Genomic DNA, 57,671 nt, shown 5'->3' with positions numbered 1-57,671 from the left:
AGGTTGGCTTGGCCTTACAGACTAACTCCAAGGTTTTTATATCATCATCGAATGAAGTATGTGGCAGACCAATCATTGTAGGGGTGGCAACACGTATCCCCGCTGATTCAAGCAAATACACAGATTCTACCAACCTTTCGTTAGACATATGACGGTCCAGATATTTTTTTCTATAAGCATAATCTCCATGTTCTATGGCCAACGTTGCTGAAGCACAGCCGCTTTTTTTTAAATATTTTACGATCTCTGGCTTAACAAACTCGGCCCGGATGCTTATATTATACGGAATATTTAAGCTGCTGTAGAGATCTGCGAACTCTCCCAACCACTCGATATTAACCCCCGCAAAAACATCATCCCCGAACAAGATGTATGGCAATGGATATTGATTCTTCAACTGAGTCACCTCTTTAACTACAGAAGATGGTGAGCGAAACCTTGGACTCTTCCCTTTACCCTTCACAAGCATGTTTAATGAACTATTATAACAGTATGTACATCTAAAAGGACACCCTCTCGCAGTAAAAACAGACTTAGCGATACTACCTCTAAATATAGGTGACTTTTCATAAAAAAGATTTCGGTCAGGAAATGGAATATCGTCCAAGTTTTCTATCAGCACATCAATTTCATTCTTATAAATTACCCCGCCATTTTTTATCCAGAGACCTTTTATGTCATAAATGTCAATTCCATTCTGAATAGCGTTTATTAAATTTCCTAATGATCTTTCACCCTCACCTCGGCAAATAATATCGACGCCATCTTCCTCTATCATTTCTGGAAAATACGTTGGATGCGGCCCACCAAAAACAGACATAAATGGAGATAATACTTTTTTAAGATAAAGATTTCTAAACACATTTTCTCGAACTTGGCCTGACATACAGCTGTATAAAATTATATTTGGAGAAAAACTTTTTATTGCATCAAGATTATCTACCTTTGGATCAAAAAATTTTATCATTACGTTTGAAATATGGGTTTTTATGTACGAAGATAGATATGCAATCCCAAGAGGCTCCTTAACAGAAAGCTTGTATATAAAAGCCAGCTTTAATTGAGCACGCTTTTCGAAAACCGGCCATTTAGAGTCTCTGTTTGGCATACACCCCCCTTTTTTCTTAGTTTTTCCGTTAGTTATTGTGTATTTTTACTATTAACAAGTTACATTCTACAAAATTTTTTATAAATTTTCGGAGTAACATAATAATATAAAAATGATAACGCTATAAGAATAATATAAGATGTCGTGCTTATTAACTTTTCTAAAAGCATAAATATGCCGCATTCCGTCTTGCTAAACCCAATAAAAAGCAAAAATACCAACCACCCGGCATCCGATATACCAGCATTTCCCGGCATAAATGAGATCAAAACAATAGATTGTATGATAGAGATACCAAAAAACACGTAAACATACGAAACATCACCATTTATTGAAAATAATATGATATAATTACGAAGAGCAACCAGTGCATATTTAAAAACTGACAATACGATTAACTGCACACTTACATGCGTAGCAAGGCTTTTGTGTTCCCTCAAGATATCTGTGCTGCGTGTTTTTTTGTTAAAAAAGGGGATCATAATGAGAAATTTTATAATTTTATCAATCAAAAAATACGCGATACTATAAAATAACTTTCTATTTATGCTGACAAAGTAGATAAGAACCAGAAACATTATCAAAGATAACACAACAGAGAAGGATGGAGAAGTTATGTTAAAAAACAGCAATAGTGATGGTGGTATTAAAACAACAAGAACGAGCAAATCAAATAATTGCTCATAATATATTGATAAAACAGATACTGAATTAGGAGTGCCGAAGTTTTTCTTTAATGATTTTGTTTTTAAGGCAACATTTCCAATATAGGGAATATACATATTAAAAAAGGTGCCTAGAACACTATAAAAAAAATAATACCCCTTTTGTGCGATTATGCTGGGAGATAAATACTCTAAAACAATACGCCACTTTACAGCAGAAACCCATGTAAAAAGGCACGTCGATAAAACAACATTAAAAAAACTGTATTTAGATATAGAAAAAACAGAATTTGAAAAATCGCGATACGCCATCCCTGACCAATAAATAATAACACAAAGAACAACAAGGCCAATCACAAATGTTACGGTGTATATATTCTGAGACACTCTGTTAAAAAAGGCAATCAAGCTAAAACTCCTTATTGGAAATAACCCGAGCATAAAATGTATCCATGACACGGAAAGCCATGTGAAAAATAATCTGTCTCCATATCGAAATATCTTGAGGAACCGGATCCTCCTTATAAATTGGAATACATAGTTTTTTGTCTATACAAAAACCATTTTTCACAAAAATTTCCTCAACCTGAAGCGGCGTAAAATGATAGGGATGATTTTTGTCGAAAATTTTTATGGCTTTATGAGCTTTTTTCAACAACGGATGAACAGTATGGACCGACAAAAGAATCATTCCATCTTTTTTTAATATTCTTGACATTTCAAAAATAAATTTATCGGGAACATCGACATGGTCAAGTGTGTTTGTTGTCACAATAATATCAAAAAAATGATTGGGAAACGGTGTTTTTTCACCAACACCTTGAATTTTTATGGCGTTTGCCGGCATAAGATCAAAAATACGAAGCTGTTGATAAAAATCCATTAACGGATCAAGCATAAATAAATGAACAGGAAGATAACTATCTCCCAATTTTTTTACGGCTGAAAAAAAACCAAACGGGCCTGTTCCAATTTCTAAAACAGTTTTTCCAGAAAACACGTCATTTTCGACCCCCCAGTGCTTAAAAAAATTTATAAAATTTTTTAGTGGGTCAGGTTGATAATCTGAATTATGCGTTTTACTCCTCCAAAAGTCCATTTCATGTTTTTGAAACACGAGCCAACCTGATCGATCTCTAAAAATGTCGTCATGGGAATGGTATACACAACCACTTCTTTTTAAATTATTAAGAATGTTATCGATTTCCATCGTTAAATCTGGATTGACATCTATTTCATGTATTTGCATTCATAACTCTCTTGGCTAGGATCCGTAAATTCTATTATTAATCATAGCTGTACGCAAGGCATCCAAGTAACTGGTATAGGTGGCTTGGGTCTTTTGCTTTAGGAGACCACGCAACAAGACAACTGGTTTGAATATCAATAATTCAAAAGCCCAAAGATAAAAGGCAGGATAACGCAACAAATTGAAGTTGGCATTGCGTCGCGCCATGCCCAGAAAAATATTTCGATACCGTATGATCTCGGCATGGGGCACGGGAGATCTGAAAGTCCGCTGGTTCTCCGTTAGGGAAAAACTCAATTCTTCCAGAGCATCCTTGTCTTCCGCATGGAAATATTTTGTGCCGGGCATCGGCATGAAGTAGTTGACAGTCACGAAGGTTGGTTTGATCTCCTCCAAAAATCGCGCCGTGGCATCCAGATCCTCCCGACTCTCCTCGGGAAAGCCAACTATCAGAAAAATATAGGCATGGATACCAGCATCCTCCACCTTGCGCACGGCTTCCTTCATGGTGGCCAGTTGGGTTTGTTTTTCCATAATGTCCAGCATGCGTTGGGAACCCGACTCCACACCCAGGGCAATCTGGATGAAGCCGGCCCGCTTCATGAGCTCCAAAGTCTCAGGACTGCCGACCCGATCTGCCCGGGCCTGGGCGTAGAATTTGAGCTTGATGCCCTCGGCAAGGATGCGTTGACAAAACGTGTTGACCCGCTGATCCCGATAGTAAAAAAGGTCGTCCAGAAAGACCATGCCATCAATTTTCCAGTGGTGCATCTGCCATTTGATCTCGGCGATGATGTCGTCAACGGGTCGCTCGCGGTAGCGGCTGCGGATGGGGTCGGTACAAAAGCGGCAGGTGTAAGGGCAACCCCGGCTGGCCATCATAAAGCCGGTCTTGATGAAATGACCCGGTATGCCTCCCAGACGGATATCGCAGTAGTGTTGGTAGTCCACCAAGTCGAAGGCTGGATAAGGCAAACCATCCAGATGCATGACTGGACGTGTCTGAGTACGCACCACCTCGCCGTTGTCCAGGTAGCCAATACCGGGAACCGACCTGGGGTTGCCATCGGAGCGGAACAGGTGATCAAGAAGCTCTACCGTAGTCTCCTCCCCCTCGCCGAAAACAACGTGGTTAACACCGTGGGTCAGGTAGATCTCCGGCTTGAAATTGGGATCTTTGCCCCCACAAATGACGATCTTCTCCGGCCATCTCACACGGAGGCGGCGGATGATATCAAGCGCCACCCGGCGGTTCCAGCTGATCACCCCCAGACCGATCACATCCGGCGCGAAAGCCCACAATTCCCGCCATAATTCGGTATTTTTCCCGGGAAAAAACTCCTCGTCGATCAACTCCAGAATCTTGACCTGATACCCAGCTTGGCGTGCATAGGCGGCGATATACAACAGCCCTAGAGGGGGACGCCATCCTTTGCGCGGGTTGATGAGAAGCAGTTTCCTGGTCACTGTGGAACCTGTTTCAGCCGGAGGAAATCGCAACCGCGACAGTAGGCAAACCTTTCTTGATTGGCGCGCAGGTAGGTAAACTTTTCTCCATGCCAGATGGCGTCCAAATCCTCGGTGAGAAGGTTGCCGACCACCTGTTCTGCGTCGAGACAGCAGGGGTGAACTTGGCCATTAACGTTGACGTAGATAAAATCCTGAAAGCGGTAACACCACGCATCCAAACGCAGCCATCTCTTCAAATGTCGATACAGCCAACCGGCCAAACCATCAAAAACCTGATCCTGGAGACAATCGATACGCATACCGTAACGCTTGCGCAGTTTGGCCAACTCCTTGAAGACGACTCTCTCCTCTTCCACCGAAGGTCGCTCCAAATCTTTGACAAACCTCTGATCCACACGGACAATATTGAATCGATCCACCCCTTTTTCGTGTCCCCATGGGATCATGGCATAGATGTCCTGGATTTTCTCCTTGAACAGGATGGGTTGCAGAACTACCTTGGGTGTCGTGCGTCCTTGTTGGTGGCGCATGTCCAACAGTTGCTCAATGGCTTGCACCCCCTCCTGGTTGTCGTGGCCCGACTCCTGGTAACCCTGAATGCTTTCCACAGAAAAAGAGAGCGTATCCACGCCGGAAGCGAGGAGACGTGCAATAGTGCCGGGTTTTCGTAGCATGAGTGCATTCGTAGTCAGTTGCACCTTGAATCCCCGCTCCTTGCAATAGGCAACCGCGTCAAAAAAACGCGGATGCAACAAGGATTCCCCCATTCCAGCCAGAGAAATTTGTTCGGCACCCTTGAGCTTATCCACGATAAGCGTAAAATCCTCCCACGTCATGTGACGACGTTCCACATCAATATAGTTGCGGATACACATGCGACACGAAAGATTACATGCATTGGTCAACGAAATCTGGACAAATCTCGGCAATCGTTCCGGAATATGAAGAACTTTCCTGATGAATACCGGAAACAGGGCTATATTTTTGTAAAAAGGCATGTTTGACCGAATTCAGTGTGCGCGATTTTTGTTTTCTGCAAAAAAAAGTTTGACCATCCCAGCAATATAACGAACATCCTTTTCGTTCAGGCATGGATGGGCCGGCAGGTAGCACACGCGACTGTTCAATTGGGCGGCATGGGGATAGGGTCCAGCGGCGTAAGGGATAAACCGCTCCATTTGAGTGACATCCTGGGCGGATTCGTCCTGGGCATCGATCCCGTGGTGCAACAAAAAACGTTGCAACTCCTGACACTGTTCACTCCAAACCGCAAAATGGACGCAAACGTGATCTCTATCCACCGGATCGGGCGGCAGTTGCAATCCCGCCACTCCCGCCAGTTCCTGTCTGAACAGACGCAGGATATCATGACGCTTCCGATTGGATTGATCAATCGTTTTGATCTGACGAAACCCCATGGCCGCCTGAATATTGAACATGTGGCGCCGAAACAGGTGTGGAACCTCGGTGTAGTGGGGTTTTTTAACGCGAAACCAGCCATCCAACAGGGGATCGTTCTCCAAAACGAAGCGTTTGACCAGCGGAAACAGGGTCCATTTGTGCAGCGTGGGGGTGTTGAGAAATTTTAACAAGGATCCCTTCAGGACGGCCAGCACCATCTCCCGGGTGGGAATGGTGTGAAACGGCTTCTGGAGGGAGCGCACACGCTCCATGAAGCCGGCATCGTTGCTGGTGACCATGCCGCCGCCAAAGCCATAAAAAGATTTGCCATAGCCAAAACTGAAGGCGCCGATGTCCAGAGTACCGACCCTGTCATGGCCGTAGGTGGCGCCACAAGCCCGGGCACAATCCTCGATGACACGCAAGTCATGTTTTTCTGCGATGGCTTGGAGTTGCAGCATCTCCACCGGCAGGCCGTTCAGATGGACCGGCATGATGACCCGTGACCTGGGAGTGATGGCTGCCTCGACCCGGGCCATATCCAAATTGGCAGTGGCAAAGTCGACATCGACGAACACGGGTTTGAGACCGGCCAACAAGACTACGGCGGGATCCACCCAAAAGGTGAAGGCGGGCAGGATCACTTCATCACCGGGTTCCAGTTCCAATGCCTTGAGAGCATGAAAAAGGGCGCTGCGGCAGTTAGGAAATGCCACGGCGTTTTGTACACCTAAAAAATGGGCAAAAGATTGCTCGAATCCGGGAACCAACGCACGCCCAGCCGCCCGGGACGGCCACAAAAGCCGCAAAAGCGCTGCGATAATTTCAATGGTCTTCAGGTCCACCCAGACCCTGGGGTAGGCTTTCCACATGGAGCATGTATCCGATCAGGGGAAAAACAAATCAGGAGACCGCTTGCGCCGCCTTGGCGACGGCCTGACGCCAATCACCAATAGCATAGCCAAGCTCTTCCTGAGCACGACGCGAAGAGTAGTAAAGGAAACGGGCGATGAGGTCGGCAGCTTCATAGGTCAGGGGCGGGTTGCGACCCAGAACATTGAAAGCAGTCTCCACTCCCCATCCCAGCATGGGTAACAGCGTTGCCGGCAGGCGGATGGATGGAATCTTTCCCCGTGTGGCCAAGGCGATTTCACGAAAATATTCCCGGAAGGTGACATTCTCCCCACCCAGGATGTAACGTCTGCCGGACTTGCCTCTCTCCCCACACAGCCAAAGCCCCTGGACAAGATCGTCGATATCGGTCAGGCAGACCCCTCCAGGAGGATAGAACAGCATGCGCCCGGATGCTATAGCCTTGAAATTACTCTTTTGTCCAGCCTTCATCGCAAACCCGCCCACGACATTGCCGGGCGAGGCGACGACCACATCCAGGCCGCGTGCGTGTTCCTGCAACACCGCCGTTTCACCTTGATGCTTGGTCAGGGCGTAGTGGTCCGACTCCATGTTGAAGGCCATGGACTCATCGGCGATCTGGCCCCGGGCGGGGCGACCGATGGCAGCAATGGAACTGACATGCACCAGTCGGAGACCCGCCTGACGCACCACCCTGGCCACACGGGCGGCAGCCTCGACATTGACCTCCACTCTTTGGCGGATATGTTCCCTGGCGTTGGAACCACACCCCGCCAGGTTGAAGACCAGATCGCACCCGGTCATGGCCGCCACAAGCTGCGCCTCGTTGGTCAACTCCCCGGCAACCCGCTCAATATCAAGGCCATCCAGATGACCCAAAAAGGCGCCTGGACGATGAAAGAGACGAACTTTTTCTTTGGGATCCCTGGCCAGCCATTGGACCAGGTTGGCCCCGATGAAACCGTTGCCGCCAAAAACCAGTACCCGCATGGTGTGATGTACCTCGGAGTCTGTCTGAAAACGCCACGCCACCTTGCCCCGTCAAGAGGAATCGGCATACGGGGGCATGTGCGCCTCTCTGGTTCGGAAGCCAACCTTCCCTGCTAACCGGATCTGTGATTCTGGCAAACCATCTCTTGAACTTCCAGGATAATTATCGCATGCTCCGTGTCCGCTTCCCTTGTTGTTTGGGGGGTACCCCGCGCCTGTGCCGTGCCTTGTTTCCGACATGATTGGGCAGATCTATGAAAAAATGGCGTATTGTTGCCGACAATCTTCGCGGGTTGCGGCATTGCCGGTCCGGCAACACCAAACCTGACTCTCTGCCAACCTATTTTTGGATCGAACCGACCAACCATTGCAATCTGCATTGCATCATGTGTCCGAATGGTACAGGTCAAGTTGCGTTTGCCAAGGGGTGCATGTCTCTTTCCCTTTTTGAAGAGATCATTCGTCAGATCAGTCCGTTTGCCTCATCCGTCACTTTGGCTGTGGGCGGAGAATCCCTCGTCCACAAAGATTTTTTTGCCATGGTTCGCCACGCAGGCGCACATGGGTTGAAAGTCCTCTTGAACACCAACGCCACGCTGCTCAACGCCGAACGGGGACGACAACTCCTGGATTCCGGTCTGACCAGTATCAGTTTTGCCTTCGATGGTTTCAACAAAACACAGTATGAAAAGGCGCGCGTGGGAGCCAATTTCGAGCGGACACTTGGTCATATTCTTGAGTTTTTGCGCCAGAAAAAAGAACGTGCCAGCACCAGACCCTATACGGTGCTTTCCATGCTGATGCTGGATCCAGAAGGGTCCACAGCAGCGGATCAAGAGACATTTTTATCCCAGTTCAAAGGCCTGATCGATGAGGTGCGCCTGCGGGAGGTGGCAACCTGGGGGCCTGTGTTCAAGGAAACAAACCAGTTCTCATTCCGTAAAAACCAGCAACTTTATCCACCCTGTTCACGTCTTTGGAGTACGGCGGTCGTGGCATGGAATGGCGATGTCCTGCCCTGCATCTATGATGTCAACCATGATTATATCCTTGGCAATATTTTAGAAGAAACTTTTATCGATATTTGGAACGGTGCAAAAATGGTGGCGTTGAGAGAGTCCATGTTGAACGGGACATATCGACATGTGTTGCCGTTGTGTGAACATTGCATCGTATTGGGATCGCCGCCTCTGTTGGGGGTTCCCTCGGGTTTACGTCTTTCCTTGGCGGATGCCTTGACCAATTTTGTGGGACAACGTGCAGAAAGATTGGCGCTGCGTCTTGCCAACATGTTAAGCAAGAAGGGATTTTCCGCCAGGACCATCAATTGACACCCCACCCGACCCTGACCCATCTGCCTCCGGAGCGTCCATTTGCCCCACAAACCCGCACCCTGGTTGCTGGTCAGCCTCTCTGGGAATCTTCTCTTCCTGCTGATTTTTTTGACACCATTGACCGAGTTTCTCGCCAAACCGCTCATTGTCGATGAACCACTGCGGCAGGCCGAGGTCGCGGTCGTCTTCGCATCCGGTTGGGTCAACGAAACCGTCCTGGATTATGACACCTTGTTGCGCATGCAACGCGGCCTGGAGCTTTACCGGTCGGGGTGGGTGCGCAAAATCATTTGTCTGGGGGGAACCCGGTTGCCGCACCCGGAGAAGCCCTACATCGGCATCGCCGAAGGGATGCGGAAAGTGGCCATCCTATGGGGTGTCCCACCCTCCGACGTGGTGGCTGAGGCCGATACGACCAACACCTACGATGACCTGCACGCCATGGTCGCCAAACTGGGGCATGCGTTCAATTTCAACAACGCCATCTACGTCTCATCGGCCTACCACTCGGCGCGCATCCGCTGGTTTTTAAACAGCATGGGCGTTACCGGTGCTGTCACGCATGCCTATCCCGTGGAGCTGTCGCCCCTGCATTTCACACAAAGATTTCAGATTTTTCAGAGTATTGCACGCGAATATCTGGTCCATGCCTACTACCGGCTCATGCCGTCATCACCCCTGTCCATATTCTCAAGTCACCCTGAATCCAAGGCGACCATGGCACCCGCACCCGACAATAAACCGGAATCCATGCGGTCGGCTCCCTGACAGGGGCTTGGACGCTCACACCTCAAACACCAACCCTTCCTGGGCCAGGTGACACACGGGATCGCCGGGTTGGTGAGAATGTCTCTCCATGGCCTCCTGAAAAACCTTTTCCAAGGCGGCATCCGACCGGGTTGGCTCATGATGGGTGAAGAACAGATGCTTGGCGCCCGCCGCACGCGCCAGAGCGATGTTGCTGTCGAACGTACCGTGTCCCCACCCTTTTTTGCTCTTGTACTCCTCGGGGGTGTAACAGGTGTCGGCAATCAGGACATCCACGCCACGCATGAATTCAACGATGGCACTCTGCTTTTGGTCCATGTGCAACTGGTACTCGTGGAAGCCATCTTCCCCGGCATCGTAGACGTTGGTCATCGGCTCATGGTCGCCGGTAAAGAAGACCGACTTGCCACGGCTCTCGATACGGTAGCCAAAATTGAGCACCGGATGATTCATGAAAATGTTGGTCACTCTGGCCGACCCCACCTGGACAGTTTGACGTTCGCGCAACGTGATGTAGTGCATACTGGCCTGGAGTTCGGCTTCCCGGACGGGAAAGTAACAATACTCCATCTGTCGTGACAACACCTCACGCAGGTCGCCATTGCCCACAGGATCGAAGGCCCCATGCAGGCAAATCGTATTGCCGGGAATGAATGTCGGTATAAAAAATGGCAACCCCTGGATGTGATCCCAATGGGTATGGGTGATAAAAATATGACAGGTCAGCGGAAGCTCTTTGAACAAGGTGTGCGAAAGGGGAAAAATGCCCGTTCCGGCGTCCAGGATGATCAGATCATTCTCGTCGTTGCGAATCTCGATGCAGGAGGTATTGCCCCCATACTTGACAGTATGGGGACCGGGACAAGCAATGGAACCGCGTACACCCCAAAAACGAATTTTCAAGGCCACCCTCCAAATCGATCTACAAACGAATAAAAACCTGTGCCTTTTCCATCTCCGCTTCCAGGGTGCTCAAAGATTGCGCCAACGCATCCATTTCCATGCCAAAACGCTGCACGACGGATGGAGAAACCGGCTCCAGGCAAGGGTCGCCTGCATCCCCAAGCCTCCTCAGTCTGACGATATAGTTGGCGGCCTGGACACAATGAAGCATGCGAGAGTCCGGCGCCGTAGCATGGGAATCGTGGTGGCAACGAACAGCGGCGACCAACCTGGGAGGCAATTGCCACTTTTCTCCCAACAGGGAACCAATTTCCGTGTGGTCAGCCCCAATCACCTTTTTTTCGGCCTGATGCAAAGGAACCCTCTGGAGTTTGGCAGTCTCCAACGCTTCCTGAAACTCGCCAGGCATGAACTGGGAGAACAAAACCTTGCCAAAATCGTGCAACAAACCAGCCACAAAATAATCCGTCCATTCCTGATTTGGCTCACCCAGCTTTTGTGCCAAAAGCTTGGCCACGGTACCCACACCTACCGAGTGGAGCAAATACTGGCTGGTATGCAACCCGCCATGGCCCAGTTGCGGAAGCATGCCTCGGGTCGCCACACTGATTGCCAAATTTTTGACGGTATTCATGCCCAAGGAGACCACGGCTTGATTGATCGAGGCAACCTGACCGGAAAAACCGAAGTAGGCCGAGTTGACCAATTTCAGGATTTTCAATGTCATGACCGGGTCGTGATTGATGGTCCGAATCAGTTCTTTATGGCTGTAGTTCAGATCCGATGTCAATTGCAGGACACGGTGAACGCTTTTGGGAAAAGCAGGCACCCTGTCGACCATCTTGACCAATTTTTGATGCAATTCTCCCATGGGGCAAGCAACCAGTTTAGAACCCGCTCTCCGCAATGTGCAGGAAAACGAGTTGCGGGGTGAACGGGCAAGCCACCAGGTCAAAAACCCGAAAGCCTGGAAAGTTAAAAAGATTTTTTTGTCACTTCACGCCGAGCGGAAAGGCATTGACCCTCTCAACGCCCCGCCGGCATCCACGGCCTACACCCTTCGAGGTGACAACCAGCAGAGCAATCCAACACCAACCCGGGCCGTAGAGCCCTGTAAGCAAGAAAGAGTCCAATCACTACAAGAAAAGCTTGGAGGGGACGGACGGTTGCAAGGATTGTGCATCAGGCTTTCACTCATGGGCAGAAGACGGACGGTTGCAATGATTGCGCAGTTGTTCCTCCACGGAGCGGAGGCGGGACGCGCCCCTGGCCACAGCCGCCGATGACTCTTCGACCACTGCGACACCTTGGCGAACCAAGCCCAACAGCCGTCTCATTTCAAGAGTCTGCTTGACCAAAGTAGCCAGCAAGCCACCCCGCTCCTCCTGAGCGACATCTTCGGCCGGTTGCGACCTTGCAGAGGAGCAAGCGTGGAGCGCCTGGACGATTTCATCAAGCTCACTCCATTCGCGGGAGCGATGGCCGATACTTTGCGCCAACGCCTCAACCGTACCGGATGCAGTCACCACCTGATCCGTCACCGGGCCACTCCTGGTCGCGATGCGCCCCATGGCCGCATCCAGGGAAGCCATGTTTCCGGCCTGACCTGTCACCTCCCTTGAGATGTCCGTATTGGCATGACCGATACGTTCCAAAATGTGGCCGACCTCCCGCGCCGCCTCCATGGTCTCATGGGATTGTTTATGAATGGCATCGGCATGCTGATGGATCATCTCGGTGGCTTCTCCGGTTTGCCGTGCCAAGGCTTTGACTTCGTTGGCAACAACGGCAAAACCCTTGCCGGCATCTCCCGCCCCGGCAGCCTCGATGGAGGCATTCAAGGCCAGCATGTTGGTTTGTTCGGCAATCTCGTCGATCATCTCCACAGCCTTGCCGATCTCCCGTGCGGTGCCGGCCAGTTGGTCGATGATGCCAAAGGAGACATGGGTCAGATTGTTGGCTTGACTGAACTCCTGGTCGGCCATGGCACATTTTTGTTGCACGACGATAAACGATGCCGCCAGCTCCTGTAAACCACCTACAACGGTCTGGATCTCCTGTCCCAAATCGACTGTGGCGGCAGAAACGGCCTGCAACTCGGCAGCCACCCGGTCCATGTCACTCTCCAAGGTGGTCATGCCTTCACGCCCCACACCCATGCGCACCACCAAGGTCTCCACCTGGTCGGCATGGCCAGCCCCCGAGGTCGATGGGTTCTCCTTGCCCATGGCGTCTGAAGCACCCTCGGCCATATCTTGCACAGCGGCATGCAGACCTGCCATATCCGCTTCTGCCGCTTCAATTTTCCGCACCAGTTCCCCAACAGCCTGCCCATGCCTGGCCTGATCCATATCCTGGAAAATTTCCCCCAGATGACGAACCGCTTCCGCCAGCCACGGGGGGGTAGCATCGGCACGGGGGGGATGTGGCGAGGAGGCGGGCCGTGGCGGCTCAGGCCGTGGCGGCTCCATGTCAGGTGGTGTACGTTCAAAAATGCCACCACCAGCAACAGGCCATGACCTTCTACCTGACATCGGCCACTTTTGTCGCATGGCCACCCCACCAGCCACCGCAGCAAGCAGCAACAGCACCCAGGCTGTCACCAGCAGGGTTTGTCCAGAACCAGCCGACGCATCAGCGGCCAGATCTTGCCCACCTGGAGATCCAGTCGGCACACTCACCTGCCCCGTCACGGAGGACAAAGCCTTTTCCAGCGCCAAACGACTCTTCCGCAGGCGCTCCTCTCCTGCTGCAAGATGCTTCCGGCGGGCTTGTTCAGCCGACCAGGCTTGGCGATAAACACCCACTTGCTGTTGCAGAGGTTTGAGCAAATCCTCGGCCAGATGGGCCTGCCCCAGGAGAGACTCCACCCTGGGCAAGGCCCGGTCGATGGCCGTTGCACCTGCCTTGCCATTCTGGATCGTGGCGTCAGTTGTGCCTGCCTTGCCGTTCTGGGTCGTGGCGTCTTGGGCCGGGGTTTGTTTCGGTTCCCAATCATCGGGAGAGAGGAGCAGCGGTTGGATCTCTCGCGCCAAATCCGGAATCAATCTCTGGCTGACCATGGCCACGATGACATCCGCGGCTGTTTCCATGGCCCGAAACTCGTGCAGACGATCACGCTCCTGGGCCTCTCTCTTGGCTGCGTAGCGCCCCAACGCCTCCTTATAGCTCTTCAGTGCGGCCAAAAACTGTTCTTGCGTGGCAACATCCAGCCCTGAATCTCTCACCCCGGAGGTGAACTCTTCCAGGTGAGAACGCAAGGCCCGCAGCAGCTGAGGATCCCCGCGCAACACAAAATCCTTCTCGTCGCGACGTGTTCGAGCCAGTTGCACCTCCAGTTTGCTGACATCAACACGCCGAAACTGGCGATCCAGATCCCGCACAACCTGGCGCCAAGCGTGCGGCATCGAAGATTTGTCTTTCCCTTCAGATCCCAACAGCTCGGCAGCATCCTGCACATAGGCCGCCAACTCGGCGTGACAGGAAGAAAAATTTGAGTTTTGCCCGGAGTTTTTTAACACCTGCCGCAACTGCTCCACGGCCAGGGTCAGTTGGCCGGCAAGCTCGGGGCTGGCAGCCGAACGCTGGTGGGCGTACAACATCTCCAGGCGACCGAGACGACGCCACAAAGACCCCGACGCACAGGACTCCTGGTCCGAGGTCAGGGCAACAAGACGCTGAAATTCCCCTTGAGCGAGGCTCCAGGCAACCTGAAAACAACCGACGGCACCGAGCAACAAAATCCCGGGCAATAGATAGATCCAGAGAAAATTGACCCGACTCTTCATGGCAATTGGCCAACAACTCCCTTTGGGCCACCGCAGGCTTGGGCGAAGCAGAAAAAGCTCTCCCCCTGGGCCACCGCAGGCGCATGCTGGGGTGAACCAGAAAAAGCCCCTCCCCCATCCCCCGGTTTGCGCCTCCCCCACGACCCGCTCGGATAAAACGGTGTTTTCCCGACGGCGACGAGGTTCAGGAACAGGTTGAGACATCCATCCATGACGCGGTTGGCAGAATACCGGATTACCTCCCCATCCTCACCGGAAAATTTACGCCATCATAACGAATCCACCACCACCTGGAGTGGTCTTGGACATCTCTTCCCGTCCAGGTCAAACCCGCAATGTAAAAAAAAATTTCCGATGGGACATAATGATTTCATCCCCGAAGAGGAAAGTGTACAATGGCACGATTTTCTTCTTCCCCCGCTTGGGAGAAACATGAAAAGTCCGCTCCAGGTTCTCATCATTGACGACAATCCCGTCGACAGCACGCTGCTGCGGGTCTTCCTGCGCAAGCTGGCCCGTTGGCAGGTCACGCCCGTTGTGCGCCATAACGGCGAAGATGCCCTGGCGTGGCTCAAGGACAATGAGCCGGATCTGGTCTTCGTCGATTATCGACTCGAAGGTGAGACCGGAACGGATCTGATTCAACAAATCAAGACTGCCGGATGTCCAGCCGGTTTTATTCTGTTTACCGGCCATGAGGGGGAGGAGGCCATCCTGGAGGCTTGGCGAGCCGGGGCCGATGACTATATCCACAAATCGGAATTGAGCCTGGAGACCCTCAGCCGCTCCATCTACCATACCCTGCACAAGGTGTCGACCACCCGGGCACTCCAAGAGGCGCTCGACTCTCTCCGCCGGACCAAAAAAGATCTGGAATTCCGGGTCTTGGAGCGCACGGCCCAACTGTCCGAAGCCCACGAGCAGTTGGACACCATCACCTCGGCGGCCCATGATGCCATCGTCATGCTTGACCCCGGCAACCGCATCATCTTCTGGAACCCGGCTGCCGAACGCATCTTCGGCTATCCGCCAGCCGAAATTCTGGGCAGGGAGTTCCACACCCTTCTGGCCAAGGGGGAACTATGGAGCACCCTCCTGGAGGATATCGGTCGCATTTGCCGGGAAGGCAGTGACAATGGACACCGCCTCGTGGCCGAAGCCCTGGTCCGTCACCGCAACGGCAACTCCTTTGTCATGGAGGGCTCCTTCACGGCCATCCTGATGAAGGGGGCCTGGTATGTGGTGGGCATTTTGCGCGACATCACACAGCAAAAAGAGGATATGGCCACCCTGAAACGGGCCAAGGACGAGGCGGAACAGGCCACTCGCCTGAAAGACAGATTTGTCTCCCTGGTTGCCCACGACCTGCGAGGACCGTTCACCACCATCCTGGGATTTTTGGAACTATTGGAGAACGATGTCAAAAATCCGCTGAGTTCAAAACAAAAATCGTTTCTTGCCTGGGTGGTCGAAAGCAGCAAAAAAATGCTGCGCATGATTGACGAACTGCTGAACATCAGCCGTCTCAAAACGGGCAAGATCACTCCGGAACGACGCTTTTTCGACGCCCGTTTTGCTGCCGACAAGGCCCTGGATAACCTGCTCCCACAGGCTGAAGCCAAAAAAATCACCCTGACAAACCAGATTCCGAAAAACTACCGTGTCCACGCCGATCCCAACCTGTTCGGCGAGGTACTGCACAATCTGATCTCCAACGCCGTCAAATTTTCCCGGCCAGGAGACCAGGTCACCATAGCTGCCTCTCCCGGTCATGTCACCTCGATTCTTGTCCAGGATACAGGGGTTGGCATTCCCGCGAACCGTTTAGCCAATCTGTTTAAACTGGAGGAGAAGACATCGACGACCGGCACGGCAGGTGAACATGGGACCGGTTTTGGGCTCCCGTTTGCCGATGAGATCATGCGCGCCCATGGCGGCACCATGCAGGTGGTCTCCGAGGAGAACAAAGGTAGCACCTTTTCGGTCCACCTCCCGAGCGTCACGCCCAGGATCCTGGTGGTTGATGACGATCCTGACTTCCGCAGGCTCCTGCTGACCTTTCTGGAGCGCATCGGCGTCGAGAGCGACGAATCCGCATCTGCCAGTGATGCCATCCATAAACTCGGCCAACAGACCCACCACCTGGTGATCTGTGATGTCAACATGCCAGAAATGGACGGTTTCGGGCTTCTCCAGCATCTGCGCAACGACCCCAAGACCAAAACGCTGCCCATCATTCTGATCACGGGGGACAGCGCCATGGAGTCACGGGAAAAAGCCTTCCGCATGGGGGCCGACGACTTCATCAACAAACCCATCGCGGCCAACGAATTCCTCCCCCGGGTGCGTCATTTTGTCGGTTGACGAGGCCCTTACCGAAAGCTCCCATGGGTCGAAATGGCAGACATCAAAAATAGCCTGCCATCTCTGGATCCCGGTTCATTCCGAACGATAAGGCATAAAACTGACCATGTCCGTTCCCAGAATATGATGGGTCAACCAATCCCGCAGAAACAGCAGAACGTCCTCGCTCAGAGCGGAGGCCCCCTGCCGGGAAATGGCCAAAACCTGCTCGGTCAGTTTGCGGTGCTCCTCCGCATGAAAGGCCAGTGTGGCGCTGCCGTGTGTCCGCAAAAAATCCTCCTCACGGGCAAAGTGGTGCTGGGTATAATCGATCACTTCGGTCAGGACGGTGGTGACCGCATCATCGCCAACGCCGATAAAAAAGGCGGAAAACAGGTCGTTGACCAATCCAACGAGTTTTTTATGGTCAGCATCGATCGATGCAACGCCAACGCTCATCTCGTCTGACCACTCAATGTTCATCATGGACATGGCAGCACTCCCCGGAAATATTGGCCCAAAAATCGTAACTATCCAGCACCCTCTCACCCCCCCCTTTTGACCGCTACCCCGCCCCCTGCCCAGTCAGGGTATCACACTGCTCGGGTCGCAAAAACTGGCGCGCGTAGGCCTGGCAAATGCCACTCTCGACAAGCAATGCCAACAACTCCGGGTCAATATGCCCCTCTTCGGCCATGTGGGACATGAGGGCAAGCGCCTCACGCAGGCTTTTCGCCTTTTTGTAGGGGCGATCACAGGCCGTCAGGGCCTCGAAAACGTCCGAGACCGCCAGGATACGCGCCGGAATTGACAACTGTTCACCCGTCAACCGCCGGGGGTATCCAGTGCCATTGAGCGCCTCGTGATGCGACCCGGCATACTCGGGAACCCGGTCCAAACCCTTGGGAAAAGGAAGACGCCGCAGCATGGCGTAGGTCTGGGCAGCATGTTCGGCTATCTTGAACCGATCCTCGGGGGTCAAGGTACCCCTGGGTATGGACAGATTGTAAAGCTCGCCCCGGTTGTAGATGGCCATGGGAACCTCAATCTTAAACCCGAACGGATTGTCGCCAAAGGGGGTGGGGTTGTCACGCAGCATGACATGCTCGGGAAGATCAGCCAGCAGGCACTCTTCAACCGGGGGCTCTCTCTTGCCATGGATCTGGCGCAGTTGCAACTCTTCGTTGGACAGGCCGAGCCAGTCATCGAAGTGCCGCACCCAGCGCCGCTTGGCAATCTCCTTCAGGCGATCCATGCGCTGTGGGGTCATGAATTCAGTACCGAGGTTGCACTCCGCCACAAAAGCGAACTCTTCCTGCAAAGTCTGCCGGGTGGTGGCCAACGTATGCTCCAGGATGGTGAGGTCAACTTCTCCCTGGACCTGGCGCCGCCAATAGTCGATCTCGGCATCGCGCCACAACACCTCAAACCGGGTTCGAATTTCGTGGATACGGTCATGGATGGTCTCCAGCTTGGTCGCCTTGTCCACCACGGCTTCAGGCGTTGTGACCTTGCCACAATCGTGCAGCAGCGCGGCAAACCGAAACTCCCGCCACTCCTCCTCGCTGTTGAAGGAAAAATCAGCCAGGGAACCATCCTTTTTGGCGCAGGCCGCCTGGGCCAACTGGCGGGCCACCTCCGCCACCCTGGTGCAGTGCCCTCCGGTATAGGTTGACTTGGCGTCGATGGTCATGGAGATCACCTCGACGAACGAGTCCAACAAATGGGACTGGGAGCGCACCAGATTATGATTGTCGAGGGCAATCGCCGCCTGAGCCGCCAGCGCCTCGACGAAAGATTGAATCTCGCTTGAGAAGGGAACGATTCCCTCGCGATCCGGATCATGCGAGTTGAGCAGTTGCAACACCCCGACCACCTCCCCCCCCCGAGGGAACATGGGTACTACCAGCAACGATTTGGAGCGGTAACCGGTCAGCTTGTCGAAACGGCGAATGGCGACAAAGTCCTCCTCGGGGCATTGGTAGACATCCGGCACATTGACAGGGGATCGGGCATGGACAACCCGCAGCGCAACGTGGGAAAGATTGGTCTGGCCCGAAGTGGAATCACGCATAGGAAGCTTCGGAAATGGCGGACTTTTGCCACTTTGTCCACCAAAGTAGATGCGCAGAGTGTTGGCGCGAACAATGCCCACAGCCAACTGATCATCCTGGGTACGGATATAGAGAATACCGGCATCCGCTCCAGAAATCTCCATGGCGCCGCTCAGAATGGAGTCCAGCAACCTGTCTTCATGGCGTTCGCTCGAAAGGCCGATCCCCACCTGCACCAGACGGGCAAGTTTCGACCGCTCTTTCAACAAATCCCGGGTTCTCTTCTCAACCTTCTCCTCAAGAACGATGTTTTGATCCTTGAGTTGGTCGCGGGCAGCCTTCAGGTGCAGATGATTACGGATCCGGGCCAGAAAAACAGGCGGAACGAACGGTTTGTAAAAATAATCGATGGCGCCCAAATCCAGGCCGAGCTGCTCATCGGACGAAAGATCCTTGGCACTGACAAAGATGACCGGAATGTCCATGGTCAGGGCAGAGGAGCGCAGCAGGCGCATCACCTCGTAGCCATCCATGCCTGGCATCACGATATCCAACAGGATCAGATCGGGCTGTGGTTTGGTGGCGGCGATACGCAGGGCCCTCTCGCCATTCAAGGCCACCTGGACCCGGTACTCCTCACCCAGGATGCCACACAAGAGATGAATGTTTTCATGGGTATCATCCACCACCAAGATGGTCTTTCTCCCTCCCGAAAGACCCGGCTGGACATCCTCGAAGAAAGAGACTCCTCCACCTCCCGGCGGAGCCTGGGGAAAAATCCCTGTTGGATCATTCATACCGAATCATTCTCCTAAACAACTGCCGGGCGATCACCCGGCGTCAGGGCACAGCCACCCGTTGCAGCAACTCGGTCACCAGCCGGTCCGGGGTGATCCCTTCCGCCTCGGCCTCGAAGGTCAGCAACACCCGATGCCGCAGCACGTCAGGCGCCAGAGACTGGATATCTTCCGGGGTGACAAAATCCCGGCCTGCCAGCCAGGCCAGTGCCCGGGCACAGCGGTCCAGGGCAATGGTCGCCCTGGGACTGGCGCCAAAACGGACCCAACCTCGCAACTCCGCTCCATAGGGGGCCGGGTCGCGCGTCGCCAGAACCAGACGCACCAGATACTCCTCCAGCGTCGGAGCCAGATACACGGCCAAAACCTGCTGTCGCGCCTTGAACAGGGTCTCCTGGCGCAAAACAGGTTCTGGACTCCGCCCGGACTCCTCTCCCCCCTTGGCCTCGGAACGGGCCAAAGAGAGAATACGATGCTCTGTGGCCGGGTCGGGATAAACAACCCGGACATACAGAAGAAACCGGTCCAACTGGGCCTCAGGCAAAGGATAGGTTCCCTCCTGTTCGATCGGGTTTTGGGTGGCCATGACCAAAAACAACTTTGGCAAGGCGTGGGTCACCTCGCCCACGGTGATTTGGCGTTCGGCCATGGCTTCCAGCAGGGCAGACTGCACCTTGGCCGGCGCCCGGTTGATTTCATCGGCCAGAATCAAATTGTGGAACAACGGTCCGGGCTGGAAACGAAACGACCCCTCCTGCGGACGAAAAATTTCCGTGCCTGTCAGATCGGCTGGCAACAGGTCCGGCGTAAACTGGATGCGGTGAAAATCCCCCTCCAGCCCGGCTGCCAGTTCCTTGACTGCCCGGGTCTTGGCCAAGCCCGGGGCCCCCTCGACCAACAAGTGGCCATCCGCCAAAAGCGCCACAAGCAAACGGCGCAACAGCCCATCCTGACCAATGATGCGTTCACACAGACGGGCCTCCAAGTGCGCGAAGGAAGCCGCTGCGTTTTCATCCATGACATTCATCTTTCATACACCCTCATCCCAACGGCAGATAAAGAAGCCGCTGCGTTCTCAATCCATGACATTCATCTTTCATGCACTCTCATGCCAACGGCAGGTCATGACACTGCCCCACAAACCTGGCCCGAATCATGCAGGATTACTGTCGTCGCCTGTGTCCCGGAAACGGGTGATCTCTGGGTCCACTTTGTCGCACGGCGGTGGTTGCAAACGGTTTCCGCTCGCAAAACCGCGATAGCCTCATTCGCAACAAAAGACCTGTGTCGGAGTCACCCCAAACCGGGACATGCGAGTTTCCCAGCGCTGGGAAGTTGTTGGTCTATCGTAACTGTTCAGCACCCTTGCAGGAAAAACCCGGACACGAAAGGCTTCGTCAGACGCCCAGTGCGGCATGCCGGGAAACGCCAACGATTGTTTACAGTCTACTCTTCATTCCAGGCCGCACGGTTGCGCCCAGCTTTCTTGGCCTCGGAGAGCCGATCCCGGCCCATCTGGTACAGCATGTCGGGCAGGGCGCCCTCCCGAGGCATGGTGGTCGCCACGCCCACGCTGGCGGTTACATGGTCCGCCGTCGGTGACGCGGTGTGGGCAATACACAAATCCGCCACCACCCGGCACACCTCCTGACCCATGCGCTTGGCCCCGAGATGGTCCGTCTCGGGGAGGATCAGACCAAACTCCCCACCGCCAAAACGGCCTGCCACGTCGGCTGGTCGATGCAGAAGTTTTTGCAGGGATTTGGCCACGGCCTTTAAAACGCGATCTCCCATGACAAAGCCGTACTGCTCGTTAAAAACCTTGAAGTGGTCCACATCGAGCAGAACCAGGGAGAGCATGGTCCCTCCCCGCACTGCCCGTTCCCACTCCCGGGCCATGATTGCGTCCAGATGCTGCCGATTGCAAATACCGGTCAACCCATCCAGGTGGACCAGCCGTTCCAGCATGTTTCTTTGGCGCGCCACCTCCAGGAGATTGGCGACACGCCTGCGCACCAGGCTTGGAAGCAAAGGCCGGGTGACCACATCCGCCGCGCCCATATCCAGACCCCGTTGCACCTCCTGCCGGTTTTCCTCCTGCACGACCAAAAGAACCGGAATGGCATTGGTGCGGTGATCCCATTTGAGCCGGTCCAGAATGGCAAACCCGTCCATATCCTCCAACTCCAACCCCAACAAAATCACATCCGGCTGCGGATCCAACACCACCCGCGCCAGGGCCTGGTCCCCACGACCAGCCAGGGCCACAATGCAATCTTCTTTAAGCAAAGCCGACAGTTCATGACGGTTGGCCCGGTCGGCATCAACCACGAGAACCCACTGCTTGTCATCCTCTTCCCTCAGCATGTAGACAACCCTTTCAAAAATGGTGAACAACCGCGTTCCGGCTCACCGGTACGGGACAGGGAGTGAACACCCCTGACCCTTCGACCATGAGAATGCGCCGCACGATGTTCGTGGTGATGACCGGGATGACCCTTGCTGTCGGCACCATAGGGCAACTTCCGGCCATGCTGGACGGCAAAAAATTCCCTTTGGTCCATCTCCCCGTCGGCACTGGCATGATTCCGAAGCGCCGCCATGATAGCCCAATCTCCTGGTTCCGCCAAAATGAAATCTCCACCCCCTGCCAGGATGCGGCTTCCGGCCCTCCTGCGACCTGTGGCGTGAATCTTGCGAGACGTGAATCTTGCGTGAGAGGAATGGCCCAGCCCCTCCTCCTGGATCTCCATCCCGGTTTTTCAATCGCCCGGTTTTTCAATCGCCCGGTTTTTCAATCAATTTTGGGTGGGCGCCGAACAGATACGCCTCAGACGATCAGGACATACCATACCGGTCACAGCCGGAGAAAAGTCACTTCCATGTGCGAACCCAACACCTCCACCCCACTTGACGAGCGGTCACGCCTGCTGCGGCGGTTGATTCTCCGCTCCCTGCAACGCAGCGGTCGTGGTCATCCCGGGTCGGCCCTTTCCCTCGTGGAGATCCTTCGGGTTCTTTACGATGACATCTTGCGCTACGACCCACTCTCCCCACACTGGCCGGAACGGGACCGGTGCATTTTGAGCAAGGGGCATGGCTGCCTGGCGCTCTACGCCATTCTGGCGGACAAGGGTTATTTTCCCGCCACGGAACTCAGCCGTTTCTGTGCGGTGGACAGTCCGTTGGGAGGACACCCGGAACTGAACAAGGTTCCCGGCATCGAAGCCTCCACCGGCGCCCTGGGGCATGGCCTCTCCATGGGTGCGGGCATGGCCCTCGGCGCCAAACTGCACCAGCGTTCAAACCGGGTCTTCGTCATCCTGGGTGACGGCGAACTCAACGAGGGGTCGGTCTGGGAAGCGGCCATGTTTGCCAACAAACATCGCCTGAGCAACCTGACCGCCATCGTGGACAGCAATCAACTGCAATCCTACGGCAGGGTCAATGAAGTGTTGGACATGCACCCCCTGCCCGACAAATGGCGCAGCTTCGGTTTCGCAGTGCGGGAGGTGGATGGCCACGACGTGAACGCCCTGCAACAGGCGTTGCGTGCGCTCCCCTTTGCCGAAGGGTCACCCAGCGTCCTCATCGCCCATACCGTCAAGGGCAAAGGGATTCCCATGGCCGAAGGAAACCCGCAGTGGCACCATAAATCCCGCATCAAACCGGAAGAGTTGACCGAAATGTTTCAAGCCCTGGAGGCCGTCTGATGCGCCGCGCCTGTCACAACATGATCCATGAGCTGGTCCGGCGGGACTCCCGAGTGATTTTTCTCGGCTCCGATCTCGGACCGGGCACCCTGGATGGCCTCAAAAAAGAGTTTCCCTCCCGTTTCTTCATGGAGGGGGTGGCCGAACAAAACCTGATCGGCGTGGCAGCCGGCCTGGCCCTGGAAGGGTTCATCCCCTATGTCAACACCATCGCCACCTTTCTCACGCGCCGCTGCCTGGAACAGATCACCCTGGATCTCTGCCTGCAAAATCTTCCGGTCCGGCTGATCGGCAACGGAGGCGGGCTGGTTTACGCCCCCCAGGGCCCCACCCACATGGCTGTGGACGATCTGGGCCTGATGCGGCTGCAACCCAACATGACCGTCGTCTCGCCAGCTGACGCCGACGAAATGCGCCGGTTCATGGAGCAAACTCTCGCCTGGCCGGGCCCCATCTACGTCCGCCTGGGCAAGGGTGGGGATCCGGTGGTCTCGCGGGCGGAAGATCCCTTCGTCATCGGCCAGGCCATCCCCCTGCGGCAAGGGAACGATGCCACCCTCATCGCCACGGGAGTCGTGGTCAACCGTGCCCTGAAGGCAGCGGAACTCCTGGAAGAAGAAGAGGGCGTCTCCTGCGGCGTTTTGAACATGCACACCCTCAAGCCCCTGGACACGGCGGCGATCCTCGCCCTGGCAAAACACAGCCCCCTGCTCGTCACGCTTGAGGAGCACTCCCGCATCGGCGGTCTGGGCAGCGCCGTGGCCGACACCCTGATGGACGCCTTCCCCTCCCCTTTGCCGCGTCTGGTACGGCTGGGCCTGCCGGACGCCTTCCCCGAGGGGTATGGTTCCCAGGATGCCCTCATGGATCGCTACGGTCTGCAACCCCTTCACATCGTCAACGCCGTTTTGGATCACCTTCCCACACGGCGTTGAACGGCACCAAGATGGATCCGGTACGATGAGCAAACTCTACAGTTCCATGAAATTTTTGCGTTTTACGGACCACCTGGCCGCCTTGCAGCAGGGGAGTGTATGCGCCCCGGTCCATATCCGCATCAAACCCACCAATGTTTGCAACCACGACTGCTGGTATTGCGCCTACCGGGTGGACCATTTGCAGTTGGGCGAAGATATGGTGGAACGCGACACCCTGGATCGGGATAAAATGTTTGAAATTGTGGATGACTGCATCACCATGGGGGTGAAGGCCGTCACCTTCTCCGGCGGCGGCGATCCCCTGGTATACAAGCCTCTGCCCGAGGTGGTGGAACGCCTGGCCGCCGGCGGCATCCGCGTGGCAACCCTCACCAACGGCGCCAATCTCAAGGGGCGCATGGCCGAGGTTTTCGCCCGCCACGGCACCTGGGTGCGCATCTCCATCGACGCCTGGGACGACGCGAGCTATGCCAAGGCCCGTGGCATCAAGGATGGCGACTTCGCCCGGGTGTGCGACAACATGCGCCACTTTGCCCAAATGGGCAGCCGCTGCGTACTGGGCATCAGTTTCATCGTCACCCACGACAACCATCAACACATTCTGGAAGCCTGTAAGATCTTCAAGGCGTTGGGAGTCAACCACGTCAAATTCTCCGGCGCGGTGGTGGCCAACGACGGCGCGGCGAACAACGCCTATCACCGCCCCATCATGGCCGCGACCAGCGCTCAGATCTCCGCAGCCAAAGCCCTGAATGACAAAAATTTTACCGTGATCGACCACTACCACGAGCTGGAGGAGCGGTTCGACAAGAGCTATACCCGTTGCCCCTTCCTCCAGTATTTGACGGTGATCGGCGCCGACGCTTCGGTCTATACCTGTCAGGACAAGGCCTATACTCAAACAGGCCTTCTGGGCTCCATCCGGGAGCGCTCCTTCAAAAAGTTCTGGTTCTCGGAAGAGAACCGGCAGCGCCTCTTGACTTTCAATCCGGCAGCACATTGCCGACACCATTGCGTCTCGCACAGTAAAAACCTGGCCATCCTGGATGTCCTCGCCATCGACCCGGAACATGGTTATTTCGTATGACATTTTGTAATGATTCAGCACCCTTTATAAAAAAGCTTGAACATGAAAGCCTTTGTCAGGGCTTCGCCCCGAACCCCACCAGGACTCCGTCCTGGACCTGCCAGGGAGCCAGCCCCCTGGACCCCGATTCGTTTCTTTGCAAGGAAATCATCGTATGGCCCGCGTTCATTTCATGGATCAGATGCACCAGCGCACCTCCCGCAACTATCGGCAACGCCTCCTGGACGATGACAAGGCCGCCTGCGCCACCGTGGCCAAACAGTGGGGCTACGACTTTTGGGACGGGGAGCGCCGCTACGGCTACGGCGGCCATCGCTATGACGGTCGCTGGCGCCCCTTTGCCCGCGCCTTGATCGACCACTACGGCCTCAAAGCCGGGGATCGCATCCTGGATGTCGGCTGTGGCAAAGGGTTCCTGCTCTACGAATTCACCCAGGAGTTGCCCGGGGTCCATGTCGCCGGCCTCGACATCTCCGCATACGCCGTGGAACATGCCAAGGAAGAGGTGAAACCCTTTCTTCAGGTCGGCAACGCCACCCACCTCCCCTTCGCCGACCAAAGCTTTGATTTTGTCTATTCACTCATCACCTTGCATAACCTGTACTGTTACGACCTGGAGCGCGCCATCCTCGAAATCCGGCGCGTCGGACGCGGAAGCCGTCAATTGATCGCCGTGGAGTCCTATCGCAACGAAGAGGAGAAGGCCAACCTGCTGGCTTGGCAATTGACCTGCGAAAGCTTTTATACCCCTGAAGAGTGGCGTTGGTGGTATGAGCGTTGCGGTTATCGGGGTGATCACGATTTCATCTTTTTCACCTGACCCAGGAACGACGCGCCGGAGAACTGATCATGGATGCCAAAACAGAAACTTTTCAACCCACCTCTCTGCATGATCCATCCCAGGCCGACGCCATGCCGGGTGAACGTCCCTACCGACCACACATTTCCCGCCCCCCCCTGCCGACCTTGAGCCTGATCAACGTCGTCATGGAAGGGGATTATCAGTTTGAACAGGAGGTTCCCATCGGTATCGGCCACCTGGCCTCCTTTCTGCGGGCGCATGATTTTCCTGTTCTCCTGCACCAATGCTTTGCCAGCCAGGGGGAGGAGCAGATCCACCTGGCCAGCCAGTTGGCAGCCGATGTGTACGGCTTTCAGCTCAACATGGTGAACTACCTGAATGTGCGTGATGTCGCCAGCCGCATCAAAGCCAGGCGCCCGGAGGCCATGGTGATCCTCGGCGGTCCCTTCCTCTCCTCGCTGGCCGAACAGATTTTGGCAGCGGAACCCCTTTTCGACTGCATGGTCTACGGCGAAGGGGAACACACCCTTCTGGAGATCATGCAGCGTCTGGCCCTTGGCCAACGGGAGATGGCGCCCGTTGCCGGCGTGGTGTGGCGTCATGCCGATGGGCATATCGTGCGCAATCCGCCCCGCCCTTTGATCGCCGATCTGGATTCACTACCCTTCCCGGCCCGCGACTCCCTGGAGACCGCCGCCCGCGACCCCAACGACGGCGGCGTTTTGGGCAGCGTCCGCATGCTCACTTCCCGGGGGTGTATTGCCCAATGCACCTTCTGCTCCGTTAATTTTTACACCCGCCTGCAAAAGGGGAAAGTCTGGCGTGGCCGCTCCCCCAAGAATGTGGTGGACGAACTCGAAGTGTTGACCCAGAAATACCGCGCCCGCATCTTCAATTTTTCCGACAGCTCTTTCGAGGATCCCGGTCGCAAGGGGAAACAACGCACCCGGGAGATTTGCGAGGACATCATCCGCCGGCGCCTGCCGGTTTCCATCAAGGTCTACATGCGGGGGGACTCCCTTCTGGAGCCCGGGGATGAAGATTTGTTGCGCCTGTGGAAGCGGGCCGGCGTCGATGTGGTTATCGTCGGGTTGGAGGCGGGATCGGAGCAGGAGTTGGCCTATTACGGCAAGCGTGCGACCATCGCTCAAAACGTGGCCACCATGCACATGCTCAAAAGGATCGACCTCTTCTACGTCATCATCGGCTTCATCATGTTCGGTCCCAACTCCACCATCGCCTCTCTGCGGCAAAACATCGCCTTCATGCGTGAGTTGGAGTGGACCGACAACCCGAACCAGGTCTCCTGCACCCTCATGCTGATCCGGGATTCAGCCCTGTACCACAGCCTGAAGGAGGAGGATCGTCTCATCGAGGCGGAGAACCCCTGGGAACTCCCCCGCTATCGTTTCCTGGATCCCGGCGCCGAACGTGTTGCCCGCCATTGGGACGGTCTCTTTGGCCGCTACCCCAACACCCTGGAGCTGAACCACAATCAGGTCAATTTTGAAAATTTGATCACCCGCATCAACAACCCCATGAATGCCCACATCAAAGAGGCCGTCGGCGACCGCTTCGAGGCGTTGAAGGGGGAGTATCTGGCCCTGAAGAGAGAGTTCGGCGTCACCCAGCATGACTATTTCGTCCATGTCCTGGACCTGGTGGAAGATGGATGCACCGATGCCCTCCTGAAACAAACCGGCGAACAGTTTTTCGGTGATGTTTATGCCTCCTACCTGGCCCGCTACCGGCGCCTGTTCGAGTCGGCGCTCACTCTTATCGAAGGCACAAAACTCGGCATGAGCGGTATCCTGTTCCTCAATTTTTACTCCCATGCCATCAACAAGGGGATCACGCGGGTTTGAGAACGATCCAGCCACCAATCGGGGTCCAGGGGGCTGGCTCCCTGGCTTTGTCCAGGGCAGCGCCCTGGTGGGGTTCGGGGCGAAGCCCTGACAAAGGCTTTCATATCCAGGCTTTTCTGGAAGAAACAGGAGCTGCCGTGGGCCTTATCCCGGATGAGTTGCGCAGATCCCTCGAAGACGACGAGGTTATCCTCTTTTGTGGTGCGGGTGTTTCCATGCCTGCGGGGATGCCCTCCTTCGAGGAACTGGTCAAGAATGTTTTTACGGATTTACTGCCAGAGAAAACGGGTTGTATGCCAGGAAGCACGGAAGCGTTGGCATGGAAGGCGTATGAAAACAACAAATTTGATGAAGCTTTGGGCTTTTTGGAAGCCGCTGAGGATGGTGGATTTGACCCAAGAAAGGTGCGCCAGCGCGTCAAACACCACCTGTCTCAAAATAACAAAATTTCTGATCATCATGTTATTCTGGCCAGATTGGCCGATCTCGACAAGCCGCGTGGCAGATTGGTCACAACCAACTTTGACTGTTTGTTCGAGATTGCTCTAGAATCCATCAGAGACGAGGATTCCAATCACGACACGTCCATTCATGCAGCGCCTGCTCTCCCGCCAGCCAGGCCAGATACATTGAATGGCCTGATCTATCTGCACGGAAAGTTGGATAACACTCCAGACAATCTGGGGTTGGTGTTGAGTGTGGCAGATTTTGGCACGGCCTACCTGTTGGAAGGATGGGCACGCCGGTTTGTGATCGATCTGTTTCGCCACTATCATGTTCTCTTTCTGGGTTATCGGGTCGAAGACCCCACCATGCGTTACCTGGTCAGCGCCCTGGCGGCGGCCCGCAGGGGGTATGCGCTTTTCAAAAAACCTTATGCTTTTGCTCCCTGGGGCGGTGATGAAGACCACAAAAACAAGGAAGATGCTGAACAAGTATGGAAATTGAAGGGTTTGGAACCACTGCCCTATGACGCGACCAACCATCACGAAAAGTTGTGGCAGGGGTTGAAGAAATGGGCGGATGACCATCGCCAAGGCCGTGATGCAAGGAACCAAAAATTCAGGGAGCTTGGACGAACGCCACCCTCGAATGATGATGATCCGGTCATTAAGGAACTCACCTGGGCACTCCAAAATGTCGATGCCGCCAAATTTTTCGCCGACCTGAAAGATAAAGATCGTCCCGGTCCGCAATGGCTTGCGGCCTTGCAGAAAAATGGGATCTTGAGTCAGTCCATTGGCCAAAGCAACGATGGAAAACCCATCGACGTTCCCCTGGTTTCCAGAACCTTGACCGACCATCTGGATATCCACCCAGCCGTGTTTCATTTAGGTCGTTGGATTGCCCAATATCTGGATAGCCCGAAGACTCTTGAATGGGCCTTTGGAGAGGGATGCGTGCTGCATTTGCGCCTTCGGTCTCAAGTTCAGCACGCTCTCGGAAACAGCTCTCCACCTATTCCCTCGGCCTTGGCCAAAATATGGCGGGTTCTTGCGGATGATGACTACGCCTACACCTTGTCCTTGAAAAACACACGGGTTCTTCCGACATTCCCTCCGTTGGATCCGAATAATCCCTTTGCCATCAGATCATTTTTGGACCATCTGCGCCCCATTCCGGTTTTTAAATCTGAAAATTATAAATTCTTCAGAAACGTGTTTGGTAAGGCAAACCCGGATCCCAACCAACCCGGAGATTGGTACGTCATGGATGTCGAGTTGGTTGGTACCCGGAGCCACTTTGATAACATCAATCAATCCAAGGGCAACGCTATCGATTGGGAAGGAACATTGGCCATCATGGCTGATGACCTCACCATGCGGTTGAAAGAGGCGATGGAGTGGCTCCAGGTGTTTGGCGAGGCATCACCCGAAAAAGATTGGACGTGCGAGAGTTACCCCTCCATCTCTCCTCATGACCAGAACTCGCGCCCCAAAGGATGGGTGCAGTTGATTGCCCTTGTACGGGACGCCTACGATGCCTTGTTTGAACGAGACCCGGATGGGGCCTCTCGACTGGCGCAGCGCTGGCAATATATTGCTTATCCAATTTTTCAGCGTTTGGCCTTGTATGCCGCCACGCAAGACAGCAAACACGGGGTCAGCCTTGGGTTGGAACTTTTGCTGAATCATCCCTTTCCATCGCTGTGGGCCACTGATACCCAACGTGAAACTTGCCGTTTTTTGCGCAAACGCGGTCGAGATCTTACACATGAAGATGTGCTTCGATTGACAAAGGCCATTACAGGAGATTATGCCCGGTTTAAAACTGCTTTCCCGAATCTCATTGAAGAAGAATCGGCATCCTTTTATGAGCGGGCGGTGTGGCTTCGATTGCTCAAATTGATTGAATCGGAAGTGGAACTGCCACACGATACCCGAAATAAATTCAACGAAATCCGTCTCAAGCATCAACTGGAACCACAGCAAGACCATGCCGAGGAATTCGCAAGGTATAGCACTGGTGTACAACGGTTTGGCCCTGACGAAGGGGAAGTTTCACAAAATTTTTCCAAAATGACCACCGAAGACTTTATCCGCCGGACAAAGGCGCGAGAAGATAATCCTTTGAAAAACAAGTGGAACGGAGATGGATGGGGTGATTTTTGCAAAGAAAATTTCGAATCTGCACTGACGTTACTCAAAAACGCCGCCGATCAAGGTCACTGGTTTGTTTTTCCATGGGCCGACTTTTTGTCCCGTCATCGACAATCTGAAACACCTCAGGATAGCATTATCGGGAAAATTGCAAGCATTTTAAACGTGATGCCTTTGCAAATATTGACCGAAATGAACGCCACGCCTGCAAATTGGTTACAACATTTTCGAAATGACCTGGACGAACACTTGCAACTAAAACTATGGCAAAAAATGTGGGATGCGTCTCTCAAAGAAGAAGCACAAGAGGATAACCTTGATTTCAACATGTCTTACAACCATTCTGGCGGTATTTTAGGACAGATTCTTCTTGATGAGTTGGCAAACCATTTTCCGCGAGTGCCTCCCGGTGAACCCCCGGGATTACCCAGGCGATTACAACCATGCTTCGACAGGATCACCAAGGATGAAGGGCCATCAGTCGATCTGGCTCGGGTACGTTTAGCGCTTAATCTATTACACCTCTTCTCTATCGATCCAGTTTGGACAGAAAACACCCTGTTATGTCGTATGGATGTCGATCATATGGACACATTCAATCAATATCTATGGCAGGGCTATCTCTCTTCTCCTCGTTACTCAGAAAAATTTCTTCCTGTATTCAAGGGAATATTTTTTAAGATACTCTCTCATCTTGATAAGATTCCGGAAGATGTCCGCGACAACGGGATTCAATTATTCATTCATATAGCCATACCACCAGACAGGGGCATCTCTCCGGATGAATCGCACAGTGTACTCTTCAGCATGAACACCACCAGTTTGGCCATGGTTGCCTCGGCGCTCAGAGATATGGTACAGGCTGCGGGAGAAAAAGCACCCACCTTGTGGAAAGAGGCAATGGGGCCGTGGTTAAAACGTGCATGGCCAACACGTCCAAAGGATAAATCTGAAGATATTTCCAAAGAACTCGCCATGCTGGCCATTTCAGCGGATAGTGCGTTCCCGGATGTGGTTGATACCATCGAGGATCAACTTTGCCCAGAGAAACGGGGAGGCTCGGTTTTATTTCTTATCGAGAAGAACAAAACATCCAAGCTAACTTCCCGCTTCCCAAAACATACGCTGAAACTCTTGGATAAAATCGTCAGCAAAGAGACTATACCACAGAACGATATTACCCATATTCTTGACGAGATTGCGCAATCCGATCCAAGCCTGAAGAAAGAGGATGCGTTTCAACGTCTTTCCGCCATAAATCCGTGAAAAGGATGGGAGGTTTTGGCAGAATGTTGAACTGGAAAGGCTTGGATAGGAAAGCTTGGACATGAAAGCCTTTGTCAGGGCTTCGCCCCGAACCCCATGGGTACTGAATGGTTTGTGAAGAGAGGTTGATATGAAAGCCTTTGTCGGGGCTTCGCCCCGAACCCCACCAGGAGGAAGGGCACAGCCCTTCCTCCTGGACCTCCATCCCAGTTTTTCAATCCTTTTTGGCGGCCCGTCGGACCTTTAGGTGTTTTCGTGACATCGCCCCTGTTGTGCGTGGTGGGTGCGCGCCCCAATTTTATGAAGATGGCGGCCATCCTGCCCGCCTTGCAGCAACCGCCCACCCCCCTGCCCGTCCGCCTCGTCCACACCGGCCAGCACTACGATGCGGCCATGAAGGAGGCTTTCTTCCAGCAATTGGGCATACCCGAACCCGATGATGACCTGGGGGTCGGCTCGGGAAGCCACGCCGTGCAAACCGCCACCATCATGCAACGCTTCGAGCCGATCATCGACCGCTGGCAACCCCGCGCCGTCCTCGTGGTGGGTGATGTCAACTCCACCCTGGCCTGCGCCCTGGTCGCCAGCAAAAAGGGGGTGCCGGTCATCCATGTCGAAGCCGGCTTGCGCAGCTTCGACCGCTCCATGCCTGAAGAGATCAACCGCATCCTGACCGACCAGATCGCGGATTGGCTTTTCACCACCGAAAGAACGGCCCACGAACACCTGCAACGGGAAGGCATTCCCCCGGAGCGCATTCATTTTGTCGGCAACGTGATGATCGACACCCTGCGCCGCATGCTGCCGCAGGTTCCCCAGGCTGCCGCCGTCATCCGAAAATGGCCCGGTGGTGATCGCATCCCCATCTCCCCAAGCCCTGGCAGAAAGGGCGCCTACGGCGTGGTCACCCTGCACCGCCCCAGCAACGTGGACCATCCGGAAAACCTGGAACAACTGTTGATCTGTCTGAGAGAAGTCAGCCAGCAACTTCCCCTGATTTTTCCCCTGCATCCACGAACCGCCCAGCAGATGCAGACCGCCGGCCTGCTGAAACAACAGCACCATCAACACATCCTGACCACACCCCCCCTGGGCTATATGGACATGTTAAGCCTGCTCTCCCAGGCCCACCTGGTCCTGACCGACTCCGGAGGCATCCAGGAAGAGACCACCGCCCTCGGGGTTCCCTGTCTCACCTTGCGGGACAATACCGAACGTCCAGTGACCGTCACCCAAGGAACCAACACCCTGGTTGGAACCCAACCCGCCCACATTCTTGCGGCGGTTGCCAAAATAATGTCAGAAGGCGGCAAAAGAGGGCGTCTCCCGGAACTTTGGGACGGTCAGGCCGCCGGACGCATCGCAACGATCCTCAAAAAACATTTTGGCCCGTGATCTGCTTGGCTTTCATCCCTTGACCAACTGCCCGGATATGACAGAGACTTCACATGATTGTAACAAACCATGTCATACAGCTGTACAATGCCCTTTCTGGACACGCTTTGACATGAAAGATTGGTAACGATTCGGCACCATTTCAAGAAAAATCTGGACATGAAAGCCTTTGTCAGGGCCTCGCCCCGAACCCCACCAGAACGCTGTCTGAGGCCCTGTCGGGGAGTCGGCCCCCTGAGTCCCGGTTCCTTGCCGGATGCTGAATGGTTACGAAGATTGAATAGGAGCATGTCTCCATGAACCAGGGAACCGCACCGTCTGATGCAGAGCGCCGCGGCTATTCGCGGGTCCATTTCCAGCATGAGTTGGTCTTGACCGGCGCCAACGGCAAAACGTACCCCGGCGCCTTCAACGACATCAGCCTCAAGGGGATGCTGTTTTGGTGCGAGAGTCTCCCCGCCTCTGGAGAGACGGTTCTAGGCATCCTCCCCCTGGGAGAGGATGCGTTGCGCATTCGGGGCAAGGTGTTATGGAGCCACCCCCAACGCGGCGCCGCCATCCGGTTTGAGGAGATGGACGTGGAGAGTTTCAGTCACCTGCGCCGCCTGGTCGCATTCAACCTGGGCGATGCCGACAAAATCGATCAAGAACTGTTTTCCCACCTATGACCCTGCACCCCTCTCAGGGTGGCCTCTACCCCATTCTGGACTTTGCCTGGTTGGCGCGACATGCCCCATCCTGGTTGCAGGGAGACGGGCCGGAACGTTTGGCCCGGAAGTTGGGCGCCTCTTCCATATCCTTGGTGCAGTTGCGTTGCAAGGGGAGTGGTCTTGAGCAATACCACTTCATGACCCGTTGGGTCTCCGCCTTGCGAAGCGCGGCTCCCACAACGGCCATCATCATCAACGACCGGGTGGATCTGGCCCTGGCACTGGAGGCCGACGGCGTGCATGTCGGCCAGGATGACCTGCCTGTGGCTGTCTGCCGACGCCTTCTGGGCCGGGAGCGGATCATCGGACTCTCCACCCACACCCTGGATGAGGTCGCCGCCGCCCAACAAAGTGGGGCAGACTACATTGGCTTCGGCCCCATCTTCGCCACCCACACCAAAGCCGATGCCCTGACAGCCCGAGGCATCGCAGCCCTGGCCACGGCATGCCGCCACACCGCCCTCCCCCTGGTGGCCATCGGCGGTATCGACCTGAAAGGCCTCCAGGAAGTGGCCCAAACAGGCGCCTGGGGAGCCGCCCTGATCAGCGGTTGGTTCAAACCCGATGGAAGAGATGCCCTGACGGAAGCGGTGGCGGCTTGGACGATGACCCCCTCCTAGCGGACACCCCAGCCAAAACTCCTCACCTCTGCGCAATCTCGCCCTGCCAAGGATGGCCATGGTCATTCTTTGCATGGCATCCTTGGCCAATTTTCCTTGTCTATAGATCAAAATTGATATATTGTTACAGGCATGAACGGACACGAGATCATCAAACGGTTGCAAGCGGGAGGGTGGCTCGTTTTACGCCAGGAAGGCAGTCATGTCCGTTAGGTAAAGGTTCCGGGCGCACTTCCGTTCCACTCCACGGATCCAAGGATGTAAAACCAGGGACGCTTGCATCAATCGAACGCCAAACGGGCATCAAGCTGAAATAAGGATCGCAACATGGATATCCGTTATCCCGCCATTTTGACACCCGAGGACGGGGGATTCCTCGCGCAATTCGTTGATTTGGAAGAGGCCTTCACCGAGGGAGATACCTTGGAGGATGTCTTATCCAACGCTTCCAAGGTGCTGTCGATGACCCTGAACGGGCGAATGGATGAAGGAATGGACATTCCCCAACCCACCCCCAAGGCAGTCGGCGCGTATCTCGTGGCCCCGGATGCCAAGACACAGGCCGCCATGCTCATCCGTCAGGCCAGAAAAGGTCGATCCATGGCCGACGTTGCCCGAACCATGGGAACTTCCTGGCCGGCAGCCAAACGGCTGGAGGATCCGCATCACTGCCCATCTTTGAAGCAACTTGAAAAAGCGGCTGCCATCTTTGGGAAGAAACTGGTCATATCGTTCGAGTGATAACGAAATCCAGACAGCCGGATTCGCTCCAGCGCAATCCGGCGCACCTGGTTGTCTTGCGTGGCGTCAGGAAACGGCATCTTCCGGATTGAAGACAATAATTTTGCTGCCATCGTTGTTGAAGGAAAAATCGACGTGCAGCAGATTTTTGAGCCGTTCGCGCAGGCGCTGCCGCAAAGCGGGCCGCACCACAAACACCATGAACCCCCCGCCTCCAGCCCCCAGCAACTTTCCCCCGCTGGCTCCCGCCGCCATGGCCTCGGAGTAGATTTCATCAACAAGGGGTGTGGTCACGGCATCGGAGAGGGAACGTTTTCTCTGCCAGCTTTCATGCAACAACTTGCCAAAGTCGTCGATGGGCCGGCGGATGTCGCGCAGAATGTCGATCGCCTCGTCCACCATGCCCTGCATCTGGGTAAGCTCATTGATTTTTTTCGGAATATTTTTGATCTGTTTGGCCGCCACATCCGTGGCGAAGCGCGTCTTGCCGGTAAAGAACAGCATCAGAGAACTTTCCAACTCCACGCGACGCTCCGGGGCCAGGATGATGGGGACGACCTCATGGGTGCCGTCCTGTTTGAACTCGACGGCGTTGAAACCACCCCAGGCCACCATGATCTGATCCTGACAACCGACATGCTCCTGCAACACGTCCTGTTCAATGCGGATCGCCTCACGGGCCAGTTCATTCTTGGTCACCATACGTCCCTGCAAGGCATGCAAGGCGTGCAACAAACCAACCGTGAACGAGGAGCTGGAGCCCAAACCGGCCCGGGCCGGCAGGTCTCCATCATGGTGGATCTCCAGGCCCTGTTCGATCCCCCAATCGGTGAGGATCCCCCGAATGGCGGGGTGTTTGATCTCATCATGGGATTGGACCATCTCGACCAGGGAGTAGACAACCCGGGATTTGTGTTCAAAAAACGGCGGCAAAGGGCGCACGCTGATGTAACAATATTTATTGATGGCCGTCGCCAGCACCTTGCCCCCATGCTCGCGAAACCAGGCGGGATAGTCGGTGCCACCACCAAAAAAGGAGATCCGAAAAGGGGTGCGGCTGATGATCATCTCTTATTCTCCACACACATCTGGCGACGTGAATGAGCCAAACTGCTCGGGAAAACGCACCATGCAACGGTAAAACGCCAACAAGGTGGCGGCATCCTGGAGTTCCCCACGCGCCTCAAGGGAAAAAACCTCGGCAGGGGTAAACTCCCGCCAACCCGGCAAAAGGCCAAGTTCTCCTTCTACCTGACCTGATCCCGGCAAACAATCCATGGCCACAGCCAGGGCTACCCGGGCATTCAGCAATCCTGGAGCCGGATTGAAACAACCCAGATCCCATATGCGCCCGGGGGGGCAAACCAGGCCGGTCTCTTCCTGCAACTCGCGCCGGGCCGTTTCCAGGGAGCTCTCCCCCGGGTCGCAAAAGCCACCCGGGGCCTCCCAGATCCAACGGGAGACGGGGTGCCGGAAGATGCGCAACAGGACAAAACGACCCGCCACCACGGGCAAGACCACACAACCCGAGACGCCCTCCCGCCCCCTGGCCTTGGGCGCTACCACCAAAAAATCAGCCACCTCCCGCCCCAAACCGTCGCGAATCCGATCGGCATGTACATGGAACCGGCTGTTTTCATACACCCCCTGCCGGGCCAGAAGCGTCACTCCCGGAGCATCTTCCACTTCCACCCCCGTGCAACCGACCGGGAAGCCACCCCTCACGGCCCGGGGCGTGGTTCAATGCGGAAACCATCCTCCACGCCAACGGTGCTCTCGATGACCACAAGTGGCCGGCCCTTGATGTGGTTGTATATCTTACCGACATACAGGCCTAACACGCCAATCGTGAACAAAATCGTCCCACCCAAAAACAGCATGGTTACCATCATGGCCGGCCAACCAGGCTGGTGCCAACCGTACAACAATCGCGTCACGACCACAAAGACCAAATAGAAGAAAGAACCCGCGGAGACCATCAACCCCATGACCAGGGCAAAATAGAGCGGCGCCGAGGAAAAGGAGATCACGCCCGTGACAAAAGAGCGGGTCGGATTGATGCTGCCAAAAAGGGGATAATGGGTCTCTCCAGAGTAGCGGGGCTGCCGCTCATATGGAACGTAGACCTGTTTGAAACCGACCCAAACCACCAGGCCCCGCAAAAACGGCTCCTGTTCCCCTATGGAGAGGATCTGCTCCACAACCCGCCGGGTCAGGAGCTTGAAATTCCCGGTATCGATGGGTATTTTGATGTCGGCCACGAAGTTGATGATGCGGTAGGCTTGGCGCGTCAGCCACATCTTCATGGGGCTTTCGCCGAGGCGTTTGGTGCGTGTCGTGTGGACCACATCGGCCCCCTCGCGCCACTTTTCGACCAGGGTGGCGATCAATTCCGGAGGATCCTGTAGATCCGCATCCATGTAGACCAGCGCATCGCCCCGGGCATAACGAAAGCCCGCCAAAAAGCAACGAATCACGCCAAAACGCCGCGAGGTGTTGATGATTTTGACCCGTGGATCCTTTGCCGCATGCTCCTTCAGAATCTCCAGGGTGCGGTCCGTGGAGTCGTCGTTGACAAAAACCAGCTCATAGCGCAACTTAAGCTGATCCAATGTCTTGTAGAGCCTGGAAAAAAGCTCGTGCAAGACATCTTCTTCGTTGCGCAACGAAAAAACAACGGAGAGCAAGGGAAGCTTTTCCGGAGAAGCATCTGTGTTTTGGACTGATTCCATGAAGAAAATATCCTGTTCCTGGGATGGCTCCGCATCGGTTGCGACACGACAACAAACCGGTAGCTGATTCTCCTTTTTTTCTGGTTTTTGTCAAGAGGCGCAACCGCTTGCCGTACCCCCGTCAGCCTGACGCCAAAGTTTGGAACAAAAAAGAGACCAAATAAATCCACCAGTTGCAACCTGACAAAAAATGGCGATTGTCTTTATGAACCCAAACATTTAGAGTGCTCGGTTCGGAGTGTCGTTCCAGTTGCGCCTCACCCCAAGACGGACCAAAGAACGGATCATGTCAGAGCAAGTTGATGTCCTGTTGATCAATCCCGGGGACCGGAAACAAATCTACCAGGGCCTGGGCGACCAGATCAGCGCCATCGAGCCTCCGGTGTTTGCCGGTTTGTTTGCCAACTATCTGCGACGTCTGGGCTTTCGGGTGGCAATCTACGACACCCCGGCCATGATGGTTCCCGCTGCCACAGCGGCCCAGGTTGCCGTCGAAGATTTTCACGCCACCCTGATCGTCCTGCCGGTTTACGGCTACCAACCTTCGGCCTCCACGCAAAACATGACCTCGGCAGGCACCATCGCCCGTTTGATCAAGGAAGCCGCCCCCCACGCCCGCGTGCTGATGACCGGCACCCATCCCGCCGCCTTGCCGGAACAAACCATGCGCGAAGAGAACGTGGATTTTGTCTGTGGTGGCGAAGGGCCTATCACCATACGCGATACGCTGCGCGCCTTGCAGGCCGGGGCCCATGATTTTTCCGCCATCCCGGACCTTTGGTGGCGTTCGGAAAACAAGATCGTTCCGCCCCGCTTTCATGCCCCCTTGATCCAGGATCTGGACACGGAGATGCCCGGCGTCGCCTGGGATCTGCTCCCCATGGAGCGCTATCGCGCCCACAACTGGCACTGCTTCGGCGACATCCATAACCGCTCCCCCTACGCATCCCTGTTCACCTCGCTGGGGTGCCCGTTCCATTGCAATTTTTGCTGCATCAACGCCCCCTTCGGCAAGCCCTCCTACCGGATGTGGAGTCCGGAAACCGTGGTCCGCGAAATCGCCTTCCTGGTGGAGCACCATGGCGTCAAAAACATCAAAATTGTGGACGAAATGTTTGTCCTCAACAAACGGCATGTCCGGACCATTTGCGAAAAACTGATCGAACGGGGGTTCGACCTCAACATTTGGGCTTATGCCCGCGTGGATACAGTGTACGACGAACTCCTGGGGCTGCTGCGCCAGGCCGGTTTTCGCTGGCTCGCCCTCGGGATTGAAAGCGCCAGTGCCTATGTCCGCGACGGCGCCGAAAAAACCCTCCAGGACCAGGAGATCATCCAGACCGTCCGCCGCATCCAGAGCGCCGGCATCCACGTGATGGGCAATTACATGTTCGGCCTGCCGGAAGACACCCACGAACGCATGCAGGCCACCCTGGATCTGGCCCTGGAATTGAACACCGAATTCGCCAACCTCTACTCGGCCATGGCCTATCCGGGCTCCGCCCTTTACAAAATGGCCGTGGAAAAGGGGCTCGCCCTGCCCGAAAAATGGCATTTCTATTCGCAGCACGCCTACGAAACCCGGCCCCTGGCCAATGACCATCTGTCGGCAGCCGACATTCTGGCCTTTCGTGACAAGGCGTTCCAGACCTACTTCAACCATCCCCCCTATCTGGATCTGGTGCGGGACCGATTTGGTCAGGAAACCCTCGACCATCTCCGCAGCGTCACGGCCATTCCCCTGCGACGCCAACTCCTGGAGCATACATGAACGACTCCCTGGAATATTTGCAAGAGAAGTCCCGTTGGGTCCGGCGCGAGACGGTGCGCCTGCACAAACTGGCCCCCGGCACCCGTTTGGCCTCCTCCCTCTCGTGCGTCGAAATCCTCTGCGCCCTCTACTACGGCGGGGTGATACGCCACGACCCGGCCCATCCCCATTGGGCGGATCGGGACCGGCTCATCCTGAGCAAGGGGCATGGTTGCATCTCCTTCTATCCCATTCTCGCCGACCGTGGGTACATTCCACGCGAGGAGCTGGAACGCATCGCCAAGCCGGAGTCCATCCTGGGTGTCATCCCCGAGGCGATCGTCCCCGGCATCGAAACCACCAACGGCTCCCTGGGACATGGGCTGGGGGTCGGCTGCGGCATGGCCCTGGCGTTGCGCAAACGCCGCTCCACCCGCAAGGTCTTTGTCCTCACCGGCGATGGCGAAATGAACTCCGGCGCCATCTGGGAAGCCGTCATGTTTGCCGGTTTCCATCGCCTGGATAACCTGATCATGATCCTGGATGACAACAAGGTCTCCATGCTGGGACGCCAGGTCGATATCCTTGGGCTGGCGCCCTTTCCTGAAAAACTGCGTCAGTTTGGCTGGCATGTCGAAACAGTCGCCGGTCACGATGTGGGGGCCATCCAGGAGCGTCTGCGCGACATGGTGCAACACCCCCCTGGCAAACCCCAGGCCCTGGTCGCGGATACAGTCAAAGGACGGGGCGTCCCGGAGTTGGAGAGGGATCCCCTGTGTCACGTCAAAGTCTTCAAGGAAGAGGAAGTGGATCGCATCCTCGGGGAGTTGCCATGAGCGCCGACGTTCGGAAAACCATGCGGGATTCGCTGATCGAACGCATCTATCACCGCATGCGCACCGATGAAGATATTTTTTTTCTCTCCGCCGACATGGGAGCCCCCATTCTGGACCATGTGCGCGCCGACTTTGCCGACCGGTTCATCAACGTCGGCATTGCCGAGCAAAACATGGTCAACGTGGCGACGGGCCTTGCCCTGGAGGGGTTCAAGGTTTTTGCCTATGCCATTGCGCCGTTTTTCTTGCGCGCCTTTGAGCAGATCCGCATCGATCTGGCCTTGATGGCCCAGCACCATCCGCTCAATGTCAACCTGATCGGCGTGGGCGGCGGGGTGAGCTATGACGTTTCCGGTCCCACCCACCACTGTCTGGAAGATCTCACCACATTTCGCGCCCTGCCCAACGTTCACCTCTTCTCCCCCTGCGACTGGTACGGAGCCGCCGACTTCCTGGATTATGCCCTGGAAGTGCCCAAGCCCAAATATATCCGCCTGGATGGCAAGGCCTTTCCCGCTATCTACTCCGCCGAACGACCGCTGCCAGCCAAAGAGGGATTTTGTACCTTGCGCCCGGGCCAACAGGTGATGCTCGTCGCCACGGGCCACATGACCCGTATCGCCCTGGAGGTCGCCGCCCGCTTTGCACCGGGTCAGGTCGGCGTCATCGACCTCTTCCTGCTGAAACCTGTCGCCGAGGAAAAACTGGTCCAGGCCCTGGCCGGTTGCCATCACATCATCACCATGGAAGAGGGGTTCACCGACAAGGGTGGTCTGGATGCTTTGCTTCGATCCGTGCATCATCGGCATGGCCTGTCGCAAAAAATGCTCTCCTTCGGCTTCCAGGATGAATACATGTCAAAATTTGGCAACCGGGAGTACCTCTATCAATTAAACGGCTGCGACGCCCAGGTTATTGCCGAAAACGTGGGTCGCTGTTTGCAACAGTGACCTGCCGCCCTGCCAACAGGCCAGAGAGGAGCCCATGTCGTCACCACTCAGAGTCGAAAAAACCAAACTGCCCGGCGTGCTGTTGATCCACCCGTTGACCGTCTTCGAAGATTTTCGGGGCTATTATGTCGAGACCTACAACCGGGAGGCGTATCACGCCGCCGGCATCACCATGGATTTTGTCCAGGATGATCTCTCCTCCTCCCACCTGCACGTGCTGCGCGGCATCCACGGCGATGGCGAAACCTGGAAACTGGTCTCCTGCCCCTATGGCCGCTTCTATCTGGTGGTGGTGAACTGCGACCCCAACTCCCCCCTGTTCGGTCAGTGGGTTCCCTTCACCCTGTCGAGTGTCAACCGGCGGCAGGTGCTGATTCCGCCCTGGCATGGCACCTCACATCTGATCCTCAGCGAATTTTCCATCTTCAACTACAAACAAACCACCTACTACGATCGCCCCAGTCAATTCACCTACCGTTGGGACGACCCACGGTTTGGCATCTATTGGCCCGTGACCAACCCGATTCTCTCCCCGCGTGACAGCATGACAGAGATAAAATAGATCCCCCCCGCGTCCCGCTGGTTTCCTCTTCAGATCAGGGAAAATGTGTCGCGACGCCGTGCGAACGCCGGGTGGGCGTATGCGACGCGCAACAGGGTATGACAAGGCAGTCAATGCAATCAATGGCACAACCCCGCCCGGATCATTCCGGTTATTCGAGTATTTTATCAACTAAAACATACTCGTGGGCGTGCGTCGCGTTGTACACTGTGCTGATCTTGTCGATCAACATGGCCTTTCCGTTCGATATCCCAACCGCCCAGCATGATCTGGGTAGCCAGTTAAGCTACGAATTTTATCTGAAAAAAGGTTACCAATTTGGTGTGCAGGTCATTCAAAACATTGGTCCCCTTGGGTTATTAAATTACCCCAATATTTATACGGGATTATATGAATATCAAAAAATTATTTATACTTTTATTAACTTATTATTGACAATTCGCATGATTTTTTTTGCATCCCATGACATCTCCTCACAAACAGGGCGCACAGTCCACTTTGTTGTTATTCTGTTGACCAGCCTTACCTGGGGTGGATTTTTGTTAACAGGCGGCAGTTATGTTTTTTTGGTATTATCTGCACAATACCTCTTTTCAACAGCCAAGAAAAAGACGATTCTCTCCGAATCGGTTTCCATATTTGAAATATTTTTGATGATTAATTTATCGATATTAATGATGGCGAAAACAATGTACAGCGTCATTGTTTTGATTCTCGTTGTCAGTTTGTTTTTGTTACGTATCTCGGAAAAAAGATTCGCTGAGACATTCATTCTGTGTTCAGTATTTTTTGCATCTTTTATATTTTTTTGGATTTCCTCTGCTCAAACATTAGACACTCTCCCACGCTACATGATGTCAATATTTTTATTTACAGATGGATACAATGAATTTGCAGCGCGATACGAAAAACCTTTATATTTCTGGGGCGCCATGTCCGTATGGGCCGTTATTTTACTGAACATTATACTGCGACTTGGCGATTTAATCTCGAATAAGTTTCGTCTTGGCATGATATTATCACAAACATTTATCTTCTTTGCCATGTGGAAGCATGGTTTTGTCAGGGCCGATGGCCAACATATGCAGGTCTTTTTCCGGCCCATATTGGCCTTGTTTCCGCTAATTTTACTAGGATACTCTAATGAGTTAACCAACACAAAAAATAAAATTATGCGTTATTTTCGGACTGCGACGTATCCTGTAAAACAATCACCAGATACCTGTGTCGATAGTCCTGGCTGTTCGTCGCCGACCGCAACCCATAACAAGGTGCGGCATGATATATCTTGGGTGACACGATATCATTTCGGTCAATTTTTTATTGTGATAACAATTGGGTTCGTTTATAGCATGTCTATTGACTTACCAAACCACACGATAAGAGTATCAGAGGGTTTCAGGTATGTTATTGTTGACCGCGCCATTAATAACATTAGTTTTGTCTTGGATTTACGGCGCAATATGAACAAGCAGGGCGTCAAATACCAAGAAAGCGCCGAGAATGTTAAGGCTTCTATCCCCACAATTATCAAAACTGTCGGTCAAGCAACGGTGGATTTTTTTGGTTCCAACCCTGGTATTCCCCTATTGGGTGACCTAAATTACCATCCACGCCCCATGCCGATAGCTTTCGCGGCTACTAACGAACATATATTGGAAATGAATAGAAAATTTTTTGTCTCTGCACGCACGGCCACCAAGTTTGTCATGCTGCCTGATGCCACACCCGTCATGCAAGACAATCTGGCTTTTGTTGAGATATTATTGCGCTATTTTCCTGTTGTGATCGAAAACAGAATTATTCTCTTGAGAAGACGTGAAGACCAGCATATGGCCGATGCGTTTAAATTTAACGACACTGTTATAGGAAAAAAATTCAGACTTGGCGAGTGGGTGCCGATAATCTATAAAGAAAACAGTTTTTCTAGAATGAAAATTAATGGGAAATACAGTAAGCTCGGTAAGGTTGTTAGTTTTTTATATAAACCACCAAGAAATTATATTGATTTTAAATTCAAAGATGACAATATTGTTTCAGTGAATTATTTCATGTCAACCGGAAAGACGAACTTTTTGGTTGTGCCGTTTTTAAAGGATGAAAAATTGCTGAGATTTCTCAAAGACAGAAAGGTGACGAAGGATATGTTGCCTGTGCAATTTCGACTTGTTGTTGAGAAAGAAAAACAATCCTATTATAATTCAGATGAATTTTCCGTCGATTATCAAAATTCGGACAATTTTTTACCCATGCTGGATTGGCAAAGTTCGCTGTGGGCCATGCCCCCCCCCTCTACCTTGCCCCCCACACCTGTTTCTGCTTCATCTTTCTGAAAAGTTTCATGTTTATGAACTGCATTGCACAAGGGAGCTACCCGATCATGACGGAAAAACATTCGATTCTGATAACAGGTGGAGCCGGTTACCTGGGTTCCACCATGGTTCCGGAGTTTTTGGCCGCCGGCCACCGGGTCACCGTTTTGGACAGCTTCATCTTTCAGCAAAACTCTTTGGCCCATGTGTGCGCCAACCCGGATTTTCAGATCGTCCGGGGCGATTGCCGGGACCAGCGCATCATGGCCGATCTGATCAAAAAGGCGGACGTGGTGATCCCCCTTGCCGCCCTGGTGGGCGCTCCCCTCTGCTCGCGAGATGAAATCGGCACCGTCTCGATCAACCGTGACGCCGTCGTCATGTTGTGCAAAATGTTGAGTCCGCAACAACGGGTGCTGATGCCGGTCAGCAACTCCGGCTACGGCATCGGCGAGGCCGGCAAACACTGCGATGAAAAATCCCCCCTGCGGCCCATCTCCCTCTATGGCCGCGTCAAGGTGGAGGCCGAAGAGGCCATGATGCAACATCCCAACGCCATCAGTTTCCGCCTGGCCACCGTCTTCGGCATGTCCCCACGCATGCGCATCGATCTGCTGGTCAACGACTTTGTCTACCGCGCCGTCCACGACCGGGCCGTGGTGTTGTTTGAATCGCACTTCAAACGCAACTACATCCATGTCCGTGACGTGACCCGGGTCTTCCTTCATGCCTTGGGCAAATTTTCGGACATGAAGGGTGAGATCTACAACGTTGGCCTCTCCGATGCCAACCTCTCCAAACGTGAACTCTGCACCCGCATCCAGGCCCATCTGCCCCATTTTGTCGCCATGGACGCCCCCATCGGGGAAGATCCAGACAAACGGGACTATATCGTCTCCAACGATAAAATCGAGGCCACCGGCTTCAAACCGGCCCACGGCCTGGATCTGGGTATTCAGGAGCTGATCAAGGGGTACACCATGCTGCGCAACACCCGTTACAGCAACGTTTAACCGACACAAAGGCCATGACTGAGGTGCGGTCAAACTGCTTGCAACCGGTCACGGTCGCTGTATTGGCGGGCGGCCTGGGCACCCGTGTCCGGGGTGTCTTGGGCCAGACGCCGAAACTGCTGGCTCCGCTGGCCGATCGACCATTCCTGGAGTACCTCCTGGAGTGGCTGATGTTTTTCGGCGCCCGGCGCGTGGTGCTCTGCCTGGGGCACCGCGCCGGGGCCATTCAGGAGTATTTGGCCAACCATCCCGGGCCTCCTGGCCTTGAGATGTGGCCGGTCATCGAACCCGAACCCTTGGGAACCGCAGGCGCCCTGCGGCATGCCATGCCCCACCTGCGGGACCGCCGCGTCCTGCTGGTCAACGGGGACACTTTTGTCGGGGCCAATCTGTGTCGGTTCCACGCCACCCACGTGGCGGCAAAAACCGAAGCAACCCTCCTTTGTACCCAAGTCCCGGACGTGAGCCGCTACGGTTCGGTCAGCATTGACGCCGACAACCGGCTGCAACACTTTCTCGAAAAAGATCCGTCTCGCCAGGGAACCGGATCCATCTATGCCGGTCTCATCCTTATGGAGCCTGCCATGTTGCGGCGTATTGCCGCCCATGCCGGGTCGTCTCTGGAGAAAGACATTTTGCACGCCATGGCCCCCGGCTCCCTGGCCGCCATGGTGGACACTTACCCGTTTATCGACTTTGGGACACCCGACAGCTACGCTTTTGCGCAGACGTTTTTTAAAAACTGGGCCGCCCACTTGTCGGGTAGTGATCGTTGAATCTTCCCACCACACACTCTCAAGTCGGCGCCCTTTCAAGAAAAACCTGGACATGAAAGCCTTTGTCAGGGCTTCGCCCCGGACCCCACCGGGGCGCCGTCCTCGGCGTTCATCCAGCGACTTTCATGTTTTGCTGACGGATCTGCTCATGGAGAGTATCGGCGCCGTATCCCAAGTCGCCGCGCCAACCCACGGCGCAACCCCAATCGATCACTTCGACCTCGGAAAACAGATCAGGATTTTCCAGGTGACGCAACGGAGCCGATCTCTGAATGATCGGCGTCATATCAACGGCATCTTCCACACCATTTCGCCATTTCACGACAAGGGTAAGCGTGCCGGGAATGGCGTGTACGGATTCAACGCGGTGGGCCTGCATGGCAATCTCCTTATCCGTTCATGTCGATCCAGGCCAGGGCGATTTTTTCGCGATGCCTTTTGGCCCATTCGATAGCGGCGTTAACGTGGGCATGGGCCTCATCTCCCCCCATGACGACCATATCCCTGATGCAAACGATGGCATCTGCTTCCGGAGACGCCACATGGAAATGGGGCAGGTTATGGTCGTCGGCATAAACACTGATTTTGATTTTTCCGATCTGGGTGATCGTCGTCATCCGCTCGAATCTCCTTACCACGATCTTTCCACCGGCGCCATGCGTCTCATGACCATATGGCGGCCCCTTGACAAAATGACAAATCGATATGCTACATGGCTGCCATGTTATGCCACTCTTTAAGACCAACAAACGGCCTGTCATGAAAAATCTGGTCGGAGGATCTCTCGTTCCCTGGCTTCTCCTGGCGGTGTTCCTGATTGGACCCGCCCATCCGGCTCGGGCCGGGGAGAACACCTCCAACGAACGGGTCGGCGCCTCTGTGGAAGAGTTGCTGATCCGTGCCCGCGCCATGAATCCGGAGTTGGCAGCGGCATCTCTGGAGACAGAAGCAGCCCAAGCCCGGGTTCAAGGGTCCGATGCCCTGCCGGACCCAAAATTCCAGCTGACGCTGGATGACATCTCGGAAAACGCTCGCGGCCTCCCTGGCCGTTCGGCAACATATAAATATCTCTTCCAACAGGAGATCCCCTGGTGGGGCAAGCGGGGCATCAAGCGAGAGATCGCCGCTGCCGAAAACCGGGAAGCCGAAGGCCAACATGCGGACAAGGTGGCCAACGTGCTCATGAAGGTCAAAATGACCTATGCGGATTATCACCGTGTTCACCTCACTATGGATCAAACCAACGAGTTGATTCAAATCCTCCGTGCCCTGGTCGAGTTTGCCCGTTTGCGTTATGCCAACGGCGTGAGCGGACAGCAGGAGGCCACATCCGCCGAGGCGGAACGCGGCGCCATGTCTGCGGATTTGATTCGTCTGGAAAAAGAGCGCCACCGCATCCGCGCTCGCTTAAACGCCCTGGTCAACCGCCCCCCGGATGCCCTGCTGGTCGAACACCCGCAATTGCGTCCTCTGCCGCCAGCCACCACCCTGGACTACCACAAACTCCTGGAGTGCGGCCTGGCCGCCAACCCTGCCCTGCGCATGGGACAGGCCCGCCTGGAAGCCGCCACGGAGAATATCCGTTTGGCAAAGAAAAACTGGTTTCCCGACCTGGACATGGGCGTTGGCCTGGTCAATCGCCGCAACGCGGAGATGCAGGATGGCTTTGAGGCGATGCTGGCCGTCCGTGTACCCTTGCAGTGGGAACCCCTCAAAGCCCAGGAACGGGATGCCCTGCTGAAAAAACAAGCCGCCCAGGAACGCCTGCACGCCGAACACCTCCAGGTGGAAGCCGGATTGCGCGAGGCCTTGCTCAGTCTGGAGGAGACCCAACAGGTGGAAAAAGTGACCCGGGAGAGTCTGCTGCCCCAGGCACGCATCGCCCTGCAAGCGGCCCTGAAGGGGTATGAAAACGGCAATGCCGACGCCACCACCGTCCTGGATACGATCCAACGCCTGAAAAAATTTCAGATCGACCTGATCAAGGCCCAGTTTGAACAGCAGGTGCGTCTTGCCGAGATCGAAAGGTTTGTGGGAGAAGAGTTATGCGCCAAGTGACCACCTTCTCTGCCCCATTCAGGATGCTCTCCTGTGGCACAATCTTTCGGGCCGTGCTTGCGGGGAGTTTTCTCGTTTTGACCCCGGCCTGGGGCGCCGGGGATGAACATGCGGGGCACGGCGAGTCGCATCACCACGCCGATGCAGCACCAAACCATGCGGACAAGAACCCACGCAAGATTCTCTATTACCGCAACCCCATGGGCCTGCCCGACACCTCCCCCACGCCCAAAAAGGACAGCATGGGCATGGATTATGTCCCGGTCTATGCCGACGCACCTGCCCCGGAGAAAGCCAAACCATCTGCCACACATCCCGGCAACAACAGTCCGCGCAAGGTTCTCTATTACCGCAACCCCATGGGCCTGCCCGATACCTCCCCCACGCCCAAAAAGGACAACATGGGCATGGATTATGTCCCGGTCTATGCCGAAGATGCGGCCCCAACGGGGAGCGATGCGGTGCGCATCGATCTGGACAAGGTGCAAAAACTGGGGGTCAAGACGGAGATGGTCGCCTGGCGTCCCATGACCCGGTCCATTCGCGCCGTGGGCACCGTGCAGGTGGACGAGCGCAAACTGCACATCGTCACCCAGAAGTATGAAGGTTGGATCGAAAAACTCTTCGCCAACACCACCGGTCAATCCGTGCGTCGGGGAGAGCCGTTGATGGAGGTGTACAGCCCGGCGCTGGTGGTGGCACAGCAGGAGTATCTGGCGGCTTTTCGGGCCAGAGAACGGTTGCAGGATGCCGACGCCGAAACCCGGGACACGGCAGGCAACCTGGCGGAAAGCGCCCTCACCCGCCTGCGCAACTGGGATATCTCCGAAGACCAGATCAAACAACTGCAAGCCAGGGGCAAAGCCGGCAGGAGCATGACCGTCCATGCCCCGGTTTCGGGTGTCATCCTGGAAAAAGGGGCCATCCAGGGCATGCGTTTCATGCCGGGCGACATGCTCTACCGCATCGCCGACCTTTCCACCATTTGGGTCATGGCCGACATTTTTGAGCAGGATGTGGGTCTGGTGCGCCAAGGCCAAATCGCCGAGGTGACCTTGAGCGCCATGCCGGGGAAACGTTTCTCCGGCAAGGTGGCCTTCATCCATCCCACCCTGACCACCGAAACCCGTACCGTCAAGGTGCGCATCGAGATGCCCAACCCGGGCGGATTGTTGCGTCCCGCCCTCTATGCCACCGTGGTGTTGTCAGCCCCGACCGATGATGGCGCCGTCATGACGGTACCGGACTCCGCCGTTTTGGACAGCGGTTCACGGCAGGTGGTTCTTGTGGAGCGGGGTGAAGGGCTCTATGAACCCCGTCCGGTCCGCATGGGCGGCAAGGGGGGTGGCTTCACGGAGATCATGGAAGGGGTCAAAGCCGGTGAAAAGGTGGTGGTGCGCGCCAATTTTCTCATCGATGCCGAGGCCAACCTGCGGGCCGCTCTCGGACATTTTTCGCATTGATTCACCAGAGAAGGGGAAAATCGATGCCTGATATCGTCAAAAAGCATCCTCGTTTCACTCTGGTGTCCCGTCTGCTGCTGCTCGCTGTTCTGGGGTTGCTGACATCGGGTTGCCCCGTGATGATGCCGATCATGATGCCGATCATGTCTGGGATGGGCGACACGCACAACAACCAACAAAATAAAACAGAAAAAAACACCGCTGAAGATGCCCCCGAGTCCAAATCCCGCAAAACACCTCAACACACAGAAAAAAACACCGCTGAAGATGCCCCCGAGTCCAAATCCCGCTCAATACCTCAACATCAGGAACGGCCATGATGTTTGTTTAGAAGGTAATTGTTCAAAGACCCCCAGACCGTAACCACTCATCGCCCCTTCCAGAAAATCCTGGACATGAAAGCCTTTGTCAGGGCTTCGCCCCGAACCCCGCCAGGGCAACGCCCTGAACCAAGCCAGGGAGCCAGCCCCCTGGACCCCGATTCGTGGCCGGGTGGTGCATGGTTACGTTTAGAAGAGAGCGCAATATTCCGGCAAGACAAAATGGCAACTGTGCATCGGAAGGGATCCGTCGATGATTGCTTGGGTGATTCGCTGGTCATGCCGCAATGTTTTACTGGTATTGTTGGCAACTTTCTTCCTGATTGCCAGCGGCATCTACGCCGTAGTGCGCATTCCCCTGGACGCCATTCCGGACCTTTCCGATGTGCAGGTGATCCTGCTGACGGAATACCCCGGGCAAGCCCCACAGGTCGTGGAGGATCAGGTCACCTATCCCTTGACCACGGCGATGCTCTCGGTGCCCCGCTCCAAGCTGGTCCGGGGCATCTCCTCGTTTGGCATCTCCTTCGTCACCATTATTTTTGAGGATGGAACCGATATCTATTGGGCGCGCAGCCGGATTCTGGAGTACCTCAACTTTGCGGCCAGGCAGCTGCCTCCCGGCATCACCCCCACCTTGGGTCCGGATGCCACCGGCGTGGGATGGGTCTACCAATATGTCGTCCTGGCCAAAGAGAAGAGCCTGGCCGAACTGCGCACCCTGCAAGATTGGTATGTGCGTTTTCATCTGGCCAGAACCGAAGGGGTCGCCGAGGTGGCCAGCGTTGGCGGCTATGTCCAGCAATATCAGGTCATCGTCGATCCCCAGCAGTTGCAGGCCTATCAGATCCCCCTGTCACGCCTCAGCCAGGCCATCGCCATGAGCAACCGCGACGTGGGCGGGCGGGTCGTGGAGATGGCCGAGACCGAATATATCGTGCGGGGACGGGGTTATCTGCGCGGAATCCATGATCTGGAAAAAATCGTTCTCAAAGAGGTGAACGGCGCCCCGGTCCGGATCGGCGACGTGGCCCGCGTCGAACTGGGGCCTGACGAACGCCGGGGCATGGCCGAACTGAACGGCGAAGGCGAAGCGGTCAGCGGCATCGTCGTGCAACGCTTTGGCCAGAATGCCCTGAAGGTGATTCAAAATGCCAAAGACCGCCTCGCCGAAATCACCTCTTCCCTGGGGGAGGGGGTCCATATCGAGGCCGTGTATGACCGTTCCGCCTTGATTCTGCGGGCCATTGAAACCCTGAAGCACACCCTGATCGAAGAGAGCCTGATCGTTGCCGGGGTGTGTATCCTTTTTCTCCTGCACGTCCGCAGCGCCCTGGTGGCCATTCTCATGCTGCCGGTCGGGGTCTTGATTGCCATCCTGCTCATGCAATCCCTGGGGATGACCTCCAACATCATGAGCCTGGGGGGGATCGCCATTGCGGTGGGGGCCATGGTGGATGCGGCCATCGTCATGGTCGAAAATGCCCACAAACACCTGGAACGGGCCGCGCCGGACACCCCCCGCCATCGTGTCATCATGGAGGCTGCCTGCGAGGTGGGACCGCCTCTCTTTTTCAGCCTGCTGGTGATCACCGTCTCCTTTCTGCCGGTCTTCACCCTGGAGTCTCAGGAAGGCCGAATGTTCAAACCCCTGGCTTTCACTAAAACCTTTGCCATGGCCGGGGCGGCGCTGCTCTCGATAACGCTGGTACCGGTCCTGATGCTGCTTTTTGTACGCGGACGCATCACGCCCGAGCATAAAAACCCCATCAACCGCCTGTTGGTCTGGCTCTATCGGCCCATCATCCGCCTGGTGTTGCGTTTCAAAAAGAGTTTCATCCTGCTGGCCCTGGTGGTCATGGGGGTCAGCGTGGCTCCCGCCTTGCGTCTGGGCAGCGAGTTCATGCCTGATCTCGACGAGGGAACCCTGCTCTACATGCCCACCACCCTGCCCGGGCTCTCCATGACCAAGGCCGAGGAGATGCTCCAGACCCAGGACAAGATCATCAAGGGTTTTCCGGAGGTAGCCTCGGTGTTTGGCAAGGCAGGCCGGGCCAACACCGCCACCGATCCGGCGCCAACCGAAATGTTTGAGACCGTCATCAATCTCAAACCTGCATCCGCCTGGCGTCCCGGCATGACCCGGGAAAAGCTGGTCGCCGAGCTGGACGCCGCCCTGCAAATGCCGGGGGTCAACAACGCCTGGACCATGCCCCTCAAGGCCCGCATTGACATGCTCGCCACCGGAATCCGCACTCCCATTGGCATCAAGGTGTTCGGCAACAGCCTGGAGACGATTGAACCCCTGGCCGAACAGATCGAGGCGGTCGTCAAGCGCGTGCCGGGCACGACCAGCGCCTATGCCGAACGGGTGGGCGGCGGTTTCTATCTGACCATCGACCCGGATCGGGACGCCATTGCCCGTTATGGTCTGACCATTGGCGATCTCCAGGAGGTGATCCTGACCGCTCTGGGAGGGGAGACCGTCACCACCACCGTCGAAGGCCGCGAACGGTTTTCCGTCAACGTGCGTTACCCGCGTGATTTTCGTTCGGACCCCGACTCCATCGCCCAACGGGTTCTGGTCCGCGCCGAAAATGGCGCTCAGATTCCACTGGGGCAACTGGCTTCCATCCGTCTGGAGAAGGGGCCGGCGGCCATCCGCACCGAAAACGCCCTGCTGTCGGTCTATATTTTTGTGGATATTCGCGACCGGGACATCGGGAGTTATGTCGCCGACGCCCGCCAAGCCGTGCAGGAGAAGGTGCGGATGCCCCAGGGAACCTTTCTCCAGTGGAGCGGCCAGTTTGAATACATGGAGCACGCCAAAGCCAAACTCAAAGTCGTCCTGCCTCTGACGCTGTTCATCATTTTCCTGCTGCTTTACCTGAATTTCGGGCGCCTGACCGAAACCCTGATCGTCATGCTCTCTCTCCCCTTCGCCCTGGTCGGCGGCATCTGGTTGATGGATCACCTCCACTTCAACCTGAGCGTGGCCGTGGCGGTGGGATTCATCGCCCTGGCCGGGGTGGCCGCCGAGACCGGCGTGGTGATGTTGATCTATCTGGACCACGCCCTGCGGGAACGCTTCTCCCGATGCCAGGCGGAAAACAGCATCCCCACCCGAAACGACATCCACGCCGCCATCATGGAAGGAGCCGTCGAACGGGTGCGCCCCAAAATGATGACCGTGGTGGCCATCATGGCCGGCCTGCTCCCCATCATGTGGAGCGCCGGCACCGGCTCGGAAGTGATGCGCCGCATCGCCGCCCCCATGGTGGGCGGCATGGTCTCCTCCACCCTCCTGACCCTGATCATCATCCCGGCCATCTATGGGCAGATCAAGGAGTTTACCCTGCGCCGAAGATCCATACTGAAAGACCAGTCGTCCAGGAGTATTGTCTGATCGGGAGTAACGATTCAGCGGTAGTCGTTCAGACACCCCACGTCAGTAGCCATTCAGCACCCGGCAACGAATCGGGGTCCAGTGGGCTGGCTCCCCGGCTTTGTCCATGGCAGCGCCATGGTGAGGTTCGGGGCGAAGCCCTGACAAAGGCTTTCCTGTCCAGACTTTTCTTGCAAGGGTGACTACAGGCGCGCGAAAAAATTCCGGTCAGAAGCGCGAAAGATTGCGCTTCTGACCGTTTCACTGGGTGAACCCGCTGGTTCAGTAATTCCGGATCAACACCTCCTGTGCCTGGGTGCGAACCCCTTTCGAGCAAGAGTATCGGGTTGAGATGTTCTCAATTCGGAACATTCTGAACGTGTCCCGCACCCCCGGTATATCATTCAGGCTCATCAGCCACTTCCCGGAGGTGTTACCCAGGAGGGAGGCCAAGCGGGCATAGTCTGCCCGGGAGAAGATCCCCTTTCCGTAGTACCCTTCCACACCCCAATAGGGTGGATCCAGATAGAAGAAGGTGCTTGGCCGGTCATACCGCTGGATGACATCCGCATAGGGAAGATGCTCGACGGTCACCCTTGCCAGCCGCCTGTGGGCGGCCTCCATGTCCTGCCTGATGCGGTCGGGATTGAAGTTTGACGGCTCTGTGGCCGAGTAGCCAAAGGTCCGTTTTCCGGTCATGCGGCCGCCGAAACTCAGCTTGTGGATGTAGTAGAACCGGACGGCGCGCTGGATATCCGTCAAATTTTCTGGGGAAACGTCAAGGAACCGCTCGAACTCTGCCCGGCTGGTCACGAACCATTGGATGGCATCGACAAAAGCGCTCCAGTGATGCCGCACCACCCGGTAGAGATTGACGACATCGCGGTTGATATCGTTCAAGTCCTCCTGTTTGGCCGGAGGTTTCGAGAACAGGATCCATGCAGCCCCAGCGAAGGGCTCTATATAGCATGTATGTTCCGGGATCAACGGAACAATCTTTTTGGCCAGCAGGCGTTTACCGCCCATCCATCCTGCCAGGGGCGATTTGATTTGATTTATATCCATGAGCGTCATTCCTTGTGTCTGACGCTCGACGGCGTTCTTGGTGAACGGTTCCACACCTCGTGCATTTGATTTCGATGGCTACCTGACTGTCTTTCTCCAGTAATTTCCCCAGCATTTTGCCACACACTTCACATCGGATCTCACTTGGCATGACTTTTTCTTTCAGTTTCCCTGTCGTGGTGCCACGGTGCGGGATTGGCCAGATGTGGCCGGTTTGGTCATGCGTTTTTGTGCAACGCGGTTCGGGGTGTTGGCGCACCCCGGCCCCCGCCTGTTGGCAGGGGTCATACGTAATAGACGGGGATTTTTCCCCCGCCCTTGATTTTTGTCGCCTTGCCACCCTGGACCATCACCTGGTCGCCGACGCCGAGTGATGGATCGGCGGTCACCTCGACGATCCCTTGGGCTGTGGCCACTCTGGCCTTGCCGCTGACGACGGCCAGCACGCGCCCGGTCATGGTCTGGCGTCCGGTCAGCAGACGCTGAAGATCAAGCAATGGTTGGGACATGGCGCAGGATCTCCAGCGATGTGGTGATGCGTGGTCCGGTGGCGTCGTGGCTGACGCTGGTCACCTTGCCGCGCCAGGACTGGCCCATCAGGGCATCGTGGATCTCCACCAGGTGGCCCGGCAGAATGCCGGGTCGGTGGATACAGGTGAGGGAGACCTCCTGGAGGTCCCCGCCGGCATCGATCTCGGCGCGGCCCCGGGAGATCTTGGCGTCAGTTGTGGCGAGAAGCGGGTCGGAGATGTCGTCGCCGCGAAACTCACCGTCGCCGCGCTGGCAGATGATTTCGCCGTCGCTGGCCAGGTTGCCGGCGGTGCCGGTGATGCGGAGCTGGATCGGATAGGCATCCAGCCCTGCCACATGTTTTGGTGTGGTCAGACTCCAGGAGCGCGCCAGGATGGTATAGCCAACCCGGGCGACGGACACCCCGGATGGCCTGGTAGCTGCCGCCCCGGAAAATCGCGATCCAATCCTTGAATCCAGACATGCACACACCTCCTCTTCGTCCCGGTCGGTCGGTTCACAAAACACGCATGGGATGATAAGAGGATTTTCGAGGGTCTGGTGGTGAGGATGGCGAATTTGCAACAAAATCGACGGCGGAAGAATTTTTTTTGATGGAAGCGAAAACGCCCCTGGAAGGCGGTTTGCTGGGTAACCCTTACCAACCTACCCCCGCACCAGAAAAACGCCACAGACCCCATTGCGCAACGCTTGGCAATGGCATCTACAGGCCAGACATGAGATGGCGTTGCAGGATGTCCAGGATCTCCCCCTGTCCGGAAGGAGAGAGTCCCAAAAAGGGACGTGGGGGAATGTAGACTTTGTGCCCGCGTCCGGCCTCGCCACCGAGCTGGTGGATGCGGGCATAGATGACGTTGGTGCCGACCGACGCATGGTCAGGTCCATACTCCTGCTGGACAGAACCGGCCAGTCGCCCCAATACCTGCAGGATGGGGCCAGGCCATTTTCCCTCTTTCTCTCGTTGCTTTTCGGTGGACTCAGCCAGTCCCGGCCAGGGCTTCCCCTCCGGAGAGGTCTCCCGGGCAAAAGCCTGTTCCGCCTCATCGGCCAGCACCCCGGCCACCTGCCGCATCGCCGGACGCAGGTTCGCACCCTGGGCATGCAGGGCGTTCAACAGCGCCAATACCGAGCCGTCGTCGATTTTTATTTCCATGGTCACGGAGATTTTGTATCCTCGTAGATGAAAGGTGGGAGCGCGATGTCGGCTGGGTCTGGACCCGATAGCTGATGGGAGACGCCGGGGCGGTATCCAGATGCCGCTGTCTGGCCAACCTCCCACCTTTTATTTCTTATAAATGGGTTCCCCTGCACGCGCTCTGTTCAAAGTTCCCACTCTCGCCCGAAGCAAATTCCATATCAGGCTTCCATCCCGGTTCATCCTGGCCACTGCGAACATGTCGCGAGATCCCTGGAACAAGCCGATATAATGGGTCCGAAATCCGTCGGGGTATTCGGTTATCCACACCTCATAGGGAGCCGTGAGTGTCGGAATCAGGAAATCTCCGAACCTTTCACGAGTGCTCATCCTGTCTTCCACGACATGCGCAAGCAGGTCGCGTCGCAAAATCACTCTCTCGACAGGGGATTCAATAATCCGTGTTGGATTGTCCTGAGAAAGACCGACCGCTTTCGACAGGATATCCAAGGCTTCTTCCTTCGTTTTTCCTGGAGTAAGGAGTGCCGGGGTCAAGATGCGCAGAGAGTCAGGGACGTCAATAATATTTGGTCTTCCATGCTGCTCCCAGGTCTTTTGTCCCGGCAGCATCCTCAAGCAAGGTTTATTCACGTATCTTCTCCCAGACAATCCGGCAATGCTGTCGCTCAGGATGAGCAGAGCAAGCTCACGCACGGTATGCAGCCTCTTTTCTGCCCGCAACACACCGGTTCGTTCGGATCGGAACAGCCCAAGGTATGGCCGGACGTGAGACTGAACATCTGGTTGAAAAGTTTTGATGATTCCGGCTGCCTGGCGGTTATCCTCGGTAGCAGCGAAGAGTTCCATGTCAGCCCGGATGTTACAGTGCGGGCAGTATCCGCTCATGTTTGTCTCCTGAGGTCACAAATCGAACCTGTCGCCGCCTTGATGAACGCCGTGGCAAGTGGCGCACATATGCTATTGCCGTACCGTAGTCGCCCGATCCCACATATCATCCCAGGCCGGGAACCGATCACGCCGATCTGCCCGGAATGCGACCGTATCTGGGTGGAAAAACAGCAAGACGACATGCGTTTGGAGTCACTGCGCAGAAAACAGGGATCTTTGAGCAACCAAATCGGGAAAACCGGCATTCCTGACCGCTTCAAAAGCAAATCATTGACGGATTTCCAGACAGAGAGTTCATCGATGGCATACGCCAAAGAAGTCGCTACCCGCTATTGTGAGACGATCCAGGACAGGATACAAAGCGGTGATTCACTGATCTTCTGCGGGCAACCTG

The 57,671-nt window shown here is 55.3% G+C and carries 50 protein-coding genes and 1 pseudogene (1 of these 51 running past the window's edge); 26 read left to right on the top strand and 25 right to left on the bottom strand.

Going from position 1 to position 57,671, the window contains the following annotated elements; all coding sequences use genetic code 11:
- The 7 genes in view from HQL63_00995 to HQL63_00965 are tightly spaced (at most 59 nt apart) and all read right to left on the bottom strand, a layout consistent with a single transcriptional unit that may run on beyond the window.
- Positions 1–1,108: the 5' portion of a B12-binding domain-containing radical SAM protein gene (locus tag HQL63_00995; protein MBF0175415.1), read on the bottom strand. 410 nt of this gene lie to the left of the window's left edge; the window shows 1,108 of its 1,518 coding nt (coding positions 1–1,108); its start codon is at positions 1,106–1,108; the stop codon falls past the left edge of the window.
- 59 nt (positions 1,109–1,167) lie between these two features.
- Positions 1,168–2,181 (bottom strand): flippase-like domain-containing protein, encoded by a 1,014-nt coding sequence (locus HQL63_00990; GenBank protein ID MBF0175414.1) that lies wholly within the window; start codon positions 2,179–2,181, stop codon positions 1,168–1,170.
- Position 2,182: 1 nt separating this feature from the next.
- On the bottom strand, positions 2,183–3,022 hold the full coding sequence (locus HQL63_00985; protein ID MBF0175413.1) for a class I SAM-dependent methyltransferase: 840 nt from the start codon (positions 3,020–3,022) through the stop codon (positions 2,183–2,185).
- A gap of 15 nt (positions 3,023–3,037) precedes the next feature.
- Positions 3,038–4,489, bottom strand: coding sequence for a B12-binding domain-containing radical SAM protein (locus HQL63_00980; protein ID MBF0175412.1), 1,452 nt, complete (start codon positions 4,487–4,489; stop codon positions 3,038–3,040).
- Complete coding sequence (locus HQL63_00975; protein MBF0175411.1) at positions 4,486–5,490, bottom strand: radical SAM protein; 1,005 nt, start codon at positions 5,488–5,490, stop codon at positions 4,486–4,488. Before HQL63_00975 ends, HQL63_00980 begins: the two co-directional genes overlap by 4 nt.
- A 12-nt stretch (positions 5,491–5,502) precedes the next feature.
- Positions 5,503–6,765, bottom strand: a complete 1,263-nt coding sequence (locus HQL63_00970) for an aminotransferase class I/II-fold pyridoxal phosphate-dependent enzyme (protein MBF0175410.1) — start codon at positions 6,763–6,765, stop codon at positions 5,503–5,505.
- Positions 6,766–6,796: 31 nt separating this feature from the next.
- Positions 6,797–7,756, bottom strand: a complete 960-nt coding sequence (locus HQL63_00965; protein ID MBF0175409.1) for an NAD-dependent epimerase/dehydratase family protein — start codon at positions 7,754–7,756, stop codon at positions 6,797–6,799.
- A 254-nt stretch (positions 7,757–8,010) separates the two neighbouring features.
- Here HQL63_00965 and HQL63_00960 point away from each other — a divergent pair, with 254 nt between their 5' ends.
- Positions 8,011–9,087 carry an SPASM domain-containing protein gene (locus HQL63_00960; protein MBF0175408.1) on the top strand — a complete coding sequence of 359 codons (1,077 nt, stop codon included), beginning with the start codon at positions 8,011–8,013 and terminating at the stop codon, positions 9,085–9,087.
- A 42-nt stretch (positions 9,088–9,129) separates the two neighbouring features.
- Entirely contained in the window at positions 9,130–9,858 is a 729-nt protein-coding gene (locus HQL63_00955) for a YdcF family protein (protein MBF0175407.1), read from the top strand.
- Between the two features lie 15 nt (positions 9,859–9,873).
- On the opposite strand, the gene HQL63_00950 is transcribed toward HQL63_00955, so the two are convergent.
- The 3 genes from HQL63_00950 to HQL63_00940 all read right to left on the bottom strand — a co-directional run bounded on the left by HQL63_00950 (position 9,874) and on the right by HQL63_00940 (position 14,549).
- A complete protein-coding gene (locus HQL63_00950) occupies positions 9,874–10,761 on the bottom strand; it encodes an MBL fold metallo-hydrolase (protein MBF0175406.1) in 888 nt (295 codons plus the stop codon).
- Between the two features lie 19 nt (positions 10,762–10,780).
- Complete coding sequence (locus tag HQL63_00945) at positions 10,781–11,632, bottom strand: HDOD domain-containing protein (GenBank protein MBF0175405.1); 852 nt, start codon at positions 11,630–11,632, stop codon at positions 10,781–10,783.
- 319 nt (positions 11,633–11,951) lie between these two features.
- The gene (locus HQL63_00940; GenBank protein ID MBF0175404.1) at positions 11,952–14,549 is read right to left on the bottom strand and encodes a hypothetical protein; all 2,598 of its coding nucleotides are present in this window, start codon (positions 14,547–14,549) and stop codon (positions 11,952–11,954) included.
- Positions 14,550–14,981: 432 nt separating this feature from the next.
- On the opposite strand from HQL63_00940, the gene HQL63_00935 reads away from it, so the two are divergent.
- Entirely contained in the window at positions 14,982–16,913 is a 1,932-nt protein-coding gene (locus HQL63_00935; GenBank protein ID MBF0175403.1) for a response regulator, read from the top strand.
- A gap of 75 nt (positions 16,914–16,988) precedes the next feature.
- Here HQL63_00935 and HQL63_00930 read toward each other — a convergent pair whose 3' ends face one another.
- The 5 genes from HQL63_00930 to HQL63_00910 all read right to left on the bottom strand — a co-directional run bounded on the left by HQL63_00930 (position 16,989) and on the right by HQL63_00910 (position 22,346).
- Complete coding sequence (locus tag HQL63_00930; protein MBF0175402.1) at positions 16,989–17,384, bottom strand: hemerythrin family protein; 396 nt, start codon at positions 17,382–17,384, stop codon at positions 16,989–16,991.
- 73 nt (positions 17,385–17,457) lie between these two features.
- Positions 17,458–19,743: a response regulator gene (locus HQL63_00925; GenBank protein ID MBF0175401.1), complete on the bottom strand. Its 2,286-nt coding sequence runs from the start codon at positions 19,741–19,743 to the stop codon at positions 17,458–17,460.
- Between the two features lie 43 nt (positions 19,744–19,786).
- Positions 19,787–20,770: a MoxR family ATPase gene (locus HQL63_00920; GenBank protein ID MBF0175400.1), complete on the bottom strand. Its 984-nt coding sequence runs from the start codon at positions 20,768–20,770 to the stop codon at positions 19,787–19,789.
- A 419-nt stretch (positions 20,771–21,189) separates the two neighbouring features.
- On the bottom strand, positions 21,190–22,110 hold the full coding sequence (locus HQL63_00915) for a diguanylate cyclase (protein MBF0175399.1): 921 nt from the start codon (positions 22,108–22,110) through the stop codon (positions 21,190–21,192).
- On the bottom strand, positions 22,104–22,346 hold the full coding sequence (locus tag HQL63_00910; GenBank protein ID MBF0175398.1) for a hypothetical protein: 243 nt from the start codon (positions 22,344–22,346) through the stop codon (positions 22,104–22,106). Before HQL63_00910 ends, HQL63_00915 begins: the two co-directional genes overlap by 7 nt.
- A 279-nt stretch (positions 22,347–22,625) precedes the next feature.
- Between HQL63_00910 and HQL63_00905 the strand changes: the two genes are divergently transcribed.
- The 11 genes and pseudogenes from HQL63_00905 (at position 22,626) to HQL63_00855 (ending at position 35,480) form a co-directional block, all read left to right on the top strand.
- Positions 22,626–23,456 (top strand): transketolase, encoded by an 831-nt coding sequence (locus HQL63_00905; GenBank protein ID MBF0175397.1) that lies wholly within the window; start codon positions 22,626–22,628, stop codon positions 23,454–23,456.
- Positions 23,456–24,391: a transketolase gene (locus HQL63_00900; GenBank protein ID MBF0175396.1), complete on the top strand. Its 936-nt coding sequence runs from the start codon at positions 23,456–23,458 to the stop codon at positions 24,389–24,391. The genes HQL63_00905 and HQL63_00900 overlap by 1 nt, the downstream gene beginning before the upstream one ends.
- Before the next feature lie 25 nt (positions 24,392–24,416).
- Positions 24,417–25,481, top strand: a complete 1,065-nt coding sequence (locus tag HQL63_00895) for a radical SAM protein (protein ID MBF0175395.1) — start codon at positions 24,417–24,419, stop codon at positions 25,479–25,481.
- Between the two features lie 154 nt (positions 25,482–25,635).
- On the top strand, positions 25,636–26,301 hold the full coding sequence (locus HQL63_00890) for a class I SAM-dependent methyltransferase (GenBank protein MBF0175394.1): 666 nt from the start codon (positions 25,636–25,638) through the stop codon (positions 26,299–26,301).
- A gap of 29 nt (positions 26,302–26,330) precedes the next feature.
- Positions 26,331–28,148: a cobalamin-dependent protein gene (locus HQL63_00885; protein MBF0175393.1), complete on the top strand. Its 1,818-nt coding sequence runs from the start codon at positions 26,331–26,333 to the stop codon at positions 28,146–28,148.
- The gene (locus HQL63_00880; protein MBF0175392.1) at positions 28,145–32,014 is read left to right on the top strand and encodes an SIR2 family protein; all 3,870 of its coding nucleotides are present in this window, start codon (positions 28,145–28,147) and stop codon (positions 32,012–32,014) included. The genes HQL63_00885 and HQL63_00880 overlap by 4 nt, the downstream gene beginning before the upstream one ends.
- Before the next feature lie 300 nt (positions 32,015–32,314).
- Entirely contained in the window at positions 32,315–33,409 is a 1,095-nt protein-coding gene (wecB, locus tag HQL63_00875; protein ID MBF0175391.1) for a UDP-N-acetylglucosamine 2-epimerase (non-hydrolyzing), read from the top strand.
- Between the two features lie 296 nt (positions 33,410–33,705).
- Complete coding sequence (locus tag HQL63_00870) at positions 33,706–34,077, top strand: PilZ domain-containing protein (GenBank protein MBF0175390.1); 372 nt, start codon at positions 33,706–33,708, stop codon at positions 34,075–34,077.
- Positions 34,074–34,739: a thiamine phosphate synthase gene (gene thiE, locus HQL63_00865; protein ID MBF0175389.1), complete on the top strand. Its 666-nt coding sequence runs from the start codon at positions 34,074–34,076 to the stop codon at positions 34,737–34,739. Before HQL63_00870 ends, thiE begins: the two co-directional genes overlap by 4 nt.
- 132 nt (positions 34,740–34,871) lie before the next feature.
- A pseudogene (locus HQL63_00860) lies at positions 34,872–35,056 on the top strand (type II toxin-antitoxin system HicA family toxin).
- 10 nt (positions 35,057–35,066) lie between these two features.
- Positions 35,067–35,480 (top strand): type II toxin-antitoxin system HicB family antitoxin, encoded by a 414-nt coding sequence (locus HQL63_00855; GenBank protein ID MBF0175388.1) that lies wholly within the window; start codon positions 35,067–35,069, stop codon positions 35,478–35,480.
- A gap of 66 nt (positions 35,481–35,546) precedes the next feature.
- Here the strand turns inward: HQL63_00855 and HQL63_00850 are convergent, their stop codons facing one another.
- Genes HQL63_00850 through HQL63_00840 form a run of 3 tightly spaced genes read right to left on the bottom strand, consistent with a single transcriptional unit; the run spans position 35,547 to position 38,212 of the window.
- On the bottom strand, positions 35,547–36,548 hold the full coding sequence (locus tag HQL63_00850; protein MBF0175387.1) for a kinase: 1,002 nt from the start codon (positions 36,546–36,548) through the stop codon (positions 35,547–35,549).
- Positions 36,549–36,551: 3 nt separating this feature from the next.
- Positions 36,552–37,172, bottom strand: coding sequence for an NUDIX hydrolase (locus HQL63_00845; GenBank protein ID MBF0175386.1), 621 nt, complete (start codon positions 37,170–37,172; stop codon positions 36,552–36,554).
- A gap of 29 nt (positions 37,173–37,201) precedes the next feature.
- On the bottom strand, positions 37,202–38,212 hold the full coding sequence (locus HQL63_00840) for a glycosyltransferase family 2 protein (protein ID MBF0175385.1): 1,011 nt from the start codon (positions 38,210–38,212) through the stop codon (positions 37,202–37,204).
- A 286-nt stretch (positions 38,213–38,498) separates the two neighbouring features.
- Between HQL63_00840 and HQL63_00835 the strand changes: the two genes are divergently transcribed.
- The 7 genes from HQL63_00835 to HQL63_00805 all read left to right on the top strand — a co-directional run bounded on the left by HQL63_00835 (position 38,499) and on the right by HQL63_00805 (position 46,411).
- Positions 38,499–39,983: a cobalamin-dependent protein gene (locus HQL63_00835; protein MBF0175384.1), complete on the top strand. Its 1,485-nt coding sequence runs from the start codon at positions 38,499–38,501 to the stop codon at positions 39,981–39,983.
- A complete protein-coding gene (locus tag HQL63_00830) occupies positions 39,980–40,798 on the top strand; it encodes a transketolase (GenBank protein ID MBF0175383.1) in 819 nt (272 codons plus the stop codon). The genes HQL63_00835 and HQL63_00830 overlap by 4 nt, the downstream gene beginning before the upstream one ends.
- Entirely contained in the window at positions 40,795–41,748 is a 954-nt protein-coding gene (locus HQL63_00825) for a transketolase (protein ID MBF0175382.1), read from the top strand. The genes HQL63_00830 and HQL63_00825 overlap by 4 nt, the downstream gene beginning before the upstream one ends.
- A 34-nt stretch (positions 41,749–41,782) precedes the next feature.
- Positions 41,783–42,310: a dTDP-4-dehydrorhamnose 3,5-epimerase family protein gene (locus HQL63_00820; GenBank protein ID MBF0175381.1), complete on the top strand. Its 528-nt coding sequence runs from the start codon at positions 41,783–41,785 to the stop codon at positions 42,308–42,310.
- A gap of 230 nt (positions 42,311–42,540) precedes the next feature.
- Entirely contained in the window at positions 42,541–44,643 is a 2,103-nt protein-coding gene (locus HQL63_00815) for a hypothetical protein (GenBank protein ID MBF0175380.1), read from the top strand.
- A 47-nt stretch (positions 44,644–44,690) separates the two neighbouring features.
- Entirely contained in the window at positions 44,691–45,635 is a 945-nt protein-coding gene (locus tag HQL63_00810; protein MBF0175379.1) for an SDR family oxidoreductase, read from the top strand.
- 38 nt (positions 45,636–45,673) lie between these two features.
- Positions 45,674–46,411: an NTP transferase domain-containing protein gene (locus HQL63_00805; protein ID MBF0175378.1), complete on the top strand. Its 738-nt coding sequence runs from the start codon at positions 45,674–45,676 to the stop codon at positions 46,409–46,411.
- A 109-nt stretch (positions 46,412–46,520) separates the two neighbouring features.
- Here HQL63_00805 and HQL63_00800 read toward each other — a convergent pair whose 3' ends face one another.
- Both HQL63_00800 and HQL63_00795 read right to left on the bottom strand, forming a co-directional pair.
- On the bottom strand, positions 46,521–46,790 hold the full coding sequence (locus HQL63_00800) for a DUF2442 domain-containing protein (GenBank protein ID MBF0175377.1): 270 nt from the start codon (positions 46,788–46,790) through the stop codon (positions 46,521–46,523).
- A 10-nt stretch (positions 46,791–46,800) separates the two neighbouring features.
- The gene (locus tag HQL63_00795) at positions 46,801–47,028 is read right to left on the bottom strand and encodes a DUF4160 domain-containing protein (GenBank protein MBF0175376.1); all 228 of its coding nucleotides are present in this window, start codon (positions 47,026–47,028) and stop codon (positions 46,801–46,803) included.
- Positions 47,029–47,137: 109 nt separating this feature from the next.
- Between HQL63_00795 and HQL63_00790 the strand changes: the two genes are divergently transcribed.
- The 4 genes from HQL63_00790 to HQL63_00775 all read left to right on the top strand — a co-directional run bounded on the left by HQL63_00790 (position 47,138) and on the right by HQL63_00775 (position 53,658).
- Positions 47,138–48,469, top strand: a complete 1,332-nt coding sequence (locus tag HQL63_00790; protein MBF0175375.1) for a TolC family protein — start codon at positions 47,138–47,140, stop codon at positions 48,467–48,469.
- Positions 48,470–48,492: 23 nt separating this feature from the next.
- Positions 48,493–49,932: an efflux RND transporter periplasmic adaptor subunit gene (locus HQL63_00785; GenBank protein ID MBF0175374.1), complete on the top strand. Its 1,440-nt coding sequence runs from the start codon at positions 48,493–48,495 to the stop codon at positions 49,930–49,932.
- 119 nt (positions 49,933–50,051) lie between these two features.
- On the top strand, positions 50,052–50,252 hold the full coding sequence (locus tag HQL63_00780) for a hypothetical protein (protein MBF0175373.1): 201 nt from the start codon (positions 50,052–50,054) through the stop codon (positions 50,250–50,252).
- A gap of 253 nt (positions 50,253–50,505) precedes the next feature.
- On the top strand, positions 50,506–53,658 hold the full coding sequence (locus HQL63_00775; protein MBF0175372.1) for an efflux RND transporter permease subunit: 3,153 nt from the start codon (positions 50,506–50,508) through the stop codon (positions 53,656–53,658).
- A 261-nt stretch (positions 53,659–53,919) separates the two neighbouring features.
- On the opposite strand, the gene HQL63_00770 is transcribed toward HQL63_00775, so the two are convergent.
- From HQL63_00770 to HQL63_00750, 5 genes are all read right to left on the bottom strand, one after another.
- A complete protein-coding gene (locus tag HQL63_00770) occupies positions 53,920–54,702 on the bottom strand; it encodes a DNA adenine methylase (GenBank protein ID MBF0175371.1) in 783 nt (260 codons plus the stop codon).
- Positions 54,703–54,986: 284 nt separating this feature from the next.
- Positions 54,987–55,211 (bottom strand): hypothetical protein, encoded by a 225-nt coding sequence (locus HQL63_00765; GenBank protein MBF0175370.1) that lies wholly within the window; start codon positions 55,209–55,211, stop codon positions 54,987–54,989.
- Positions 55,192–55,740: a hypothetical protein gene (locus tag HQL63_00760; GenBank protein ID MBF0175369.1), complete on the bottom strand. Its 549-nt coding sequence runs from the start codon at positions 55,738–55,740 to the stop codon at positions 55,192–55,194. Before HQL63_00760 ends, HQL63_00765 begins: the two co-directional genes overlap by 20 nt.
- 196 nt (positions 55,741–55,936) lie before the next feature.
- A complete protein-coding gene (locus HQL63_00755) occupies positions 55,937–56,392 on the bottom strand; it encodes a phage virion morphogenesis protein (GenBank protein ID MBF0175368.1) in 456 nt (151 codons plus the stop codon).
- Positions 56,393–56,515: 123 nt separating this feature from the next.
- Positions 56,516–57,082, bottom strand: coding sequence for a hypothetical protein (locus HQL63_00750; GenBank protein ID MBF0175367.1), 567 nt, complete (start codon positions 57,080–57,082; stop codon positions 56,516–56,518).
- 72 nt (positions 57,083–57,154) lie between these two features.
- Here HQL63_00750 and HQL63_00745 point away from each other — a divergent pair.
- A partial coding sequence (locus HQL63_00745) for a hypothetical protein (protein ID MBF0175366.1) occupies positions 57,155–57,671 on the top strand: 517 nt, incomplete at its 3' end.

The sequence above is a fragment of the Magnetococcales bacterium genome (assembly GCA_015231175.1).
Taxonomy (GTDB): Bacteria; Pseudomonadota; Magnetococcia; order Magnetococcales; family DC0425bin3; genus HA3dbin3.
Note: the sequence above shows the minus strand (reverse complement) of the source record. Positions and strands in the feature narration are given on the sequence as shown.

Excerpts from the sequence above, each read along its gene's own strand:
- HQL63_00820 (MBF0175381.1), top strand. The coding sequence starts at position 41,783 with ATGTCGTCACCACTCAGAGTCGAAAAAACCAAACTGCCCGGCGTGCTG.
- HQL63_00840 (MBF0175385.1), bottom strand. The coding sequence starts at position 38,212 with ATGGAATCAGTCCAAAACACAGATGCTTCTCCGGAAAAGCTTCCCTTG.
- HQL63_00785 (MBF0175374.1), top strand. The coding sequence starts at position 48,493 with ATGCTCTCCTGTGGCACAATCTTTCGGGCCGTGCTTGCGGGGAGTTTT.
- HQL63_00935 (MBF0175403.1), top strand. The coding sequence starts at position 14,982 with ATGAAAAGTCCGCTCCAGGTTCTCATCATTGACGACAATCCCGTCGAC.
- HQL63_00810 (MBF0175379.1), top strand. The coding sequence starts at position 44,691 with ATGACGGAAAAACATTCGATTCTGATAACAGGTGGAGCCGGTTACCTG.
- HQL63_00965 (MBF0175409.1), bottom strand. The coding sequence starts at position 7,756 with ATGCGGGTACTGGTTTTTGGCGGCAACGGTTTCATCGGGGCCAACCTG.
- HQL63_00830 (MBF0175383.1), top strand. The coding sequence starts at position 39,980 with ATGAACGACTCCCTGGAATATTTGCAAGAGAAGTCCCGTTGGGTCCGG.
- HQL63_00930 (MBF0175402.1), bottom strand. The coding sequence starts at position 17,384 with ATGTCCATGATGAACATTGAGTGGTCAGACGAGATGAGCGTTGGCGTT.
- HQL63_00835 (MBF0175384.1), top strand. The coding sequence starts at position 38,499 with ATGTCAGAGCAAGTTGATGTCCTGTTGATCAATCCCGGGGACCGGAAA.
- HQL63_00885 (MBF0175393.1), top strand. The coding sequence starts at position 26,331 with ATGGATGCCAAAACAGAAACTTTTCAACCCACCTCTCTGCATGATCCA.
- wecB (MBF0175391.1), top strand. The coding sequence starts at position 32,315 with ATGAAGATGGCGGCCATCCTGCCCGCCTTGCAGCAACCGCCCACCCCC.
- HQL63_00790 (MBF0175375.1), top strand. The coding sequence starts at position 47,138 with ATGCCACTCTTTAAGACCAACAAACGGCCTGTCATGAAAAATCTGGTC.
- thiE (MBF0175389.1), top strand. The coding sequence starts at position 34,074 with ATGACCCTGCACCCCTCTCAGGGTGGCCTCTACCCCATTCTGGACTTT.
- HQL63_00825 (MBF0175382.1), top strand. The coding sequence starts at position 40,795 with ATGAGCGCCGACGTTCGGAAAACCATGCGGGATTCGCTGATCGAACGC.
- HQL63_00925 (MBF0175401.1), bottom strand. The coding sequence starts at position 19,743 with ATGAATGATCCAACAGGGATTTTTCCCCAGGCTCCGCCGGGAGGTGGA.
- HQL63_00895 (MBF0175395.1), top strand. The coding sequence starts at position 24,417 with ATGAGCAAACTCTACAGTTCCATGAAATTTTTGCGTTTTACGGACCAC.
- HQL63_00815 (MBF0175380.1), top strand. The coding sequence starts at position 42,541 with ATGGCCTTTCCGTTCGATATCCCAACCGCCCAGCATGATCTGGGTAGC.
- HQL63_00920 (MBF0175400.1), bottom strand. The coding sequence starts at position 20,770 with ATGAATGTCATGGATGAAAACGCAGCGGCTTCCTTCGCGCACTTGGAG.
- HQL63_00780 (MBF0175373.1), top strand. The coding sequence starts at position 50,052 with ATGATGCCGATCATGATGCCGATCATGTCTGGGATGGGCGACACGCAC.
- HQL63_00870 (MBF0175390.1), top strand. The coding sequence starts at position 33,706 with ATGAACCAGGGAACCGCACCGTCTGATGCAGAGCGCCGCGGCTATTCG.
- HQL63_00855 (MBF0175388.1), top strand. The coding sequence starts at position 35,067 with ATGGATATCCGTTATCCCGCCATTTTGACACCCGAGGACGGGGGATTC.
- HQL63_00765 (MBF0175370.1), bottom strand. The coding sequence starts at position 55,211 with ATGTCCCAACCATTGCTTGATCTTCAGCGTCTGCTGACCGGACGCCAG.
- HQL63_00795 (MBF0175376.1), bottom strand. The coding sequence starts at position 47,028 with ATGACGACGATCACCCAGATCGGAAAAATCAAAATCAGTGTTTATGCC.
- HQL63_00850 (MBF0175387.1), bottom strand. The coding sequence starts at position 36,548 with ATGATCATCAGCCGCACCCCTTTTCGGATCTCCTTTTTTGGTGGTGGC.
- HQL63_00985 (MBF0175413.1), bottom strand. The coding sequence starts at position 3,022 with ATGCAAATACATGAAATAGATGTCAATCCAGATTTAACGATGGAAATC.
- HQL63_00940 (MBF0175404.1), bottom strand. The coding sequence starts at position 14,549 with ATGAAGAGTCGGGTCAATTTTCTCTGGATCTATCTATTGCCCGGGATT.
- HQL63_00800 (MBF0175377.1), bottom strand. The coding sequence starts at position 46,790 with ATGCAGGCCCACCGCGTTGAATCCGTACACGCCATTCCCGGCACGCTT.
- HQL63_00775 (MBF0175372.1), top strand. The coding sequence starts at position 50,506 with ATGATTGCTTGGGTGATTCGCTGGTCATGCCGCAATGTTTTACTGGTA.
- HQL63_00905 (MBF0175397.1), top strand. The coding sequence starts at position 22,626 with ATGTGCGAACCCAACACCTCCACCCCACTTGACGAGCGGTCACGCCTG.
- HQL63_00900 (MBF0175396.1), top strand. The coding sequence starts at position 23,456 with ATGCGCCGCGCCTGTCACAACATGATCCATGAGCTGGTCCGGCGGGAC.
- HQL63_00915 (MBF0175399.1), bottom strand. The coding sequence starts at position 22,110 with ATGCTGAGGGAAGAGGATGACAAGCAGTGGGTTCTCGTGGTTGATGCC.
- HQL63_00770 (MBF0175371.1), bottom strand. The coding sequence starts at position 54,702 with ATGGATATAAATCAAATCAAATCGCCCCTGGCAGGATGGATGGGCGGT.
- HQL63_00975 (MBF0175411.1), bottom strand. The coding sequence starts at position 5,490 with ATGCCTTTTTACAAAAATATAGCCCTGTTTCCGGTATTCATCAGGAAA.
- HQL63_00960 (MBF0175408.1), top strand. The coding sequence starts at position 8,011 with ATGAAAAAATGGCGTATTGTTGCCGACAATCTTCGCGGGTTGCGGCAT.
- HQL63_00970 (MBF0175410.1), bottom strand. The coding sequence starts at position 6,765 with ATGTGGAAAGCCTACCCCAGGGTCTGGGTGGACCTGAAGACCATTGAA.
- HQL63_00945 (MBF0175405.1), bottom strand. The coding sequence starts at position 11,632 with ATGGGAGAATTGCATCAAAAATTGGTCAAGATGGTCGACAGGGTGCCT.
- HQL63_00910 (MBF0175398.1), bottom strand. The coding sequence starts at position 22,346 with ATGGCGGCGCTTCGGAATCATGCCAGTGCCGACGGGGAGATGGACCAA.
- HQL63_00890 (MBF0175394.1), top strand. The coding sequence starts at position 25,636 with ATGGCCCGCGTTCATTTCATGGATCAGATGCACCAGCGCACCTCCCGC.